Consider the following 57,671-nt stretch of genomic DNA (forward strand, 5'->3'; position numbering starts at 1 on the left):
CTCCCGGACGAACCATTCGTCCGGAAGTGTTACCCATGTCCTGGAACAGGTGTTACCCATGTCTCCGGTCTATACACTGCTGCAAAGAAAGTAACCAAAGAAACAGCTATCCCCATCCTAAGTGCCTCACGCCGGCCGCGGCACAGGCGATTGACCTAATGGAACCCAGAGTAGCGAGTTCCCTCAAAGGTCTCACCGGGCTTGGATCGCGCACGGTCTGACACATCGCACCGCATAACATACTGGTTCAGCACCTTATAGCTCCGGCCCGCTTCGCGGCCGACCGGTACATCGGGTTTGCATGGCGCGCGCATTTGCTTCGCATACCGAATGTTTCCCTTGCATGCCCTTCGGGAGCGCGTAGCGCTGTGCCGGAACTGTTTCGTGCTGAACCAGTGTTCTTTGCGTTATCGCTTGTCAGATCGTGCGCGATCCAAGCCGGATTCTGCTTGTGAGGGCACTCGCTACTCCGGGTTCCATTCAGCCAATCGCCTGTGCCGCGGCCGGTGTGAAGTGCTTAGGCTGGGGATAGCTGTTTCTTTGGTTACTTTCTTTGCGTCGACCAGAGTTGGCGCTTTAGCGCTTACTCTGGTCCCGAGCAAAGAAAGTGACTGCCGCCCCGCATAGGGGCAACGCCAATAAACCGACACGAAATCAGGAAATCAGGAATTCAACAACGCGCAATCAAAACGAATGGTGAATACCCGCAAGCACGATAACCTGATTCGCCGTGCTCGACACCCCCGCTGTGAAAAACGCCGCCTTCGCCCCGCCGGTAGCATGCTCATACAACGCATTCACATAAAGCTGCGTCGATTTCGACAACATATAGATATCGCCGATTTCGAACTGCGTCCATCGTCCGCCCGCGAACGACGTCGTAGCCGCACCGCCTGCAATCCAGTTCCACGCCACCGGCTTGAAGGTAAGCCCCGCGTCGTACGTCTGGTAGGTATCAGACTGACCATTCGACTGCAACTTCACGCGCGTGTACAAACCGTGCACGACGAACTTGCCGATCTCGTATGACGCGCCCGCACCCATCACTTCCTGTTTCTCCGCCATATACGTCGCGGCGGGCTGGCCCTGGAACGTCGAGAAGCCCATCGTCGCGATCGCGGGATTGCGGTTGTGCTCATTCGAATACGTAGCCGCCGCCTTGAACGGGCCGTTCCCGTACGTGAGACCGAAGCCGTAATTGCGGCCCGTCGAGAAGTTCGTCGTGTTGCCGAGACCCATCATCGCGCCGGCCGAGAAGCCGTAGAAGTCCGCCGAGCGGAATTTCACCGAGTTGTCGTAAGGCACGACCCCCGTGTCGGCGAGTTCGTCGATATTGCCCGGATGGAACGCATACCAGCTCGCCGCCTGATAGCCCGTCGACATCGGTCCGAGCATGTCGAAGCTGAACGGCGTCTGATGACCGAGCGTCAGCGTGCCGACGTTCTGCTGCTCCAGCCCGAGATACGCCTGTCGATTCCATAGCGTGCCGGCCTTCGCGAAGTTGCCGGTGTTCGTATAGAAGCCGTTCTCCAGTTGCGCGACGGTCTTCAACCCTCCGCCCAGATCCTCGACGATACGAAAGCCCCAGCGATCGGGCTGCATGTTGCCCTGCTCCTCCATCCATTTCGGATGGCCGCCGACATTGTTGATATATGCGATGCCGGCATCGAGGCTGCCGTAAAGCGTCACTGTGCTCTGCGCCGCCGCGCCGGTCGCGACGCCCGCTCCGATGAGCCCCGCTGCGATGATGTGCTTCACCCTTCGTTCTCCTGACGGTATTGTTCGAGGGCGGGCCGCGCCCGCTTCTCCTGTTGCCGTTTATTGCGCTTCCTCCCGACTTCGGCTGACGCAATCCATCGCGTCCTCCGAAAGGCCCGCCGTTGATTTATGTTTGTTCCACCTATGAATCAACGTACTGCCTATGGAAAGTATAGTGAGCTTTCCTGCGTCAAAACAATAAATTTCGGCACTCATCGGGTAGACCCTGACGGCTGATCCGTCGGCGCGTTTCGTGCATGAAAAGGCTTACGAATCAAGGTCGAACGCACGTCCATTCATCGGAACAAATGCGCCAGCGCACTTTTAAACGCGCCGCCTTCAGTGTTTTCACCTAGAGCGCCAGATTTTTGTTTTTTCCGGCTCGGACGACTCCTATAATGCCCATACACGAACTGATGTTCCTTTAGTGGAACACGGACGAACCAGAGGAAAGGGTGAAAGATGTCTGAACAATGGCGCTGCGCCGGACATGCCGGCGATCTGTCGGAAGACGCACCGATCGAATTCAAGCTCGATGACGGCGCGGAAATCGGTATCTACAAAGTGGGCGACGAGCTGTATGCGCTCGAGAACGTCTGCCCGCATGCATACGCGCTGCTGACGCAGGGTTTCGTCGATGGCGACACCGTCGAATGCCCGCTGCACGAAGCGGTGTTTCACATCCCCACGGGCAAATGCCTGAAAGAGCCCGGCGGCCGCGACCTGAAGACGTATTCGGTGCGCCTCGCCGGCGAGGAAATCCAGATCAAGGTGGCGTGACATGGAAAAAGTCGTGAACTTCAATCCGAATCTCAAGCCGTGGCTCGCGCCGCAGCCGAACAACGTCGCGGGCAAGGGCGTGATCGAGAAGCCGGGTGAAATCGAAAACTTCATCTGGCAGACGCGCAAGGCCGAGCCGACGCAATACGAAAACGACTTCGGCGACGCGCTCGAACGCGTCTTCGAAGCGGGTGCGCTTGAACTGGAGCAAGTGGTCGCGGGATTGAACCGCGACGGCTTCCGTACGCCGGAAGGCTCGGCATGGACTGCCGATCGCCTCGCCGCCGAACTGCGCACGCTCGCTGAATAAAGAAGGAGCTCTTTCACATGACGTCCCCTCAGCAAACACCCCCCGCAGCCGATCCCGTTCAGGCTTATCTCGATCGCGGCTTGCGCAACTATTGGTATCCGGTCGCACCGAGCTGGCAAGTGGCGAATGCGCCCATCGGCCTGACGCGCCTTGGCGATCAGATCGTTCTGTGGCGCGACAACGAAGGCAAGGTGCATGCGCTCGAAGACCGCTGCCCGCATCGCGGCGCGCGTCTGTCGCTCGGCTGGAATCTCGGCGGCAGCGTCGCGTGCTGGTATCACGGCATCGAAATCGATGGCAGCGGCACCGTGCAGAAAGTGCCCGCCGTGTCCGCGTGCCCGCTCGAAGGCCAGAAGTGCGTGAAGTCGTATCCGGTCGAAGAGCACGCCGGCGCGGTCTTTCTCTGGTTCGGCGACGACGCCAACAAGGAACCCGCGCCGCTCGTGCTGCCGGAAGAACTCGTCGGCGATGAATACGCGAGCTTCCTGTGCATGTCGCACTGGAAGTGCAATTACCAGTACGCGATCGACAACGTGATGGACCCGATGCACGGTGCATATCTGCACGCGACATCGCATTCGATGGCCGAAGGCGACAAGCAGGCCGACATGCGCGTGCGCAAGACCGACACGGGCCTGATGTTCGAGAAGGTCAATCAGCGCGACGTCAACTTCGACTGGGTCGAGCTCGGCGAAACCGGCTGCCTGTGGATGCGTCTCGCGATTCCGTACAAGAAGAAGTTCGGTCCGGGCGGCAACTTCGGGATCATCGGCTTTGCTACGCCCGTCGATGACGACAACTGCCAGGTCTATTTCTGGCGCACCCGCAAGGTGTCCGGCTGGCAGCGCGACGCGTGGCGCTTCCTGTATCGCAATCGTCTGGAAGGCCTGCATTGGGCCGTGCTGGAACAAGATCGTTACGTGCTCGAAAGCCTCGCGCCGAATGCACGCAATCACGAATTCCTCTATCAGCACGATGTCGGTATGACGCGCGTGCGCCGCATGCTGAAGCAGCGCGCGCAGCAGCATCTCGCTGCGCTCGATGCGCTGCCGAAGAACACGGAGCACGCTCATGCGTGATGCGCTTCAAGATCGCCGCGTGCTAGTCACCGGCGGCGCCCGCGGACTCGGCGCGGCGTTCGTGAAGACCCTCGTGGAAAGCGGCGCGCGCGTCGCGTTCGGCGATGTGCTACACGAAGAAGGCGAAGCGCTCGCTCGCGATGTGCCCAATGCGCACTTCTTCCCGCTCGATCTGAATGATCCGCAGAGCATCGCTGAATTCGTCGAGCAAAGCGCGAAAGCGCTGGGTGGCATCGATGGCCTCATCAACAACGCCGCGATCACTAATTCGGGCGGCAAGTCCGCCGATGAACTCACGCCGCAGACATGGGACGCCGTGATGAACGTCAACGTGCGCGGCACGTGGCTCATGAGCGTCGCGTGCCTGCCGCATCTGAAGGCATCGGGGCGCGGGGCGATCGTGAATATCGCATCCGATACGGCGATGTGGGGCGCGCCGAAGCTGCTCGCGTATGTCGCAAGCAAGGGCGCCGTGATCGCGATGACGCGCTCGCTGGCACGCGAATTCGGCACGAGCGACGTGACCGTCAACGCAATCGCGCCCGGCCTGACCGAAGTGGAAGCGACCGCCTACGTTCCGGCCGAGCGCCACGAGTATTACCTCAAAGGCCGCGCACTGACGCGCGCGCAAGTCCCCGACGACGTGAACGGCCCCGTGCTGTTCCTGCTCTCGGACGCGGCGCGTTTCGTGACGGGCCAGTTGCTGCCGGTGAACGGCGGCTTCGTGATGAATTGATTCGCTCTACATAGAACCTGGAGAAAGCAATGGCCGATGCAGACATCGAACGCAAATCGTGGGAAAAGCCCGCTGAAGCGAGCTTCGAGCAATGGATGGACTCGCGTGTCGCGCGCCTCGAAACGCGCCGCTACGACTGGGACGCGCTCAAGTTCCAGGCCGACTACGACCCGAAGTATCGCCGCGCGCAGATGCGCTATGTCGGCACGGGCGGCACGGGCGTCGCGAAGGACGTGAACACGGTCCCCGCCGGCAGCTTCACGTTTTCGACGATGGTCATTCCCGCCGGCAACATCGGGCCGAGCCACATTCATATCGACGTCGAAGAAATCTTCTTCGTGCTGCGCGGAAAGATGAAGGTGATCTGCGAGAAGGACGGGCAGACGTGGGAAGCCGTGCTCGGCGAGCGCGATCTCATTTCGGTGCCGCCTGGCGTGTATCGCACGGAGATCAATATCGGCGATGAAGACGCGCTGATGTGCGTGATGCTCGGCGCATCGAAGCCGATCACGCCGACGTATCCGCCGGATTCGCCTCTGGCCAAGCTCAAGCGCTGAGACGACGACATGAACATCGAGACGCTCGCCCAGTTCCGCGCAGTGACGATCGATACCGCGCACGGCATCACGGGTTATCGCGAGGCAGGTGCTTCGCAGCGCACCCTGCCGGTGGTGTTGCTGCATGGCATCGGGTCGGGCGCGGCTTCGTGGGTGCGGCAGCTCGATGCGCTCGGCGCGAAGCGTTGCGTGTTCGCGTGGGATGCGCCGGGGTATGGCGAATCCACTCGCGTCGCCGATGAATCGCCGGTTGCGTCCGACTATGCGAACGCTTTATCCGCATGGCTCGATGCGATCGGTGTCGAGCGCTGCGTGATCGTCGGGCATTCGCTCGGCGCGATCATCGCCGGTTCGTTTGCTGCAAGCGCGCCGGAACGTGTCGCGGGCCTGTTGCTGATTTCGCCTGCGGCGGGTTACGGCGCTTCATCGAAAGAAGTACGCGAATCGAAACGCGATGCGCGTCTGTCGATGCTGAAAGAACTCGGCCCGCAAGGACTCGCACGCGAACGCAGCGCGAACATGCTGTCGCAATACGCGGATGACGAAGCGCGCGAATGGGTCCGCTGGAACATGGCGCGCATCGTGCCCGAAGGCTACGCGCAAGCGACGCATCTGCTTGCGAACGCCGATCTCGCCGCGGATGTCGCGCGCTTTCAAGGGCGCATTGCGGTTGCGGTTGGCGCAGAAGACACGATCACGCCGCCCGCTTCATGTCAGGTGATCGCGCAGGCCGCGAACGTCAGTCTGCAAGTGATGCCGCGCGCGGGCCATGCGGGCTACATCGAATCGCCCGATGCCTACACGACGCTGATCGACTCGTTTTGCCAGAGCATCGAATGTCGAATGAAAGACGGAGTAACGCAATGACATCCCTCGCCGCAGAAGACAACGACAAGGGCGAACCGACCTACATCGTGCCGGGCCTCGAACGCGGTCTGAAGATTCTCACCGAGTTCTCGCCGCGCGAGCCGGTGCTCGGTGCGCCCGAACTGTCGCGCCGGCTCGGCATTCCGCGCACGACGGTCTTTCGTCTGCTTCAGACGCTCGAAGCGCTCGGCTTTCTGGAGCGCGCGGACAAGGACCGCAACTATCGCCTGGGCGTGGCCGTGCTGCGTCTCGGCTTCGAATATCTGAGCTCGCTCGAACTGACCGATCTCGGCCTGCCGATCATCGAAGCATTGCGCGATGCGACCGGCCTCACGAGCCACATCCTGATTCGCGATGGCCGCGATGTCGTGTTCGTCGCGAAGGCGCAGAGTCACGCGCCGATCTTCAGCTCGGTGAAGGTGAACGTCGGCACGCGCCTGCCCGCGCACGCAACGACGCACGGTCACGTATTGATGGGCGATCTCTCGCTCGATGAACTGCGTGCGCTGTATCCCGAAGCGCATCTCGAACGCTTCACGAAGTCGACGCCCGCAACCGTCGAGGAACTGTACGAGCGTGTGAATGAAGACGCCGAACGCGGATATGCGACGAGTCAATCGTCGTTCGAGCGCGGCATTTCAGTGGTCACGGCGCCGGTTCGCAACGACACGGGGCGCATCGTCGCCGTCATCACGACGACGATCCCGCGTCCCGAGATCGATGCCGCATTGCTCGGCAGCGGCCTCATCGACAAGGTGCGCGAAGCCGCCGATGCGCTCTCGATGCGTCTCAACTATCGTCCGGCCGCACGTTCATCGACGTCGAGCCGTTACATGAAGTCTCTGGGGTTGCAATGATTCAAATCGATCTTTCAGGGCAAGTCGCGGTCGTGACCGGCGGCTCGTCGGGCATCGGCTTCGCGACGGCGCGTCTGTTTTTGCAGGCGGGTGCATCGGTGGCCATTTGCGGTCGCGACGGCGAACGGCTCGAAACCGCGCAAGTCTCGCTCGCAAAAGAATTTCCGCAAGCGCAATTGCTTGCCTCACGTTGCGACGTGCTCGATGCGGAACAAGTCGACGCATTTGCATCACAAGTCATGAAGCGCTTCGGCCGCGTCGACATGCTGGTGAACAACGCAGGCCAGGGCCGCGTGTCCACCTTCGCCGACACCACCGACGACGCCTGGCGCGACGAGCTCGAATTGAAGTACTTCAGCATCATCCGCCCGACGCGCGCCTTTCTGCCGATGCTGAAAGACGCGCCCTCGCCCGCGATCGCCTGCGTGAATTCGCTGCTCGCCTTGCAGCCCGAGCCGCACATGGTCGCGACGTCTTCCGCGCGCGCCGGCGTGCTGAGCCTCGTCAAATCGCTCGCGACGGAACTCGCGCCGCACAACATTCGCGTGAATTCGATTCTGATCGGCATCGTTGAATCGGGGCAATGGAAGCGGCGATACGAGAACTATCTTCAACAGGCACAAGAACCGCGCCAGAGCTGGCAGCAATGGACCGCTGAGCTCGCGCGCAAGAAAAACATTCCGCTCGGCCGCTTCGGTCTGCCCGAAGAAGCCGCTCAGGCGCTCTTTTACCTTGCAACGAAGCTGTCGTCGTACACGACCGGCAGCCATATCGATGTTTCTGGAGGCTTTGCTCGTCATGTCTGAAAAAACCACGGTCGGCGAACTGATCGCCGCATTCCTCGAACAATGCGGCGTGCGCACCGCGTTCGGCGTGATCTCGATCCACAACATGCCGATCCTCGATGCGATCGGCCGCCGCGGCAACATCCGCTATGTCGGCGCGCGCGGCGAAGCGGGCGCGCTCAACATGGCCGACGGCCTCGCTCGCGTGTCGGGCGAACTCGGCGTCGCGTTCACATCGACGGGCACGGCTGCCGGCAATGCGGCAGGCGCAATGGTCGAAGCATTGACGGCAGGCACCGCGCTCCTGCATGTCACCGGGCAGATCGAAACCGAGTATCTCGATCAGGATCTCGCGTATATCCACGAAGCGCCGGATCAATTGTCGATGCTGCAATCGATCTCGAAGGCAGCGTTCCGCGTGCGCACCGTCGACACCGCGTTGCCGACGATCCGCGAAGCCGTGCGCGTCGCGCTCACGGCGCCCGCTGGCCCGGTCAGCGTCGAGATTCCGATCGACATTCAGGCAGCCGAAATCGAATGGCCGGCAGACCTCGCCGCGCCGCATGTCGGCACGCTCACGCACGATCCGCTGCGCCTGAAGCAGCTCGCCGATGCGTTGACCAACGCGAAGCGCCCGTTGCTGTGGCTCGGCGGCGGCACACGTCATGCGCGTTCAGCCGTCGAACGTCTCGTGAAGCTCGGCTTCGGCGTCGTCACGAGCGTGCAGGGCCGCGGCGTGCTGCCGGAAGATCATCCCGCGACGCTCGGCGCATTCAACGTGCATCCGTCGGTCGAAGCGTTCTACAAGACGTGCGATGCGCTCGTCGTCGTCGGCTCGCGTCTGCGCGGCAATGAAACGCTGAAGTACAAGCTCGCGCTGCCGCAGCCGCTCTATCGCGTCGACGCCGATGCGCTCGCCGATAACCGCGGCTATCGCAACGAACTCTTCGTGCATGGCGATGCTTCGCGCGTGCTCGACGAACTCGCGACGCTGCTCGAAGGCCGCATCCGCATCGATTCGAAGTTTGCGGGCGATCTCGCCGCCGCGCGCGAAAAGGCCGTCGCCGAAGTATCGAAGGGACTGGGGCCGTACAAGCGTCTCGTCGATTCGCTGCAACGCGCGGTGGGCCGCGATTACAACTGGGTGCGCGACGTCACGATCTCGAACAGCACGTGGGGCAATCGCCTGCTGAAGATCTTCAATCCGCGCGCGGGCGTGCATGCGCTCGGCGGCGGCATCGGCCAGGGCATGCAGATGGCGATCGGCGCGGCGCTGTCCGGCGCGGCGAAGAAGACCGTCGCGCTCGTCGGCGATGGCGGCCTGATGGTCAACGTCGGCGAACTCGCCACGGCCGTGCAGGAAAAAGCCAACGTGATGATCGTGCTGATGAACGATCAGTGCTATGGCGTGATCCGCAACATTCAGGACGCGGCCTATGGCGGGCGGCGCATGTTCGTCGATCTGCATCAGCCGGATTTCGCGCAGTTCTGTGCGAGCCTCGGCCTCGCGCATCGCCGTATCACGTCGCTCGACCAGGCCGATGACATCGTGCGCGAAGGCCTCGCCATCGACGGCCCGGTTCTGGTGGAAGTGGACATGCTGTCGGTCGGCTCGTTCGCCACCGCGTTCGCCGGCCCGCCCGTGAAGAAGGAAGAGCCGAAGGAGCCGGAATATGCGTGATCCACGTCACGTCAATCACGCGATCGATGTCGCGATGATCGGCTTCGGCGCGATCGGCTCGGCGGTGTATCGCGCGCTCGACAACGATCCGCACGTGCGCATCTCGCATGTGATCGTGCCCGAGCGCGACCGCGATCAGGTGCGCGCGGTTCTGGGCGATCGCGTCGATGTCGTGTCGTGCGTCGATGCGCTCGCGAGTCATCCGGACTTCGCGCTCGAATGCGCGGGCCACGCGGCGCTCGTCGATCACGTCGTGCCCTTGCTGAAGTCGGGCACGGATTGCGCGGTCGCATCCATCGGCGCGCTGTCGGAAGCGGGCTTGCTCGATGTGCTCTCCAATGCCGCCGACGAAGGCGCGGCCACGCTCACGCTCTTGTCGGGCGCGATCGGCGGCGTCGATGCGATCGCGTCGGCAAAAGAAGGCGGTCTCGACGAGGTGCAGTACACCGGCCGCAAGCCGCCGCTCGGCTGGCTCGGCACGCCCGCCGAAATGCTGTGCGATCTGAAGTCGCTGACCGAAGAGAAGGTCATCTTCGAAGGCAGCGCACGCGATGCGGCGCGGCTCTATCCGAAGAACGCGAATGTCGCGGCGACGATCGCGCTCGCGGGCCTCGGCCTCGACGGCACGCGCGTGCGTCTGATCGCCGATCCGGCTGTCGAGCGCAACGTGCATCGCATCGTCGCGCGCGGCGCGTTCGGCGAGATGTCGCTCGAAATGTGCGGCAAGCCGTTGCCGTCGAATCCCAAGACATCGGCGCTGACCGCGTACAGCGCGATCCGCGCGTTGCGCAATCTTGGCGCGCGCTGCGTCATCTAAGGAGCTTTTGGAACGATGAATCATCCCGACACTTCGCTCGTCACGTCCGGCGATATTTTCCTCGGCGGCGAATGGCGCTCAGGACGCGGCAACGCATACGCGAGCATCTATCCCGCCGATCAATCCGTCAACGCGGAGATCAGCACCGCTAATGCCGACGATGCGCGCGAAGCCGTCGAGATCGCGGATCGTGCTTATAGAAAGGCAGATTGGGCCGGACTGAAACCGCATCAGCGCGCGGCGATCCTGCATCGCATCGCATCGTTGATCGAAGCGCGTCACGAAGCGCTCGCGCAACTGCAACGTCGCGACAATGGCAAGCCGATCAGCGAGACGCGCGCGTTGGTGACGAGCGCGGCGAACACGTTCCGCTACTTCGCGTCGTGCCTCGAAACGCTCGAAGAAGCGCTCACGCCCTCGCGCGGCGACTATCTGACGATGAGCGTGCACGAGCCGCTCGGCGTCGTCGCTGCGATCACGCCGTGGAATTCGCCGATCGCGTCCGACGCGCAAAAGCTCGCGCCCGCGCTCGCCGCTGGCAACGCGGTCGTGCTGAAGCCCGCCGAAGTCACGCCGCTCGCATCGCTCGCACTGGCGCGCATCTGCGAGGAAGCGGGCGTACCGAAAGGCGTCGTCAGCGTGTTGCCGGGCAAAGGCTCGGTGATCGGCGATGCGCTCGTGCGTCATCCGCTCGTCAAGAAGGTCTCGTTCACGGGCGGCACGGAAGTCGGTCGCGGCATCGCGCGTCTCGCGGCCGACAAGTTCATGCCGGTATCGCTCGAACTCGGCGGCAAGTCGCCGACCATCGTCTACGCCGATGCCGATCTCGATCACGCGGTGAACGGCGTGCTGTACGGCATCTTCAGTTCGTCGGGCGAATCGTGCATCGCGGGCTCGCGGTTGTTCGTCGAGCGCCGCGTGTACGACGAATTCATGGCACGACTCGTCGATGGCGCGCGCAAGCTGCGTGTCGCCGATCCGACGCGCGAAAACACGCAGATGGGTCCGCTCATCACGGGGCAGCATCGCGAAAGCATCGAGCGCTATGTCGCGGTGGGTATCGAAGAAGGCGGCACGCTGTTGTGCGGCGGCGAGCGTCCGACCGGCGATGGCCGCGAGAAAGGCTTCTTCTATCTGCCGACGATCATCGCCGGTTTGAGCAACGACGCCCGCATGTGCCAGGAAGAAATCTTCGGCCCGGTGCTCGCCGCCATGCCCTTCGACGACGAAGCCGCGCTCCTTCACGAAGCGAACGACAGCGTGTTCGGCCTCGCCGCGGGCATCTGGACACGCGACTACAAGCGCGCATGGAACATGGCGCGCGCGTTGAACACGGGCACGGTGTGGATCAACACCTATAAGCAATTTTCGATTACGACGCCTTTCGGCGGCTGGAAGGACAGCGGCATGGGACGCGAGAAAGGCCGCCTCGGCCTGCGCGAATACATGCAGCAAAAGAGCCTCTACTGGGGCTTGAACGAAGCCCCGCTGCCGTGGGCGAACTGAAGGAGACGCCATGACGATTCTCGGCATCGAACGAATCACTTACGGCGTGACGGACCTCGACACCTGCCGGCGCTTTTTCGCCGACTGGGGTCTGAAGGAAGTCTCGCACGACGAAACGCGCGCGCGTTTCGAAACATTGAACGGCTGCGAAGTGCTGCTGGCGCTTGCAAGCGATCCGTCGCTGCCGCCCGCCTTCGAAGGCGGTCCGACGCTGCGCGAAGTGACATGGGCCGTCGCGACGCGCGCCGAACTCGACGCATTGCGCGGACGCTTCGCGGGCCAGCCGGGCCACATCGAAACCGATGACGCCGTCGGCTGTATCGATCCGAACGGCATGGCGATTCGCGTCGAAGTGACGAAGAAGCGCGATATCGACGTGAAAGGCTCTTTGTCGAACGTGTGGGGCGATGCGCAGCGTATCGATACGCCCAGCCCCGTGTATGAGCGCGCCGAGCCGGTCGAAGTGGGACACGTCGTGTTCTTCACGAACTGCGTCGCGGAGCAGGAGAAGTTCTATCACGAGCTGCTCGGCTTCGAGACGTCCGATCGCTATCCGGGACGCGGCGCGTTCATGCGCTGCGCGCCGCACGGCGGTCATCACGACCTGTTCCTGCTGCAATTGCCCGATGGCAAGCGCGGACTGAACCACGTCGCGTTCACGGTGCGCGATATCCACGAAGTCTTCGGCGGCGGCCTGCATATCAGCCGATGCGGCTGGACCACGCAGCTCGGGCCGGGGCGTCATCCAGTGTCGTCGGCGTACTTCTGGTACTTCAAGAATCCGGCGGGCGGTCTCATCGAGTATTACGCCGATGAAGACGTGCTCACACCCGAATGGCAGCCGCGCGATTTCGAGCCGGGCCCGACCGTGTTCGCGGAGTGGGCGATCGATGGTGGTCTCGACGGCAATACGCGCCGCCAGAAAGACGCGAAGGCGCCCGAAGGCAAGTTCATGACGGAGCGGAAAAATGGCTGATGCTCAAACGATCGTCGTCATCGGCGGCGGGCAGGCGGCGGGATGGATCGTCAAGACGCTGCGCAAGGAGGGCTTCGACGGCCGCCTCGTGATGATCGCCGACGAGATTCATCTTCCCTACGAACGCCCGCCATTGTCGAAGGCCGTGCTCGCGGGCGAAGCGGATATCGATACCGTGCGCATCGTCGATCACGATGCCTTCGCAGAGTTGAACGTCGAAGCATGGCAGCCGGAATGCGCGGCGTCGATCGATCGCGAAGCGCGCATCGTGCGCACCGCGAGCGGACGCGAAGTGCATTACGACCGTCTCGTGATCGCGACGGGCGGCGCGGCGCGCCGTCTGCCGGACACGCTCGTGAAGACCTCGCATCTCGCGTATCTGCGCACGCTCGACGATGCGGTTCATATCGGCAAGCGTCTGCGTGAAAGCCACAGCAAGCGATTGCTCGTGATCGGCGGCGGATGGATCGGCCTCGAAGTCGCGGCGACCGCGAGAAAGCTCGGCGTCGATGTCACCGTGATCGAAGGCGCGCCGCGGCTGTGCGGCCGTTCGGTGCCGGAAAGCGTGTCGGACTTCCTGCTGAAGCTGCATCGCGATAACGGTGTCGATGTGCGTCTCAACGCATCGCTCGTATCGCTGGAAGACGCTGGCAACGGCGTGCGCGCGCAACTCGCCGATGGCACGTCGCTCGATGCGGATTTCGCCGTCGCGGGCATCGGCCTGACGCCGCATACGGCGATTGCCGAAAGCGCGGGCATCGACGTGAACGACGGCATCGTCGTCGATGAATTCGGCGCAACGAACGACGCGCATGTGTTCGCGTGCGGCGATGTCGCCAATCATCCGAACGCGTGGCTGAAGCGCCGCGTGCGGCTCGAATCGTGGGCCAACGCGCAGAACCAGGCCATCGCGACGGCGCGCGCGGTGCTCGGCGTGCGCGAGCCGTATGCGGAAATTCCGTGGTTCTGGTCGGATCAGTACGACGTGAATCTGCAGATTCTCGGCGACATTCCGGCGGGTTCGACGCCCGTCGTGCGCGGCGATCTCGCGGCACGTCGCGCGTCGTTGTTCTTCTTCGACGGCGATGCACTGCGCGGCGTCATCGCGATCAATTCGACGCGCGATCTGAAGGTCGCGAAAAAGTGGATGAGCAAAGGGCACGCGGTCGATATCGCGGCGCTCACCGACACAGCGAAAGCACTCGCATAAACATACAGACGGGAGCAGGCATGAGGAGCATGAGCAATACGGTCGTCGACCACGGCGGCACCGCCACACCGATCGCCGACGCGGCCGCTGCCGCTCACGCGGTCACGAAGGGATCCATCATCGCGCGCATCGAAAGACTGCCCGCCAATGCAATGCAGGTGCGCGCGCGCATTCTGATCGGCGCAGCGACGTTCTTCGATGGCTTCGATGTCATCGTCATCGCAGCGACCTTGCCGCTCTTGATCCAGAAGTGGGGATTGACGCCTGGACAGGTCGGCTTTCTGATCGCGTCGGGATCGATCGGACAACTGATCGGTGCGTTCCTCTTTCCGTCGCTCGCGGAACGCTATGGACGCGTGCGTTCGATCGCGTGGAGCTCGGGCATCATCGGGCTCACGAGCATCGCGTGCGGCTTCGCGCCTTCGTTCGCAGTGTTCGTCGCGTTGCGTATCGTGCAGGGGCTCGGGCTCGGCGGCGAGTTGCCCGTCGCGGCGACCTACATCAACGAGATCACGCGGGCGCATGGACGCGGCCGGTTCGTGCTGATGTACGAGGTCGTGTTTCCGATCGGCCTGCTCGCGTCGAATGCGCTCGGCGCGTGGATCGTGCCGCGCTTCGGCTGGGAAACGATGTACTTCATCGGCGGCGTGCCGCTCGTGCTGTTCTTCCTGTTGAAGACGCTCGTGCCGGAATCGCCGCGCTGGCTCGGCGAGCGCGGCCGCATGCGTGAAGCAGGCGATGCCCTTTCCGCGTTCGAAGCGACCGTGAAAGGACCGCTGCCGCCGCTCGGCAACCTCGCAGACTTCGAAGCGATGGCGAGCCGCCATCCGCAGCGCCGCCGCCTCGATCTGATCGGGCCGGCGTATCTGAAGCGCACGATCGCCGTCGCGCTCTTGTGGATGACGTGCGGCGTGCTGCAATACGGTCTCTCGACGTGGCTGCCGACGATCTACAAGACCGTGTATCACGCGCCGTTGCAGCTCGCGCTGAATCTCGCGGTGGCGGCGTCCGTGCTCGGCGTGATCGGCTCGGTGACGTGCGCGCTGATCGTCGACAAGGTCGGGCGCAAGCCGGTCATCAACTGGTCGTTCGTGCTGTGCGCGATATCGCTCGTTTGCGCAGGCGTGTTCGTCACGCAGTCGGTGTATGTGGTCGCGACGTTCTGCGCGCTGGCGCTCGGCTTCATGGCGTGCGGCTTCATCACCGCTTATGTCTATACGCCCGAACTGTATCCGACGAGCATCCGCGCGTTCGGATGCGGCCTCGGCGGCGCATGGCTCAAGATCGCGGCGATCTTCGCGCCGGCGCTCGTCGGCAAGACGCTGATGGGCGGGAATATGAACATCGCGTTCTATGCACTCGCCGTGGTGCCGGTCGTGGCGGCGGTGGCGGTGCATTTCATGGGCATCGAGACGAAGGGGAAGGTGCTGGAGGCGCTGGAGGCCTGAGCGTTTTGTCCGGGGCCGGCGGTGCGCGCCGCCGGCCCGTTTGCATCACTTCGATTTCTTGGCTTTGCTGTCGTCGTCGTCGGGCGTCAAGGTGCGGTCGGCGAGTGTGAGCTTCAGCGGGTCGTCGGCGGAAAGCTTCTTCGCGGCGATGACCTGCTTCCACGCGCCATCCTTGCCCGGATCGCGATAGAACGCCGCGATCGCCACGAATTCCGTTTCCTTCTGCATAGGCTGGCTCAGGCTCGCCGATGCGCCAGGATTCACCACAGTCGCCATATTGGCCTGCAGATCCTGCGCGAGCACCGTGGCATCGTTTTTGATGAGGTCGTCATAGGACGCGGCATCGAACAGCTTGCGGTCCTTCAACTGATAGACGCGCACCGCGACCGATGTCGAACGGCCCGCGCCGTCCTGATTCAGCGCCGCGCGCGCGGTCAGATCGATGTCGAGCACCTTGACGCGTCTGTGAAACACGGCATCGTAAGCCGCGACCGACGAGTCCGACACGGCCTGCCACGCGCCGCATCCGGTGAGCAGCAGCGCGATTGCGGCGCTCGCTGCGAGATTGCGTTTGAACATGTTGTCTCTCGATGATCACGCCCGCGGCGCAACCGATGAGTTGAGGTACGGATTCGGCTCGGGCGCCGGAAACGCTTCGCACACGCCGAGAGAAATGTCGATGTCGCGTTCTTCCGCCGATGGCAGCACGACGGTCCATCCGAGACGCGGCGCACGGGCTTCGCGCGCCGCCGCGACGGCCGGAGCCGGTGCGAAGCGCGACGACATGCGCACGCGCAGATGCACATCCGCCTTCGTGCCGATATAGAGCTTCACGAGCGCCATCAGATCGCGATGCAGCCATGCGCCGGGCAAGAGATCGTGCGCCTGCTGCGCGTCGTGCGGCCGCAGCGTCACGCGCACCGCGCGGCTGCGGTAACGCAATCGCTTGCCGAGCACATAGCCGCCGCCGAGTCCATTGCGTTTGCCCTCTGCGCTCGCATGGGCATCCGCCGCTTTCGAGGTGAGCGGACGTCCCTGCCCCGTGCGCTTCGCAACCGGCCAGAATTCGTCGACGCTCACGTCCACGCCCGGCGCACCCAGCGCGACGACACCGGCAAGCCCTTCGGGCGTGCGCGTGCGCTGAACCATGAGACCGAGCAACGCGAGCGTGCGCGCATCCGGCAGGCCCGCGCGCGCCGGCTTGTTGCCCCAGCCGAAACCGGCGAGGCACAGCAGGCTGCGCGAATGCGCATCGGCGGCGCCGTGGCGGAACGTCTCCGGATAGCGATACTTCTTCCACACGCGATACAGCAGCGTCACGAAGCGATGATTGAACTGATCGAGGAACGCTTCGACGGCTTCGTGCCCTTCCTCGCGCATCACGATGTCGTCGAGGTAATGCGTCGGCATCACCGCATCGACACCGTACAGGCCCATGAAGGTCGTGCGCACAGTCGGCGGCGGCGGCGTGCCGTAGTCGTCGTCGTGATCGTCGAGCTCCGCCGCGGCGATTTCGCCAGCAGGAAAGCCCATGCGCGGGCGCGGACGGAAGCGCACCGGTTCGTGTTCGGGCGTATCGCGCGTGCCGATGCCTGGGCGCTCCGGCGCGCGCGCCTCGAACAGACGGCACAACTGCATGAAGTTCATGCGCGGCGCACGCGTGAGCAACTTCGCCACGAAGGGTTCGAGCCGCTGCTCGATATCGCGAAGAGAGTTTGCGTTCATAGCGGCGAGCGTTGCGTCTTGGAACGCGGCCATTCGATGCGCGCCTGCGCGGGCAGCGTGACGATGACGAGCTTCGTAAACAGGTTGATCTCCGCATAGAGTTCGAAGAAGCGATGCAGCAGCTCACCGAACAACATGACGTCGCCATCGCCGGAGAACGCGTGCGCGTCGAGCGTGATTTCGATCAGCACGCCCCGGTCCACCGCGCCGCCCGCCACTTCCTCCAGCAGTTCCTGCGACACATGCAGGATGCCCGAGAGACGCCGGCGGTTCAGTTCGTCGTTGGTCCAGTCGTAGAGGGCGAGCGCGCCGCGCAGCACTTCCGCGTTCATGAGCGAGAGGAAGTTCGGTGCGAGATGCGAGAGCACGCGCCATTGAAAGCGGTCGCCCGTCGGCGGATAGAGCGGCAAGGTCGGCGCGATGAGATTTCGCACGCCCGCGACGTTCGGCGTGCTTTCGGCGAGTTCGTCGAGACGTGCCTCGCGCAGACCTTTGCGCGGCAGCATGCCGTTCGTGCCGGTCACGCGCAACGACACGCTTTCTTCGGGCAGATCGGTCATCGATTCCCATGCGTGGCCGCCGAGGATGAGCCACGTCTCGTGCAGCCCGTCCATGCCGGGACGCACCCGCGTATGGAAATAGCGCTCGGGCGATTCATGCCGCAGCATCCCGCCGCGATGCCGGAACGTCGCGAATGGCACGTACTCGTAGCGCTCGGCCGTGACGTGATCGAACGATTCGACGGCATCGACGGAATAGGTTTCGACATGTTCGCCCTGATGCCCCGCGGGCACGACGCGATACTCGGTCTCGTGATGATCGATCAGGATCGGTTCTGCATCGAGCGCGAACAGGTTGATGACCGGCGCGCAGAAGAGCCGCACGTTGTCCTTGCTGAAGCGCTGGTCCGATGGATACGCGTGCTTCAGCACGAGTTCCAGTTCGAAGTGCGTCGACCCGACCGGCAGCTTCGCGATGTCGAAGCCGCAAATATCGACGAACAGAAATTTCTCGCGGAACGTGAAGTATTTCGAGCAGCAACTGATAGCCCGAGAACGCGGCGTCCGCCTTCGGCCACAAACGCTCTTCCGCCGAAAAACCCGCGGGCTCGATCGTCACGCCATCGAGCGGGCGTGCTTCGCCGTCGCGCACTTCGGGCACGCGCCATTCGACCGAATCGACATGACGCGTGAGCGCGAGGTGCATCGCGAACGCGGTCGGCGGCTCCGCGTTCAGATGCAGGCGAATGCGCGACAGGTCCGTCTCCTCGCGACGCGTCGAATGATCGAGATCGAATGCGATGCGAATCACCGAGCGGCCGTCGTGCCGCACAGTCGGTCCCGCGCGCGTGATATGCAGCGGCTGCAAGGTAACCGCCTGCGTCGTGCGATACAGGCACTGGACCGTGTTCGGCGCCGCGCCTTCGCCGCCTTCCTTCGGCGCGGCGATCGGCGCCGAGCGCACCGCGACTCCCGCGGGCACGAGCACGGTGCTCTGCATTTTCTCCGCGAGCGGCGTCAGTTGGACCACCGAAAGCGACGGAATCATGCGCAGGTAATGAGGCCACAAAAGACTGACGAGGCCTTCGGTCAGCTCCGGCAATTCGTCGTCGAGCTTTTGCTGAAGACGTCCGGTCAGGAACGCGAAGCCTTCGTACAAGCGTTCGACATAGGGATCGCGGTCGCCGACACGATCGAGATTGAGCATTCGCGCCCGGTCCGGATGCGCGCGCGCGAACTCGCGGCCGGCCTCGCGCAGATAGCGCATTTCGGCTTCGTAGTAGCGCAGGACGGGATCGTCGTTGCTGTTTATTTCGTTATCCAGATCGGTGTTCATGTTCATCATTTCCCTTCGTCGATCACGCTTATGCCAGCGCGAGCGCGCGTGCCGGATCGAGCACCGTCAACTCGCCGCGCAGCTCGGCGATGCGAGTCGCGAGCGCAGGCTTGTCCGCGTCCTTGCGGCTGCTCATCGCCTTGAGCGCACGCAGCAGTTGTTGCTTCACCTCGAACATCAAGGCCGGTTCCCAGCGTATGAGCGGCAAGTCTTTGCCTGCAATATCGAGCTCGACGAGCAGCGCGAGCGCGGCGTCGGCGCGGCCTGCATGCTCGGCGACGCGCGCCATCACAAGCCGCTGCAAATAGCGATGCCGCTCCGTCTTCATGCCCGGCAGCGCGTCGAGCCACGCGAACGCGGCTTCGAGGCCGTCGCGCGCGAAAAGATCGCGTGCCTGCGCTTCGATCTCGGGCCAGTCGCCTGTCGCGCCGTCGTCGTGATCGGCGGAAACCGGCAGCGCCGCCACGCTTTCGCCTGCTTCGAGATCACGCACGACCGCATGGCGCGCGATCCATTCGAGCGTGGTGTCGTCGGCGAACGGCGTACCGTCGTTGAAAGCGAGCCGTTCGATGCCGGGCAGACGTTCGAGAAAGAGCGCGAAGTCGGCGCGCAGCACATCGCGCCACGCATCATAGGGCGCGCCCACGTTATCGAGCGCGACATGCTGAAAATATTGCAGATCGAACCACAGATGGTTGACGCCTTCCATGTACGCACCTTCCACGCGTTCGAGCAGCTCGTGCCATTGCTTCTGCAGAACGAGCCGCTTGAACTGCTGACGCAGTTCCGCGCGCGGCGCGACGAGGCGCGTGCGCGCGCTTGCATCGGCGGGCGGGACTTCGTGCAGCGTGTCCCAGCGAATGCTGCGCACGAGGCGCACCGACGGCAGATAGCCGTTGTCCTGATTGCGCAGCCACGCGGCCATCGTGCGGGACTGATCGAGCAGATCGCGCGTCGAAGCGATCGGGCCTGCGGAGGCGAGCGCGGCGCTGGCCGCGATCGGTGCCGATGCGCTCGGCTCCGCGCTGGGCACCGCGTCGTCATTGCGCTCGAAACGCGCGATGAGCGTGCGCAGATTCGGCCGCGCCGCTTCGGCCCACGTACCCGCGCGTCCGACGATCACATCGAGCGCGGCGATGGCGCGTTCGAGATCGGCCGGCGCAAACGCGCCGCGGCTGTCGAGCAGATCGAGCATGCGCGTCGTCGCGAGCATCTCGAGCGCGCCGCGTTTTGCTTCGGCGCGCGCGGGATGCAGCGCTTCGCCGAACCGGTCGACGAATGCGGCAATCAGCTCGAGGCCGTCCGCGAAACCGGCGGGACCGTCCTGCCGCAGACGCGCGTAGGCGTAGTAGCCGGCGACGCGCAAATCCTTGCCCGTGTCCTTCGTCAACTGTTCGCATGCGCGGATAATCAGCGCATCGTCGATATCGGACAGCTTGCTTGCTTCGTCCTTCGCCTCGAAGAATGCGTCTTCGTAGCCGGGATCGCGGCCCACGCCGTCATCGCCCGATAACGGCGCAAGCCATGCATCCCATGTTTCGAGGCGCGTACGCGCCATCTGTTCGGCATCGCGCGATGGGAACAGCGCCTTCAACAATCCTGCGAGCATCATCGTGCCTCCACTGTTTTGATCTGTGGCAACGGCACGCCTACTCGCGCCGCGGCGGTCAGCGCGCCCGGCGGCAACGGCGGCGGCGTCGCGATGGTCTGCTTCTGCGCTTCCTTCGCCGGATTGGTCACGAAGATGCGCGAGGGCAACGTGAAGTGACGAAGCGCGAGGACGTCGAGCGGACCTGCGCCTGCATCGGCGCGCAACTGCACGGCGAGCGGCAACGCCTGACTCTGATCGGGCGTCCATGAAAGCAGATAGCGCGCGCCGTCCTGTTGCGTGACTTTCGCGCGTTCGAGCAGACGGATCAGCCCGAAGCGGCCCGGTTCATCGAGCGCCGAACGCAAACCGCCCTGCGCCGTTTGCCATTCGACATGCGTGACGTTTTCCAGCGCCTGGCCCGGCCATTCGAACGGACTCCATTCCTCTTTCTGATTGAAGTACCGGAACTCGCGTCCGGCGAGCACGAAGGTCATGTCGGTGACGCCCGGCGTCGGCACGCCGCGCAGTTCGAAACGGATGCGTGCATCGCCGTTGGGGAACATGACCGTCGATGCGCGCGTGAGCGTGTTCAATGCAGCGAGGAACGCGGGATCGAGCGCGAGCGTGCCTTGATTTGCGCCTTGAGCCGCGACCCAGTGATCGCCCTGACGCTCGATGACGCCTGCAAGCTGCGTCGACACGAATTGCGTGATGACGCCGTTGTCGAGGCGCATGAAGCGCGCCATGTCGGGCAGCGAGGCGTCGTTGTCCGAATCCGCGAACGGATAGCGCGCGCCGAAATTGCGGTTCCAGTCCGCGAGGATCGACGTGCGCCAGATTTCGTTCAGGCTCGCGGACGCCGGTTGCACGACGACGTGCCACGTCTGGTCGAGCGGCGCTTCGAAGAGCTTGCCGAAACCGGACCATTGCTCGCCGAGGCTCGCGGCGAGACGGCTGGCGTAGTCGCGGCTGTCGGCGAGATCGGAGGTCTTGCCTTGCAGCATCGCTTGCGCGGCGATGCGCGACATCGCGTCGGGGTCGGCGCTCGACATCATCTGCTGCGTTTTGAGGCGCATGGCGGTGACGCGCTCGAGATAGCGCGGCAGACTCAGGTCGCCTGTTTGCTGTTGTTGGGCTTTCGGATTATTGGGCACATCGCTGCCGGTCAGGCGCAGGATCGGTGCGAAGGCTGTCGCAAGCTGCGAACGTTGCGGCTCTGCGCGTTTCGACGGGTCTTTCTCGTCCGCGCCGACGAGTTGCTGCGCTTTCGAAATCAGGTTGTCCGATAGCGATTGCGTCGACGCGCCCGCGTTTGCGTGATAGACGATTGCGTTCATCAGCGCGACGAGCGGCGAACGTTGCGGGTCGCCCAGCAGCGTGAGTTGATCGACCGTGCCCGACAGCGACGCTGCGTTCTGCCAGCGGATGCTGTTCAGGAACTGCGCCCAGGCGCGCGCGTAATCGTCGAAGTAGCGTTGACGGAGTTCGGCTTTCAGGGTCGAGGGCGCGGTGTCGATTTGCTTCGCGTCCGATAGCACCCAGTCGCCGGCGATGGCGTGCTGTTCGCTGGCTTCGTCGATCGCCTTCGGGATGCGCTCGTCCCACGCGGCGCGGGTGAAGACGCCGGGGATCGTCGCGGACGTGTTGAAGAGGCCGCGGCTCGGGTGGTCGCCCAGCAGCGTGGCAAGTGTGATCGGCGGGTACTTCGGCTTTGCTTCTTCGATGATCTGCTGGTAGATCGCATCGGTCGAATTCTGGATGCCGCGCACGCCGATGATCGTCTGGCGCGTGGACGCGACCAGACTCGCGTCGGCCGTGATGGCCGGCGCCGCGTCACGTTTCAGATGGCTCGCGTAGAAGGCGATCGCATGTTGGCGCAGGTCTTCCCATGTGCCTTGCGTGACCGAAGCGTTTTGCGCACGCGTCGGTGCGTTCGTCGCCAACAGTTGCGTGGTCAGGAATGAAGAGTCGGCATGCTCGGGATGAGCGAGCATCAGGTAGGTCTTGAGCGTGTCGTACGCCGCCTGCACTTGCGTGTTGCCGCCGCTCGCGATTTCGGCATCGGAGAGGGAGGCGAGCTGGGTCAGGCGGGCTTCGAGCCTGGTTTGGATCGGCGCGATCAGCACTCGGGAGGCGGCGCTCTGGTAGGCGGGCCGGAGAGCGTCCAGTAATGCGGCGTCGTGGTTCAGGCCGAAGCGGGTTAGCCAGGGGGCGCCTTCGGCGCGGTGGGTTTCGAGTGTGTCGAGCTGTTTGTCGAGGTTGTCGAGCGCGATGAGAGCCTGGCTTGGATCCCGTGTCGCTTCGAGTCTTGTCAAAGTCGTGGCGGCTTCTTGTAGCGTCGCACGGTTTGAGATACCGGCGATCAGCGTGCTGACGGTCCACAGCGCGACCGCGGCGGTTGTCGCCCAAGCCGCGGTCGTCGAGAACGAAATGCCCACGCGACGGCCGTGCACCTTGCGACTGTGGGTGGCGATGGACTGCCAAAGCCCGTCGCGGGACACGCCCGTGCTTGGCAAAGTCGAATCCACCTGCTCGTCTGCCTGAGCGTCCGTTTCCGGCTCGTGGGGAATTGGCGCAAACAGCAGACCATGAACGGCAGTGCGCCATATCCGCGAGCTTCCCACCCTCACGACTAAGTCGACGAGAGTTCCGCGCAATTGCGCTATTTGTTGAGATAGTTCCGCCGCGACTCGGTCATAGGGATCGAGGGAAAGACGCGCGACACCGACATCAGATAAGTCGCCTGCCAGACGCGCGAGCGAGCTATCGATGTATTCCTTGTCCGCGCATGGTCCAGACCAGAGATACCCGACACTCTCGTCGTGTTTGAACAGGTTGCCGGTGCACGCCTTGACGTTCAACAGATACGCCGGCGCAGCCCAGCGCAGGAGGCGCGCATGTCGTGCAATCCGTTGTGCCAAGAGTTCGGCATCGAACGGCTTATTCGATGAATCCTCGGCGCGCGTGAGCGCAACGATCGCATCGATCGGACGACGGCGACGAAGCTTGCGAACGTCAGTGAGCCAAGCTGCATCGGGTTCCCCGTCGCTTTGGCTTCCGTTTATCAACAGCGCGTCGTTCACGAACTGCCAGCCAGCAGCAGTAAGCCCGGGCGCTACGCCTTCCACCAACGATCCTTCCCCGCTCAATAGAATCCAGCGGACGCGATGTTTCCAGCGCAAACCATATCGGTCGCGCAACGCATTGCGCAGTGATTCCTTGCGTTTGAGGCGTTCGTCGTTGTCCATACCGCCGTCTAGGGCGCTCGACCGAGCCTGCTTGATTTCGTCGTACCGGCGAAACCAGCGCATTGCGTTCAGAGAAGCGACCCACAGCACCGCCCCCTCCAGAAGCTTGGTCAGGAGGAGAAGGACCAGAAACACCGACAGCAACGAGAGTTCAGCGATGATCAGACGGTTCCCCGACAGGCCGATGCTCTCCCCCTTCACGGCCAGGCTGAGAGCAAGAGCCAGATAGATGATAAAAATTGCAATGCCGATGAACAGTCCAACGGATGCTTCCTTTTTTTGATTTTCTTTCTCTGCCTTCACGTTTCTTTCCTGCATACCAACGCGGTCAATTCATCGCCTTGTACGTTCAAAACCAATTGAGGGCTCGAGGTCGAATCGGCGTTCGCAGTCGCGAGCGCCACGGCAAGCCAGGCGCCGGCGTCCGAGCAGTCTCCGACCGACGCCTCGATTTGCTGCCACGGAATCGTCTCATCAAGATTTGCTGCACCGCGCACGCGACCAAGATCATCAGTTGGCGAACCTTGAATCCATACGGTATCCAAATTATTCGACTCCGCTTTGCCCCAACGCGTACTTTGCTCGATCACCTTTTGCACTTTGCCGCTGGCTGGACGGTGCAAACGCAGCGCACCAGCATTCACGCCTTTAGAACGAGGATCGCTGAGCAGCAGCGCCGTGCCCACTTCGGCTGCCGCGTCGTCGAGCATTTCGCTGATGGCATCGCGAAGTTGTATTGCGATGACCAGATGAGACGTCTTCGCATCCTCGCGATCAAGCCAGTCGTCCGTCGCGAAGATCGATAGCCTCTCTTCAAATTCAATTCGCAAAAGAGAAGGCACGCGCCGCGCCTTCAGAGCGCGGCGCAACTGCTCGACGACCGGCTCCGGGTTGATTCGAGAGTGCAGGCTGAGATGCACGTGCAGGAAATGCTGGGTGGGCAAGTTCGTCAGCGATCCCGAAACGTCATCCAGAAGCCGCGCAATCAGCCAATCGCACACGGCGAGCTGACGAGTGTATTCGCCAAGCTCATTGCCTGGGTAAAACGGCTCGCCTGGCAGTTCGATCCATCGAGCATGCACGTCCTTGCCGGGAAACGCCGCGCTCGGGCGTAGCTCCGATCGAACCTTTCCATTTAGGATGCTTTGGAGACTGTTCTCTTCGTCGTCCGAGGAAAAACGCCATCCGTATCCGCAAATGGCTAAAGGCCGGCTGGCCGCGACGTGACACGCCTGCTCCGCCTGTTCGCTAACTTCGTTCTGAGCGAGCGCGGATCTATGGACTGTGTGCCCATGAGCCAGGCTCGAGATGAACAGAAAGCTCCAACCAAGTACGGGATAGCCCACCGCGCATAGCCAGAACCACGCGCTATTCGTCGGCTCTCGCTCTTTCCAGAGAAGTACAGTGACCGTCGCGCCGATAAAAACGGCCAGGCACAGCAACGGAATCCAAACAACGGCGGACGGTTGCCGAACCGACGGAACTTCCACCCTCGGTGGAACACGCTCAAAATCAATCGGCATCGACTTAACGGACCGAGGCGCCGCTTGATGAGGCGATGAGATAGGCGCCACACTCGGTGTGATCTCCGTCGCGCGCGAGGGGTGTCGTGCCGTCTTTGATGCGCTGACTGCCTTCGATGATCAGGTTATCGCCGTGGAGCGGGCACGAAACCGTGTCGCCGATGCGCGCGGCTCGTCGTCCTTTCACTGTGATTCGATGCGAGCCGGTCAGGACAGTGCCGCCGTGGCTGGTGGCGTCGCCTTCGTAGATTAGGTTTTTCATGTTGATGGTGCGGGGTCCGAAGCGTTGCCGCTGCTCGCTGGCGAAAAATCGCTGTAAAGACTACTGCATTGGAGAAATTGATTTGAAACTTTCCCTGGGCAGTTTCGAATAGGCTAATTGACGTATCGACGCATCATTCTCACAAATCAAGTTTGCGATTTTCTTCGTTTTCCGATAGACCGCCACCCCCGCACTTGAGTCCGCACCGTCGACCGTCCTAACAGTTCGATCATAAATAATATAGGTATATTTCCCGTTCGAAAATCTTATGTGAGCCTCACCTCCACCTATATCCGGTGCACTGGAGAATAAGAATCGTGCGTCTTTCTGATCCCGACTAGCAATAAACATGTCCGTCTTTCCCGACGAGCTCGCTCGATACGTAACGGCGCCAGTCTGACTCGATAGACACAATACAACTGTCGAGCTTGGAAGCTGACAATCAAAAATCACCGAGCCAGAATCGCCACATACTCCATCGGCGCGCGCCTGCGGTGTCATTATTGCAGCGATAGTCGTACTAGCGACAAGCATCTTTATTTTCATGGCACTTCTTATGGACTTTTAATTATTTAACCACGACTGACTATTCAGTCGGCAACCAAGTCGGATTCAAGAATCCATTTAACTATAGGCCGGCCACCTGATCGATGATATTCAATCAACACCCAGCCGCTCTGTTTTTCGTCCTGCAAAGACACGACGTCACCCAGTACCAGATAGGCTTTTGTACGCGCGCCGAGGTCAGGCGTATCATACAACCAAGCTTTCGAAACACTGACTCTCATCGAAGATGCATTTTTTGAGAGGGGAAGTCGTGTTTCGATGTAGAGAGCGTCATCGACAGCACCTTCCTTCCTCAGTTGGCGGACAATGCTCAAGTAATTGTCTCCGTTGCGAGGGCTGGGCGAATCGCAAGCGAGGAGATTGGATATCCCAAAATCCTGCGAAATGAATTCGCGTATGCCAACCCGTTTGTCGGATCTGCTGAAATCGTTCCAGAGCGATTCTGCGCTCGCGGTGGTTCTCTTTAGCATCTCAGCCGTCCGATCGGTTTCTCCAATCAACCAATTGTCACCGTGCGAAGCCCAGGCACCGCCACACACCTCTCCGGTCGGCATCGAAACGATACATCCGGTGGCTGTTTTTATTACCGGACAATATTCTCTTCCCTCGACCCTCGGCGCTTCGCCTTTTGTCTCCAGTGTGCCCTGCCTCACAACTGACAGAATCACATAATTTCCACTTGGAGACACCTGCGTTGAATAGAAATCTTCAAAAAGCATCCCGCCCATCTGGTTGAGCTGCTCTTCGGGAAAGAGCGGAATTCGCTTCCCGGTACTGGTCTTCAACGATGCACTGGCCCAGCCGTCTCCGAATTTTCTCTTTTTCAGCCCGGACAATTTACCCTGAAATTCGATGACAGCACCTCCAGGTAGGGTATTAACCGAAGTAGGCGATGACGAAGCGACCGCACCTGTCAAGTAGAGACTGACAAGTGAAATCGCGGTTTGTAAAAATATTAAGCGAACGTTCCTGCTTGTCATGCCAGCCTCCCTCTCAACGCTGAAAAGCGTGCTGCACCCTGATTCATCCGTCTTACCTGGGAGTAATGTGAAAGAATCTCCGACTCATATGCCGCGCGAGCCTCCCCCCATCTAGACGGATCCCGATCGACACTCGGATGCGCTCTAAAGAATGTGTCTAAAGCCGCTCCGATATCGGGACGCACATTGTTCGGGCGATTAACGTGTTGATCAAGCGCTGCCGCGCGGCCAAGATCGGTTTGAAAGTAGTCCCTAACTCGAAAGGAGTAGCCTCTCGGGATCATACCGACGACGAGCCGCAGTCGAGCAACGAAATCCCGAACCTGTTTATCCTGAAATTCAGGGCTTACAACTGCGTTTGCTATTGAAGCAAGAGGCCTGTGTCTAACCTTTTTTCCCCGAGTCTCCTCTGTACAACCAACTCGCATGAGGTCATATAGCTCTGGACCGGTAAAATCTCTCCCGCGCGTGAGTTCGAGGTCTCTGTAGTACATGGTTGAGGAACTTGTCGGGCCCGCATTGGTGGTGACGCTCCACCCACACGCTTCAAACAAGCGCTGATATGCCGCTTCATTTTCAACTTTGAACTCAGCGACTTGCCTTGTGAACTCCCCATCACCGCTGAGATTAACAGTTTTCTGACACGCGCCAGCCGTAAATATCTCACTATCCCATGCCTGCACGGCGTCCATGTTTCCTTCGTTGGGTGACATCGCAACAAGTATTCGGCGCTCACTCTCCGAAATTTGGTTAGTCGAAAAGAGCCGATCAAGCGATGGCGATCGCTCCAAGGCAATGCTGCCCTTAAACTCGGGGCCAAAGTGAATCTTCTGGCCAACCCATTTAACAATGTTAAATTTTTCGACATAACAGCATCCGCATGCGCAACCACTTGCCTCTGCGAAATTCCCCACCAACCCAACCGGATGAATATGAAAAACGCCGGGCGACGGAAACCCCGACACTTTGGTCTTGACCTCATCCCACCAGACCCCTTCTACTCCGCTGGTCATTAGGGCCGTATTAGAACAGGTTTCGGTCCAATCTTAAAGCATCCATCAGCTTGCCTAAATAAATGGCATAAATCCCGTGGATTCGTGGAAGAGCATTAATAAACATGGACTTGCAGCGGTGGCGGTGACGGCGTACCGACCAGGCAGCCGCATGAGGGAGAAGTGCGTTCGCACATTAATTGACGATTCGCAACCGCACCCACCTCGGTATCAGGGCGTCGCCGATTCCGTGCTTTCGCGCAGACAAGTGTTTGTCATCAATCAAATTTCGTCGCAGCATCATACTTCGTATGCTTAACTATTTATCACGTATACGAATTCCATCGTTGACTAAAGAATCTCGCCCCAACACCAACGAATAAGCATAACCAAACATATTCATGCGGATCGACAAACCGCTCTGGCACGAAGGCCTGATTCTCACGCAGCAGCATTTCCAGCAACAGGAACGGTGGACGGAGTTCGCGCTGCGCCAGTTCACCACGGCCGCGCTCGCGCAACCGTGGGGAACGCTCGACGTCGAAGTCGACGAAGACGCACTCTCCGCCGGCCGTTTCAAGCTCTCGCGGCTGAAGCTGCGCTTTCCTGACGGCACGCCCATCGACACATCGGTCGCGCAGGCGCTGCCGCCCGCGCGCGATCTGACTCAAGGCGTGAGCGCGGAGCGGCAGAGCGTCACGGTGCTCGCCGCCCTCGCCTTGCCCGACGCCAACGGCAACAACTGCCGCATGGACGAGTCGACGCTCACGCGGCCGCGCCGCTCGTATCGCGAGTTCGTCAAGGTCGTCGATCAGAACGGCACCGACGAAGTCGAAATCGCCGCGGAGCGTCACGCCGTTCGCCTGCTCTTCGACTTCGAGCCGCATGCCGACGACACCGTCTGCGCCATCGCGCGCCTCACGCGTTCGACGAGCGGACAGTTCCAGCTCGAGCGCCGCTACGTGCCGCCTTGTCTGTCGCTCGGCGCGCATGCGTTGCATATGGAGCGCGTCAGCCGAATGGCGGACATCCTGCTTGCCAAGAGCCTCGCGCTGGGCGCACGGCGCAGCGAGCGTATCGAACAGGTGGCCGAGTACGGCGTCGCCGACGTGCAGTTGTTCTGGCTCCTGCACTGCATTCACGCGGCATGGCCGAAGCTGCGCTTCCTCGCGTCGAATCCGGGGCTGCCGCCCGAACGTCTGTACGCGATTCTCGCCGAGCTCGCGAGCGCGCTGATGACGTTCTCCACCGGCTCCCAGCTCACGGATATTCCGTCCTACGATCACGTGCGCGCGGACGAAGTCTTCGCCGAAATCGAATCGATGATCCGCAATCTGCTCGACGCGATCATCCCGTCGCGCGTCGTGCCGATCGATCTCGCGCATGACAACGCCACGACGTGGACCGGCAAGATTCTCGATACGCGCATCGCGGAAGGCGTCGCCGACTGGTATCTCTCGGTCAACTCGACGCTGCCCGCCTTCGAACTCGTCGAGCGCATTCCGCACCTGTGCAAGATCGGCGCGCCGGACGAAGTCGATCACATCGTCAACTCGGCGCTTGCGGGCATCGCACTGAAGGCCGTACAGCGCGTGCCGGCCGCCATACCCGTGCGTCTCGACAATCAGTACTTCGCGCTCGATGCAGCGAGCCCTGCGCACGCGCGCATGCTCGCCGCCCGAGCCTGCCAGATCTATCTGCCGACATCCGTGCCCGATGTCTCGCTCGAACTCTACGCGGTGCTGCGCTCATGAACATGCTGACTTCGTCTCGCGCACGAGCGCCTCTCGTCGAACAAACGCCGGGCATGGCGCAGGCTTCCGTGACCGGCATCCGCGATCTGCTTCGCGACACCGCGCTCTTCGTGGCGACGCTGTCGACGGGCGGCACCGCAGGGGACTTCAAAGCCCTGCGCGACCGTTGCAAGTCGATGGTCGACGATTTCGGCGCGGCGCTCGAGCACCGGGGCTATCCGGAAGACGTGTGCGATGACGCCGCGAAAGCGCAATGCGCGCTGCTCGATGAAACCGCGCTCCAACATCTCTCGGAAAACGACAAGTCGAACTGGTCCGCGCAGCCCTTGCAGGTGGAGAAATTCAAGCAGCACGATGCCGGCGAGCACGTGTTCGAGCGGCTCGAGTCCCGCATGCGCGAACGTTCGCCGCAGATCGACCTGCTCGAATGCTATGCGGCGATCCTCGGTCTCGGATTTCGCGGCCGCTATGCGATTCACGGCGCGAACGACCGGCAGACGCTCATCGCCGAACTGGAGGCGCTGATCGCGCGCCTGCGTCCGGAAGGCGAGCGCCCGTTCGTCATCGACCGGCCGGGCCGGCGCTTTCAGGACTGGTTCCGGCGCATGTCGCCGTGGGCGATCGCGGGCATCGGCTGCGTGATCGCGCTCGTCACATGGCTCATCTGGCATGTCGCGCTCGATGCGCAGCTAGCCGCGCTGATCCCGGGCGCGGTCAAGCCGTGAGCGCCATGCAAAGGTTGGGTTATCCGGCACGCACGATCGTCGTGTTCGCGACGCTGCTCGCGCTCGCCGTGCACTGGCTCGTGCAGCCGTTCGGCAAGGAATGGATCTGGCTTTCGACGATCGGCATTCTGATCGTCGCGGCGGCGCTCGTCGGCTGGCGCACGCGGCGCCTGTCCCACGCGCGCACGCAGAGCGCGCCGATTCTGCAGGCGCTGGGCGCGGCGACCATCGATATCCCGCTGAGCCTGCGCACCCGCATGCCGCTCGTGCTCGTCACGGGCGATGCGCTCGCTTCGCTCTTCGACCACGGTGCGAGCGAGGCGCGTCTCGTGTTCATCGGCGATGGCGCAATCTGGCTGCGCGTCGATCGCCCGCAAAGTCTGCCCGAAGTGGCGCTCGCGATGCGCCAATGGCGCGACGGCCAGCCTCCCGATGGCGTCGTGCTGAGCGTGGCGCCCGCGCTCCACGCCGATGAAGATGCGCTCGCGCAACGCCTGCGCGTGGCGCGTCAAGCGCTCGCCGATGCATCGCGCATCGTCGGCGCGCGCGTGCCGGGTTACGTCGCCGTGTATCAGCGGCTGACGCGGCTCGCGCCGCGCAATGCGGACCTCGGACCGCAGTGGCACAGCGTATCCGCGAGTGCACCGCTGATCGATGCGCAGCGCATCGAAGCCGTCATCCGGCGCGCGGAAAGCGATCCTCGCCGTGACCCGGACGCACGCTACGCCGCCGTCGAGGCCGCCGCGCTCGCGTCGATTGTCGGATGGACGCAGCGCGCGGTCTTCGGCACGCTCACCGATCCGCGCCAGCCCGCCACGCCCTGGGCGCTCTTCGGTGCGGGCTGGATCGATTGCGGCCCCGCGAGCGACGCCGGCAAGCCTTGGGAGCAGGACGTGCAGCGCCACACGCGCATCGCGCCCGCGAGCGTCGATGCGACACCCGCGCCGTGGCCGCTGCCGCAGCCGCTGATCGAAGCGATGCCGCGCCGGGCCGCGACGTCGCCGCGCATGGCCGCGTTCGCGCATGCCGTCGGCATGACCGCGCTGGCCGCTGGCGCCGCGTTTCTGGGCTCGGGCCGCCACAATGCCGAACTGCTCGATCGCGTCCACGCGAATCTGGATCGCTACGCATCGATCGCCGCGGATCACGACGACGCACGGCGCGACGCCTTGCGCTCGCTCGTCGCCGATCGCGACGAACTCGACCGCTACGCGCGCACCGGCGTGCCGCTGCGGCTGTCGTTCGGGCTGTATCACGGCGCGCAACTGCTGCCCGCGCTGAACACGGCGATCGCCGGCTATCAGCCGCCGCCGCCCCCGCCCGCCGTGGTGACGCTCGACAGCATGTCGCTCTTCGACAGCGGCAAGTCGAAACTGAAGCCCGGCTCGACGCGCACGCTCGTCGAAGCTGTCGAAATGATCAAGGCGCATCCCGGCAAGCGAATCCTGATTGCAGGCCACACCGATAATGCCGGCGATGCGAGGAGCAATCTCACGCTGTCGAATGCGCGCGCGGCGGCCTTGCGCGACTGGCTGATCGAAGCGACGGGCATTCCGGCGACGCAATTCGCCGTGCAAGGCTACGGCGACACGCGCCCCATCGCGGGCAACGGCACGTCCGAAGGCCGCGCCAGAAACCGTCGCGTGGAAATCACGCTGGTGCCGGATACGCCGGACAGCGCGCACTGATATCGCGATTTGAATCCCCGGGGCCCGGCTCCGGGATCTTGTGGCTCAGAAGTTTCTCTGAGCATTGCTTGGCAGTACCAAAGAGGAGTAGTAAATGGCAATTCCCGCATATCTGTGGCTCAAGGATGACGGCGGCGCCGACATCAAGGGTTCCGTCACCGTGCAAGGTCGCGAAGGCAGCGTCGAGATCGTCGCGTTCGATCACGGCGTGCATATCCCGACCGACGGCAACACCGGCAAGCTGACCGGCACGCGTGTCCACGCGCCGATCACGCTGACGAAGGAAACCGACGCGTCGACGCCGTATCTGTACAAGGCGGTGACGAGCGGCCAGACGCTGAAGTCGGTCGAGATCAAGTGGTACAAGATCGACGACGCGGGCAAGGAGAAGGAGTACTTCAACACCCAGCTCGACAACGTCAAGGTCGTCGCGGTGCGTCCGAAGATGCTCGACATCAAGAATCCGGCGTACGAGAAGCATAACCACCTGGAAGAAGTCGAACTGCGTTACGAACAGATCACCTGGTCGTACAAGGACGGCAACATCATCCACAAGGACACGTGGAACGAGCGCGCGTAAGCGCCTCATGACGACGTGAGTCGTCGAAGCCAGTCCGCGCCGCGGGCTGGCTTTCTTTTTCAGTTCCTCTTTGCCCCGCACGCCCTCTTTCAATCTCCTCGTCACCGGACTTCCCATGACCCTGCGCGATTCCACTCATCTGCTTCGCCGGCTCAACCCGCACTGCGCCCGCACGCTCGAAGCGGCCGCGAGCCTGTGCCAGACGCGCCTTGCCGACGAAATCACCGTCGAGCACTGGCTGTTGAAGCTGATCGAAGCGGACGAAGGGGATATCCCGGCGATCCTGCGTCACTATGAAATCGATGTCGATGCGATCTGGAACGCGCTGCTCGCCGCCATCGACCGTCTTCCGCGCACTCTGCGCGGCATGCCATCGCTCTCCATTCAGCTCGCGAGCGTGCTGCAGGACGCCTGGGATTTCGCGTCGCGCGAGGATATCGACGGCACGATCCGCTCGGCGCATCTGCTGCGCGCAATCATCGCCGCGCCGCATGTCATGCGCACGCAGGACGCGTGGCCGCTCTTCTCGCTGTCCGGCGCGCAGATCGAGCGCCTGTTGCCGCGTCTCGGACGCGCATCGTGCGAGAACGCGCCCGCGCAGGAAGACCAGGGTGAAGACGTTGCAGCAGCCGAAGCGAACGCGCCGGTATCCGTGCCTTCAACGCCATCGCGCTCGACCGAAGGCGAAGCCCTCGCACGCTTCGCGATCGATCTGACGGACAAGGCCCGCCGCTGCGAGATCGATCCGGTGTTCGGCCGCGATCGCGAAATCCAGCAGATGATCGACGTGCTCGTGCGCCGCCGCAAGAACAACCCGATACTCGTCGGCGAGCCGGGCGTCGGCAAGACGGCGCTGGTCGAAGGCTTCGCGCTGCGCGTCGCGGAAGGCAGCGTGCCGTCGCCGTTGCGCGATGTGCGCATCCTCACGCTCGATCTCGGGCTGTTGCAAGCCGGCGCCGGCGTGAAGGGCGAATTCGAGCAGCGCCTGAAGAACGTGATCGATGAAGTGAAGGCGTCGGCGACGCCGATCGTGCTCTTCATCGACGAGGCGCATACATTGATCGGCGCGGGCAATTCGGCGGGCGGCTCGGACGCGGCCAATCTGCTGAAGCCGGCGCTCGCGCGCGGCGAGCTGCGCACCATCGCCGCGACCACGTGGACGGAATACAAGGAATATTTCGAGCGCGACGCGGCGCTCGAACGGCGCTTTCAGATGGTCAAGGTCGAAGAGCCGGCCGACGATGCCGCGTGTCTCATGCTGCGCGGCCTCGCAACACGATACGCAAAGCATCATGACGTGCATATCCGCGACGAAGCGATCGTCGCGGCGGTCAGGCTCTCGCGCCGCTATATCCCGGCGCGTCAGTTGCCGGACAAGGCCGTCGATCTGATCGACACCGCCGCCGCACGCGTGCGTATGGGACTCGACACGCCGCCCGCCGAACTGCAGCGCGCCCGCGCGGCCGTGGCGGCGCTGGAACTCGAACGCTCGGCCATCGACGCGGACGAGCGCGCGGGCATCGACGATGCAGCCACGCGCCGCGACGCGCTCGCCGCTGCGATCTCACATGCGAATCACGAACTGGCCGAGGTTCAGGCGCGCTACGAGCGCGAGACCTCGCTGGTTCACGCGTTGCTGAAACAACGCGGCGACGGCCAGACGAAGCCCGACGCGGAAGCGTTCGCGGCAGCAAGGAAAGCGCTCGCCGAAGCGCAAGGCAAGACCCCGCTGATCTTCGCCGATGTCGATGGGCAAGCCATCGCGCGCGTGGTGGCCGAATGGACCGGCGTGCCGGTCGGCAATCTCGTCGAAGACGAACTGCTGAATCTGCTCACGCTGGAAGATCAGTTGCAAAAACGCGTGGTCGCGCAGGACGACGCGCTCGGCATGCTCGCGCAGAGCCTGCGCACCGCGAAGGCGGGACTCAAGAGCGAGCACGCGCCGCTCGGCGTGTTCCTGCTGACGGGCACCTCGGGCGTCGGCAAGACGGAGACCGCGCTCGCGCTCGCCGACGTGCTCTTCGGCGGCGAAGCCGCGCTCACGACCATCAACATGTCGGAGTATCAGGAAGCGCACACGGTCTCTCAGTTGAAAGGCTCGCCGCCGGGTTACGTCGGATATGGACGCGGCGGCATCCTGACCGAAGCGGTGCGTCAGCGTCCTTATAACGTGGTGCTGCTCGACGAAGTCGAGAAGGCGCACCGCGATGTGCTCGACATGTTCTATCAGGTGTTCGACCGCGGATCGATGCGCGATGGCGAAGGCCGCGAGATCGACTTCCGCAACTGCGTGATCCTGATGACGTCGAATCTCGGCAGCGAACAGATTCACGATGCGACGACCGACACGCCCGACATCGCGCACGCCGCGCTGCTCGACGCCATCCACGAACCGCTCGTGAAGCATTTTCAGCCGGCGCTGCTCGCGCGCTTCCAGACGCTCGTCTACCGTCCGCTCGGCGTGAATGCGCTCGGCAACATCGTGCGGCTGAAGATCGCGAAGATCGCCGGTCGGCTGAAGCGTCAGCACGACGTCACGCTCGTTTGCGACGACTCGCTGATCGCATCGCTGGCCGAACTGAGCCTGTCGCGTGACTCGGGCGCGCGCAGCATCGATGCGTTCCTCGATCAGCGCATCCTGCCGACGGTTTCGCGCGAACTGCTCGAACGCATGGCGAGCGGCGCGGCGCCCGCGGAAATTCGTCTCGCGCAGTCGGAAGAAGGCAATCTGACGATCGAGTTCACGGATCGCAGCGAAGCCGCACAAGCGAACGTCTGACGCGAGCGAGCATGCCAGGCCCATCCCTCTATGAAATGCTGCTCGGTCAGATCGACGGCGAGCCGCTCGCGGATTTCGACGACCGCACGCTCGAAGTCCTGAGCGTGCAGCAGAACGTGCGGCGCATCCTGAACACGCGGGCCGGTGCGCTCAAGCATCTGCCCGACTACGGCTTGCCCGATCTGACCAACATCTACAAGGCGTTGCCCGCGTCGTCGCAGGCGCTCAAGGAGCAGATGGAAACGACGCTCCTGAAGTATGAACCGCGCATCCGGGCGATCGACGTCGACATGGTCGACACGCCCGAGCCGGGTCTGCAAGTGAGCTTCGAGATGACCTGCCATCTGAAGCGCGCGGGCCTCGTGCGCTTCGGGACGTACTTCACGCCGCCCGGCGTTTTCAGGCTCGAGCGGCGCGTGCGCGAGGGGAAGATCTGAGCGCGCGACGACAGGGGCGCTTCAGCATCCGCAGGCAGGCTAAGCGACGTCCGGAGCCGAAGCCTGCTGGCGACGCAACATCTCGCCCAGATCCGCGCCGATCCGGCTGATGAGCGGCGCCCAGTCATGCAGCGTCTGCTGTCGATAAAGCCGCATCTCCGGATACCATTCCGTACGGTCGCCGTGCAGACCCCAGCGCCACTCCGGGGCAGCAGGCAGAATCGCCCAGGCCGGTTTGCCAAGCGCGCCGGCAAGGTGCAACGGCGAGGAATCGACGGAAATCACAAGATCGAGATGCTCGACGAGACCCGCGGTATCGGCGAAATCGCGCCACTGCGACGACAGGTCGTGCGCCCGGATGCCTGACTGTCGCATCAACGCGGCGTTCGTCGAATTCTTCTGCAAAACGAACCATTCGATACCTCCGATCCCGGACAGCGGTCTCAATTCCTGCGCGGGAACGAAGCGGTCGATGCCACTGAAGTTGTGCGGCCCGCTGAACCAGCACAGTCCCACTTTCAGCTTGTCGGCGAACGGCTGCATGAATGCGGACCAGCGCGAACGCGCGTCGGGCGGCGCCGCGATGTATCCCGCCGCGCAATCGGGCGCGCTCACGCCGAGATAGGTCGGCAGCAGATAGTCTAACGCCCAGTAGTCGAAGTGCGCGAGCTCATCCGTTCGCCAGCCAGACGCGACACTGTCCGCACCGGCGAGGTTCCGCATCAGTTCGTACAACTCCGGCCGACACACGAAGTGAACGAACGCGCCCGCCGCCTGGAGCCGCCTCGCGTATCGCGCGAGCATCAGATTGTCGCCGATGCCCGCATGGTAAGCCACGAGGATGCGCTTGCCCTGCAATGGCTCGCCACGCCATCTTTTGGCGAGATACGGCTCAATGCCGGGGTAAAGCGTCGACACGTAGTCGTCGTTCGCAACTATTTCCAGTTCGCGCCAGCCCTCGCGATCGCGTCCGAGCAGAATGAGCGTTTCGCCCAGAGGACCGGTGGCGTCCATTCTCGCGGGCGCAATCTCCGCGGCGCGCCGGAACGCGTCAAGCGCCTCCTCGAACCGGCCCTGCATATACAGCGCCCGGCCGAGCATGATCCAGAGGTCGACATCGCCCGGGTCGCTCGCAAGCATGGCGCGAGCCCCTTCGACGACCCCGGCGTGGTCGGAAAGAAATGGGCTCCTAAGGTGCAGCGCCTTCTTGCCTTCCGCTCGAATGAGCGCCTGCCGCGCATGGAAGCGCATCAGCTCGGTTTGCGCGCCGAACAGATAGATCTGTGCGAGCGCTGCGTGCGCATCGTGATTCTCCGGATCGATGAAAAGCGCCTCCGCAAAGCACTCGATCGCGCTTTCCCGATCCGCGCAGTGATTCGCATGGATGATGCCCCGCTGCAAGCGGATGCTCACGTTGTCCGGATTTCGTGCAATCCAGTGCGTGCATACGTCCAGAGCGAGCCGAGGTTCATGCACGCTCGCAAGGAAATTCGTCGCCTCGATTGCGTAATGAACCTCGTGCGGTTCGAGGTTCATGGCCTCGCGCCATAGGTCGAGCGACCCGTCGCGCTCGCCCCGCTCCCACGCTGCACGGGCTTCGACGCACAGCGATGCCGCCCGATCCCTCATGCCATCTTCCAAAGTCACCTTCCCCATGTTTCTGCGCGGACACGCCCGCTGCACGCGTCGTGCGGATGCTTTTTGATTTATAGCGGGGCCGTGAGGATAGCAGAAGGGATTTTCCGAACCGTAATATTTCGATTTCCGATATAGTCCGCTGGCCGACGGCCACGCCCGGCACGTGTTATTACGCGTACCGGGCAATGCGTCCGGCTACTTGTGCCACTGCCCCGCGCCGCCAGCAAACGCAGGCACACCCACCTCCTCACGATTGCGCGCCTCGCGCGCTTCATCGGCTTCGACCGTCTTGCTCGTGTCGATGAAAAGCGCCGCGAATGCGCCGACTGCGAGCAGCGCTGCCGAGATCGTGAACGGCACGTCGTAGCTGCCCGTGGTCTGGATCAGGTAGCCGAACACGACGGGCGACGTCATCCCCGCGATGCCGAAGCCCGTATTCATCATGCCGCCCGCCGTGCCCGCATACTTGCCCGCGATATCCAGCGGCAAGGTCCACAACACCGGGTTCGTGATTTCGAGGAAGAAGAACGATCCCGTCAGGAACCACACGGCCGCGATCGGGCTCGGCGCATTGACCATCGGCAGAAGGAAGGCGAGCGAACCGCCCATGCCGACGACCAGGATGCTGCAACGTGCGAGCCGCAGCTTGCCGGTCATCCTGAAGATGCGGTCCGATATCACGCCGCCGAGCGTATCGCCAATCACGCCCGCGAGCAGCGGCAACGCTGTAAAAAGCGCGAGATGCTTGAGATCGAAGCCGCGCGCTTCCTTCAGATACGAAGGCAGCCATGTCAGATACACCCAAAGCAGCCAGCCATAGCAGAAGTCGACGAATGTCACGAGCCACATGCGATGAATCAGCTTGCGCCACGGCGTCGGGTTCTTTCTCGCACGCGCGCAATCTCCCGCGCGATAGCCGATTTCAGCGGTCTCCTCGGGCGTGATGCGGCGATTCTCGTCGGGTGAGTTGCTGAACACGAAGAAGTAGAGCACCGTCCATGCGAGGCTCGCGATACCCAGCAGGATGAACGCTTCGCGCCAGCCCGCCGCGGCCACGACCGCGAGCACGAGCGGCGGCGTCACCGCGCCGCCGAGCCGCGCGAAGCTATGCGTGATGCCCTGCGCGAAGCCGCGTTCGTGCACCGGCATCCAGAAGGTGAAGGCGCGCGTCGCGGTGGGGAACGCCCCGCCTTCGCCGATCCCGAGCGCGAGCCGCAACAGCACGAGCATGCCGATGCTTCCCGCGAAGCCCGTCGCGAGCGTCGCCGCGCCCCAGATCAGCGAGAGCACGGTTAGCACGAGCTTCGGCCCGAAACGGTCGGCCAGCCATCCGCCGACGATCTGCATCACCGCATACGGATACGCAAACGCCGAGAAAACGAGTCCGAGTTGCACGGACGTCAAGCCCATTTCCTGACGGATCAACGGTCCCGCCACGGCGATATTCACCCTATCGATGTACGAGATGAAGTACATCAAACACATCACGCCGAGAATGATATGGCGCGTCTTCACGCGCTGACGATGCCTGTTCATGCTGTCTCCTGTCCTGTGTCCATCTGATGTGGAACGGTCGAGCCTTCGATCACGCGGTCTTACACGAGCTTCAGGCGCTGCACCTTGCCCGATGGTCCGCGCGGCAATGCGTCGGTGAAGCGGAATTCGCGCGGTGTCTTGTAGCGGCCGAGTTCGCGCAGGCAATGCGCGCGCAACTCGGCGACATCGAGCGACGTCGCGCCGCCGCTCGGCACGATGAAGGCGACGATGTCCTGGCCGTAAGCCGGATCGGGCACGCCGACCGCCGCCGCTTCGAGCACGCCGGGATGACGCAGCAGCGCTTCGTCGATCTCGCGCGGCGCGATGTTCTCGCCGCCCTTGATGATCAGTTCCTTCGCGCGTCCGTTGATGTAGAAGAAGCCTGCTTCGTCGCGATAGCCGAGATCGCCGGTGCGCAGCCATCCGTCGGCGGTGAAGGCGTTGCGGGTCTCCTCGGGACGCTTGTAGTAGCCGCTCATCAGTTGCCCGCCGCGCAGCACGAGCTCGCCGGTTTCGTTGGCCGCGCACTCGCGTCCGTCGAGATCGACGATCTTTGCCTCGCCACCCGATGGCAAACCGATGCTGCCGAGTCTTCGCATCGCTTGATCATACGGATTACTGAATGCTGGTGCGGCGGTCTCCGTCATCCCCATCGTTTCGATGACGCCGATGCCGAAGCGCTCCTCGAACGCGCGATGATGATCCGCTGGCAGCGCCGCGGAAGCGCTGCGGCAAAACTTCAGCGCGGAAAGATCGCAGCCTTGCGCGTCTTCGCCATTGAGCAGATACGCGACGATCGTCGGCACGACATTGATCCACGTGCAGCCGTATTGCGATGCTTCACTCCAGAACGTGCGCGCGGAAAAGCGCGGGGTCATTACCGCCGAGCCGCCGTGCTGAAGCGGCGTCAGAAGCGCAACGACAAGTCCGTTGATGTGATACAGCGGCAACGATACGAGCACGCGATCATCGTCCGACAAGCGATGTTCCGCGCTGATGTTGCGCATGTTCGCGAGCAGGCTGCGATGACTCAGCAGCACGCCCTTGGGCGCGCCCGTCGTGCCCGACGTGTACATGAGCAGCGCGGTGTCGCCCGCGACGATATGCGTGCCCGGCGCGTCATCGTGTGCGGTCGGAGTCATGCGCGCGGGAATCGTCGGGATATCGGGCAATGCGTTCGCATCGGGCGACGTGCGGATCACTGCGATATCGCGCTCCATGCCTTCGCGACGCAACACGTCGATCGCTTCGGTGATCGTGTCGTGCGTATCGTCGGCGACGAAAATCGCGCGCGTGTCGGAATGCTCGACGATATAGCGCACCTGCGATGGCTGGCACAGCAGATTCAACGGATTCGCGACGAGCCCGCCATACATCGCCGCGAGCAGAAGCCGCGCCGTCTGGATGCCGTTGCCCATGAAGACGGACACGACATCGCCCGGACGCAATCCCGCTTTCCTGAAGCGCGCGTCGAGCGCGATGCAGTCGTCGCGCAATGCGCCGAACGTCAGCACATCATCCTGCGCGGCGGAAAGCAGAAACGGCTTGCCGGGCGCGTGTTCGGCGCGCGCATCGATCAATGCGCGCAGCGTCGGCACATCGATCGGCAGTGCATCGGCCGATACGATTCGATCGGGCAGCGCGCTCATCGTCCGACCCTCCCGAAGTAATCGCCGAGCAGCGCATCGACGTCGGGCACGCGCTCTTCGATTCGATACGCGATGCGCGTCACGTTCAGATATTGCCGGTAGCCGAGATTCGACGAGAAGTTGTTCCCGCCCCACGTGCCGCAGCCCATCGAGAGCGAGAACGGCAGGCCGTTGTCGAAGTTGCCGCCGGTCGCGAGGCAATGCGCCTGATCCACGATCACGCGCGCCACCGGCAACTGCGTGCCGAGCGTGACGGCGAGCGCGTCGTCGGCGCCATGCACGCCGACCGAATGCCCCGCGCCCATGTAGCCGTAGATGCCGCGCACGATATCGATGGCATTCGCGACATCGCGCGAACGATAAACCGTCAGCACGGGCGAGAGCTTTTCGCCGGAGAACGGATAGTCGGCTCCGTAGCCGGTCTCTTCGACCATGAGGAATTTCGGCTCGCGCGCGGCGATATCGTCGAGGCCGGCTTCTCGCGCGATCGTCGCCGCATCGCGGGCCGTGCAGCGCGCGGAGAGCTTGCCGTCGTGCCACAGCGCCGCCTGCAACCGCGCCTTTTGTACGGCGTCGAGCAGCACGCCGCCTTGATTCGACAGCGCGTCGAGCATGCGCGCGTAGATCGCGTTTTCGATCACGACGCTGTTCTCCGACGAGCAGCTCGTCGCGTTGTCGAATGTCTTGGACATCGCGATCTTGCGCGCCGCATCATCGGGAACGGCGCGCGCCGTGACGATCGATGCGACGTTGCCCGCGCCCACGCCGAACGCCGGCGTGCCGCTCGTATAAGCCATGCGAACGTTGCTTTGCGAACCGGTGGCGACGACGAGATCCGCGAGCTTCATCAGCGCGGCGGTGGCCGCTTTGCCGATCGGTTCCGGAAGCATCTGCACGAGATCGGGATCGATACCCGCCTTCGCAAACTCCGCATGAATGAAGTCGATAAGGAGCGCGCACGACGAATAGCCCTTCGGCGAAGGCGCGACGATCACCGCGTTGCCGCACTTCAGTGCGTTGATGATCTTGTTCGCGGGCGTCGCGGCCGGGTTCGTCGATGGCGTGATCGCGGCCACGACGCCCACCGCGCGCGCGATCTCGACGATGCCGAGCTCTTCATTGCGCGCGATGACGCCGGTCGTCGCGACGCCGTGAAGATCGCGCAACAGGCCCAGCGTCTTGCGCTGGTTCTTGCGGAACTTGTCGTCGGCGTTGCCGAGGCCCGTATCGCGCACGGAGAGGTCCGCCAGCCGCCGGTTGCGCTGCGGCTCCATGATCGCCCACGCGGCGGCCGCAGCGGCGGTATCGAGCGTCTCCTGCCCCGCTTGTTCGAAGCTGTGTTGCGCGACACGAGCCCGCTCGACGATGCGTTCCACATCGGCTTCATTCGCGTCGTTCGCGTCGTTCGTATTGGGCGCGTTGTCGCGGGAACGCGCGAGCGTTGCGCCGCTTGCCATGTCATTCATGCGATGAACCTCGGCTGTTGAAAGATTGAAGGTGTTATTCAATCTAGCCAGCCGCGTCCGTCGCGCGGTCCCGTTTTCTGGACTAACGCATTCAGCGAAACCGTCAGCATCGAAAAATCAACTTTTCGGGACTTTCCAGAGTCCCGAAAACCGCTGTTTTCGACGCACAATGAAATACAAACGCAAAGTAAGCAGACGGAGACAAGCAACGTGACGTCGAATCAATCGAATGCCGCCGCCGTGCGCGCGTTCCGCGTGCTCGAAACGCTTGCCGAAGCAAACCGCCCGCTCTCGATGACCGAGCTCGTCGACGCGCTCGGCCTGCCGAAGCAGACGGTGCATCGCATTCTCGTGCAACTGATGGATGCATGGCTCGTGACGCGCGGCGCGAGCGACCGGCTCTATGAATGCTCGGCGCGCGTGCGCACGCTCGCAATCAACGTGCTGATGCATGCCGGTCCCGCCGCGGCGCGTCATGCGCTGCTCGAACAACTCGTCGCGCGCGTCGGCGAGACCTGCAATCTGACGATGCTCGCGGGCAACGACGTCGTCTATGTGGATCGCGTCGAAACGGGCTGGCCGCTACGCATGCATCTGCAACCCGGCTCGCACGTGCCGCTGCATTGTTCGGCGAGCGGCAAGTTGCTACTGAGCTTTCTGCCGAAGGAACGCCGCGAACGCATCATCGAGCAACTGCCGCTGCGCGCGTATTCCGAGCGCACGATCACCGATCGCGATGCGTTGCGCCGGGAGCTTGCGTTGACGCGCCGCCGCATGCTCGCCATCAACAATCAGGAGCATTTGCAGGGACTCGTCGCGATAGCGGTGCCGGTGATGCTCGATCGCAATCGCGCGTGCGCGGCAATCGCGATTCAGGCGCCGGTGGGACGCGTCGCGCTCGAACAGTTGCTCGTCTTCGAGCCCGATCTGCGCCGCGCCGCCGAAGAAACTGCAAAGACTTTCAAGGAATGAATAAAGGCCGGTTTGCGTTGCAGCAAGCCGGCCTTTCGGTTTTATCGCTTATCGGCTTATCGTTCGACGGTTTGCAGATGCTGCGTCGAATGTTCTTCCGCCCCGATCTCGACGTCCTTGCGACCGCGCCGGAACACGTAATAAGCGACGATCAGGATGCCGAGACTCGCGACGCCCAGCCACAGCGGCTTGCGCTGATCGGGAATGAAGGCCATCGCGACAAGAATCGCCATCATTCCGAAGATCGCGAGCCACGTGAGATAGGGGAATCCCCACATGCGCACGCGCAGGTCATTCGCTTCGAAGCTCGTCATGCGGGCCCGCAAACGCAGTTGCGAGAAGGCGATCAACAGGTACACGAAAAGCGCCACCGTGCCGTACGAATTCACGAGGAAAGCGAACACCGTGTCCGGCGATACATACGACATCACCACCGATACATAGCCAAACACCGTGCCGAGCAGAATCGCGCGCACCGGCACGCCGCGCTTGTTGACCTTCGCGAGACCGAGCGGCGCATCGCCGTGACGGGTCAAGGCGAACAGCATGCGCGATGCGGCATACAGGCCCGAGTTCAGCGCGGACAGCACGGCGGTGAGCACGATCGCGTTCATCACGTTTGCGGCGGCCGGCATGCCCATGACGTTGAGCGCGCTGACGTAAGGCGTCGCCATCTGAGGCGAATTCCACGGCACGAGCGCGACGACCAGAGCCACCGATCCGACATAGAACACGAGCACGCGCGTGATGACCGAATTGGTCGCCTTTGCGACGGCCTTCGCGGGTTCCTTCGCCTCCGCTGCCGCGATCGTGACGATCTCCGCGCCGAAGTAGAAGCCTGTCGCCGCCACCGCGCCTGCCATCACCGGTCCGATGCCTTTGGGCATGAAGCCACCATGTCCGAGGAAGGTCGTGGCGACATCGGTCGTGTGCATCGAGGCGGGCCAGAAACCACAGACATACAGGCCGCCGAGAAACAGGAACACGATGATCGCGCCGACCTTGATCGACGAGAACCAGAACTCGAACTCGCCGTAGCTCGCCACCGAGATGAGGTTGGTCAGCGTGAGCACGACGAGCAGCACGAGACTGATGATCCATGCAGGCACATCGGGTATCCAGAACTGCACGAGCTTCGCGCCCGCGACCGCTTCTAGCGCGATCACGATGACCCAGAAGTACCAGTACATCCAGCCCGTCAGAAAGCCCGCGAGCTTGCCCGGCCCGCGCTGCGTCCTGAATGCGAGACGCGCGTATTCATAGAACGAGCCCACGGTGGGCATCGCGCAGGCCATTTCGCCGAGCATGCGCATGACGAGCACGACGAGGCCGCCCGTGATGAGAAACGAAAGAATGGCGGCAGGCCCGGCCTGCTGTATCACCACGCCGCTACCGACGAAAAGTCCGGCGCCTATGACGCCGCCTAACGCGATCATCGTCATGTGGCGCTGCTTGAGGCCGCATTTGAGATCGCTTTGTTCCGTGCTCGATTGCATGTCGTCTCCGTCCTGATGTGCTTGTGTCGAGTTGGCGCTCGCCCGCCGGTCCATCGCCAGCGGGTCGATGCCTGTCATTCCGTCATCGGTCAGATCGCCGGTCGGTCTTTGCGATAGGCGTTCTTCACCGCGATCTTGCCGTCGCTGAACGTGAAGACGTCGACCATGCGCGCTTCGATGCGCGAGCCGTCGGCCTTCGTGCCGCGAAACGTCGATTCCGATACGCCGCGCTCGCCGCTCACGAAATGCTCGCCGTCGTTCCACGATGCGTCGGGAAACGTCTCCCATGCGAGCGTGAAGCCCTTGCGCACTTCATCGCGGCCTTCGAAGGTGCGGCCCAGTGCATCGGGGCCGGCCACGCCGTGAAAAACGCATTCGTCCGCCATGCAGTTCATCAGCGCATCGATATCGTGGCGGTTCCACGCATCGTTGAATGTTTGCAGCAGGCGGAGGTAGTCCTGATTCGTTTGAGTGCTCATGGATCGATGTTTTCAGTGCGTTGTGAAAGGGATCAGCGCTTCTCGTCCTGCGCCAGATACTTGTGATACAGAAACCGTTGACCCACGCGACGGAACGGCGCGAAACCCTTCCAGCGGACCATGCCCATCACGTTCGGGTATTCGAGTGCGGAGTCGTAGATCGGCAGCGCATCGCGTGCGTGCTGCCATTTGCCCGCGATGCGCTCGGCCATGCGCCGTCCCGCATGTGCGGAGAACGACACGCCGTTGCCGCCATAACCCACCGCGTAGAAGATGCTTTGCTCCGGATCGGGCTGCGCGACGCGCGGCATCATGTCGTGACTGACATCGACCCAGCCCCACCACGAATAGTCGATGCGAATGCCTTTCAAGGAAGGAAACTTGCGATGCAATCCTTCGATGAGCACCTCCATATGCCGGGGATTCGCGGCATCCGCGCCCGTGATCGCGCTGCGGCTGCCGATCTGCACGCGGTTATCCGGCAGCAGGCGATAGTAGAAGCGCAGCGTGCGCGTATCGGTGATGACCTGGCGCGTGCGGAAACCGGTCGACGCGAGTTCCTCCTGCGTGAGCGGCCGCGTGACGAGCGAGTTCGAAAGAATCGGCATGATCTTCGCGGAGAGCGCGCGATGCATGTCGTTGCGCGTATAGCCGCCCGTCGCGAACGCCACCGCTTTCGCGCGGATCACGCCGCGCGGCGTCTTCACGTGATGCACGCCGCGAATCGTTTCGACGTTGAGGACCGGCGTGCCCGTATGCACCTTCACGCCGAGCGAGCGCACCATGCGCATATAGCCGAACGCGAGCTTGAGCGGATGCACGCCGATGCCATCGGGTTCGAGCAGCGCGCCGCAGCTTTCGCGATCATCGACATACGACTGCGCGACTTCCTTCGCGCTCAGCATGCGCGTGTCGTAGCCGAAGACATCGCGCATGACCTTGCATTCGTTCGCGAGGAAATCCATCTTGCGTTCGCGATGCGCGATGTAGAGATGGCCGCCCGGCTGCGGATCGCAATTGAATTCGCCGATGAGTTTCTTGAACGTGTCGAAGCCTTCGCGGATTTCGGCGTCGAGTTCGAGCGCCGTCTTCTTGCCCCAGCGCTCGATCCACTGCGAGCGATAGAGGCGTCCGCTCGCGTTCTGCCCTTGCCCGCCGTTGCGGCTCGTGCAGCCCCACGCGGTGCGATTCGCATCGACGATGGTTGCGCGGATGCCATGTTCGCGTGCCAGAAAGAGCGCGGTAGAGAGGCCGGTGAATCCCGAGCCGACGATCAGCACGTCGACATCGGCATCGCCGGGAAGGGGTCCGTCGTCTTCGGGCGGATCGCCTGCGGTCGCGACCCAGTAGGTGGGCGCGTAGTCCATCGGCTGCGGGCCGATGCGCGAGACGAGCGGGTCGTAGAGCGGATCGTAGGGGGCGCACGCGCCTTGCAGGGCCGGTGCAACGTAATCGAGAGTAGCCACCGATGTCTCCTTGGAATTTGATTCCATACTGCATCCAAACGAGACGGCGGCTTAGTACCAGTCAGAAACTTTCGATGGCTCCACGGGGGCGGGCTGGACGGTTCAGGAGGGCGTGCACGGGCGGCCGGCGGACGCGAGTTAGCTCGGCACTTAATTCCAATTCCGATCGAATCGCGCCCTAACCGCCACCCCTGCGCCGCGCGCCGAGCCACGCAGCGAGCTTCGCGAACAGCGTCATATCGGGCGGCACGGACAGATCCACCGCAAAGTGATGCCGATAATACGGGCTCAGATCGAGCCCGACGCCGAGCCCGAGCACTTCCACCCTGCGCGCCGCCTCATGCTTGCCGACGACTTCGCGCAAATGCTGATCGAGATAGTTCGGATCGTTGGCCTGCGCGGTGGCGCTGTCCATCGGGCTGCCATCGGAAATCACGACGAGAATGCGTCTCGCATCATCGCGCGCAATCAAACGCGAGCAGGCCCAATCCACCGCTTCACCGTCGATGCCCTCGCGAAACAGATCGGCCTTGAAGAGCGCCGCGATATCGCCGCGCGCCGCGCGCCAGCTCGCATCGCCTTCCTTGAAAATCATGTGGCACGCTTCGTTGAGCCGGCCCGGATGGCGCGGCCTGCCCTTCGCGAGCCAGTCGAGCTTCGCGCGCCCGCCGTTCCAGGCGCCCGTCGTGAAGCCGAGCACTTCCGTCGCGACGCCCGCCATGCCGAGCGCGCGCACGAGCACGTCGATCATCACCGCGACAGGTTCGATGCTCGCCTTCATCGAGCCGGAGCAATCGAGCAGGAAGCTCACCGCGCAATCCGCATGCGGCCGTTCGCGTTCGCGCCTGAAGACGCGCCGCTCATCCGGCGATGCCACCACTTGCGCGAGCCGCCGGCCGTCGATGCGCCCGTCTTCCTCGCCGAACGACCAGCCATCGCGCCGGGGCACCATGATCGACGCCTGCAACATGCGCGCGAGACGCGGCACGTTGATATGCCGCGCGGCGATCAGATCGTCGAGACGTTCGCGATACTCGCGCAGCAATGCGGCGCGAATCAGCGAAGCCGGGCGAATGGTCTTGTCGTAGCGCGAGATGAAAACGCGATAATCCTCGCCCGACGCGTCGCGCGCGCTGCTGTCTCCGCTCGTCGCCAGCGCGAGCCGCTCGATATCGCCTTCTTCATCGTCGATATCGAACCACGTCCCGAGCATGGTGCGCGGGGGGTCTTCGTCGTCGTCATCGGACGGCGCATTGCTTTCGACGAACGCATTGCGCACGTCGCGCACCATTGTTCCGACCTGTCGTGCGATCTCCAGCGCGTGCGCGGCATAGGCGCGCTGATCGCCGCAATGCCGCCGCATGCCGGCGAGCGCATGGCCGAGCGATGGCGCGAGCGCCGCGCGTGTCGCTTCGATGAGCCCTTCCGTTTCTTCGAGCACCGCGCGGCCTGAAAGACGCGACGCAGCCATTTGCGCGACCGTATAGATCAACAGGCCGATGTCGCTGTCGAGCACGCCGGTCTCGTAGCACGCGAGCGACCACGCATCAAAGCGATGCCGCACGTTGCGCCTCACGCCCTCCATGCCGGCCGGCACGCGCGTTTCGCAACGCAACTGTTCGAGCATGTCGAAGATCATGCGTTCGACGGCGTCATCGGGCGCGAGCGTGCGGTGCAGCGCAGCATCCGAATACACGATGCGCAGCGCGGACGCATCGGCCGCACCGCGTGTCGACGCGAAGTCCTCTTCGTCCCTGCGATCGCCGCGCAGGTGCGGCGCGTGCATCGGCACCGGCCGCAAGTGCCGGTACAGCCTGCCGCCGCGATAGTGGAACGCTTCGTCGCCGGTCAACGCCCGCACGGTCGCGGCACACAGCGCATCGCGCCGCGCCAGTTCACGCGGGCCGCTCATTTTGCCGTCTCGTCGTGCCATTGCGACGGCGTATCCAGCTCTTCGCCGAACGCGCGTTGAAAATATTCCGCGACGATCGGCCGTTCCGCTTCGTCGCATTTGTTCAGGAAAGTGAGACGCAACGCGAGCTTCGGATCGCGGAAAACTTCGCAGTTTTCCGCCCAGCTGATGACGGTGCGCGGCGACATCAGCGTCGACAGATCGCCCGCCTGAAAGCCGCGCCGCGTGAATCCCGCCATGCCGACCATCGAATCGACGAGCGCGCGGCCCGCGTCGTGATCGAGTTGCGGCACGCGGGCAAGCACGATGCGCGCCTCTTCCTCGCGCGACAGATAGTTGAGCGTCGCAACGACGTTCCAGCGGTCGATCTGCGCGTGATTCAACATCTGCGTGCCGTGATACATGCCGTTCAGGTTTCCGAGACCGATGGTGTTGGTCGTCGCGAACAGGCGAAAAAAGCGATGCGGCCGGATCACGCGATTCTGATCGAGCAGCGTGAAACTGCCGTCGCGTTCCAGAATCCGCTGGATCACGAACATCACGTCGGGACGGCCGGCGTCGTATTCGTCGAACACGAGCGCAACGGGCCGCTGCAACGCCCACGGCACGATGCCCTCCTGAAACTCGGTCACCTGCACGTCGTCCCGCACGACGATCGCATCCTTGCCGACGAGATCGAGCCGGCTCACATGGCCGTCGAGGTTCACGCGCATGCACGGCCAGTTCAGGCGCGCCGCCACCTGCTCGATGTGCGTCGATTTTCCGGTGCCGTGCAGTCCCTGAACCATCACGCGCCGGTTGAAGGCAAAGCCCGCGAGGATCGCGAGGGTGACCTCGGGATTGAAGCGATACGCTTCATCGATTTCCGGAACGTGCGGATCGCGCGTGCTGAACGCCGGCACCCGCAAATCCGAGTCGATTCCAAAGAGCGACCGCACGGGCACTTCGCAGTCCGGCTCGTCCAACCATGTGTCGCGCATCATTTTGCTGATCTCCCTGCTCGTGTCCGTCGAGGCTCCAGCATAGCAAACTATCGTTTTTCGGAACAAATCATTTCGTTTATTTTTGGCTATTCGGTCTATACGGCACCGATCGGCACCTCATTTAAAATCTTTCGAACAAATTCAATTGGAACCACGCCGATGGACAAGCCCGACACGCCCACGCTGCGAGCCTTCGCGCTGCTCGAATATCTGGTTCAGGCGGGCCATCCCGTGTCGCTGACGGACATGGCGGAGGACATGGACATGCCGAAGCCATCGCTGCATCGGATGCTGGCGTCGCTCGAAGCGGGCGGTCTCGTGATTCGCGAGCCCGGCGACAAGAACGCGTACGTAGTGGGTCCGCGCCTCGCCCAACTCGGCCTCAACGTGATGACGCACGCAGGCGCGCGGCGGCTGCGTCATGCGATCCTCACGCGGCTCGTCTCGGATCTCGGCGAAACCTGCAATCTGACGATGCTGCACGAGAACGAAGTGCTGTATCTGGATCGTGTGGAGGCGCCGTGGCCGCTGCGCCTCGATCTGAAGCCCGGTTCCCACGTACCCGTGTGGTGCAGCGCGAGCGGCAAGCTGCTGCTCGCGTTGCAGCCGCGCGAGGAACGCAATGCGCTCGTGCGCGCGATGAAGCTCGAGCGCTACACCGCCAACACGATCACCGATACCGAGATGCTGGAAGCGGAGTTCGATCGCATCGCGAAGAAGGGCGTCGCGATCGACAACGAGGAGTTCGTGCAGGGCATCGTCTGCGCGGCGGCGCCGATCGTCGATGCGAACGGCACATGCATCGCGGCGATCGCGGTGCATGCGCCGGTGTCGCGCACGCCGCTCTCCCGCGCGCTGGAAATGGTGCCGCGCCTGAAGGAAGCGGCCACCGAACTCGGCAAGACGTTTTGAACGTTACGCCGCGTTCCGAATAAAAGTGCAACCGGATGTTCCGAAAATTGTGGCAGCCGCAGACACTTTGCGCGTAGAGTAACTGTAATCTGAAACCAATTGTTCCGATTTCAGTTCATGCGCGACACCAATCTCCTCGAACCCGCCGAGCATGCCGGCGATGAAGCGCGGACGCTTCGTCCGCTCGCCGTCCTCGAACATCTGGCCGCGGCAGGCCACGCTTACACGCTGTCGCAGCTCGCGGCGCGCGTGCGTATTCCGAAGGCGACGCTGCTGCGCCTGATCGATTCGCTCGAAGCGCAGGGCTACGTCACGCACATGCCCGACTCGCGCGGCACCGACCGCGGCATCGCGCTCGGTCCGCGCGCCGCCCAGCTCGCGCTCGCGACGCTCGCGAACAATTCGTTCACGCGCGCGTGCCGCTCTATCCTGCGTTCGCTCGTCGATGTGACCGGTGAAAGCTGCAATCTCACCGCGCTCGACGGCGACACGGTCCTCTATATAGAGCGCGTCGAGACGGACGAACCGCTGCGCCTGCACATGCAGGCCGGCATGCGCGTGCCGCTGCACTGCACGGCGAGCGGCAAGCTGTTTCTCTCGCAGATGCCGCTCGCCGAGCGCCGGCAGATACTCGGCCGCCTCGCGCTCACGAAGAAGACGAATCGCACGCTTACCGATCCGGCTCTGCTCGAAGCCGAGCTCGACCGGCTCGCCGCGCGCGGCATCGGCATCGACAACGAAGAGTTCGTGCTCGGCATGGTGGCGGTCGCGGTGCCCATCATCGACGCCACGACCGGGCGCGTGCTCGCGTGCCTCGCCGCGCATGCGCCGACGGCCCGCGCGAACCTGAACGATCTGCTCCAGGCCGTGCCGCAACTGCGCGAAACCGCCGTGAAGCTCGCGACGCTCATCGACGCGTCCGACGGCCTGACGCTCATGGCGCGTCAACGTCCCGCCTCGCGTTAACTCCCTTTTTCCGGAATCCCGCCGACGCCCGCCGCACGGGGCCCGGCGGCGTCCGCCGTTGAAAAGCGCGACGAAGTTCCAACTTTTAACGAGACAATTCATTCCGTTTATTTTAAAAACTAGTTGACGGCGAAATCGACTCGTCCTACGATGTGTTCACGATACATATTCCGGAACCAAACGTTCCGTTTTATTTCACCCGGAGACACTCATGAGCGAGCACGACCAAGCACGTCCTTCCCAGACCACCCTCGCCACCACCAATGCGACACCCAGCGGTCCGCAGGCGATGACCCCGTCCGAAGCCTTCGTCGAAACGCTCGCCGCCAATGGCGTGACCGAGATGTTCGGCATCATGGGTTCGGCGTTCATGGACGCGATGGACATCTTCGCGCCCGCCGGCATCCGTCTGATCCCCGTCGTCCACGAACAGGGTGCGGGCCACATGGCCGACGGCTATTCGCGCGTGTCGGGCCGTCATGGCGTCGTGATCGGTCAGAACGGTCCGGGCATCAGCAATGCCGTGACGGCCATCGCGGCGGCGTACTGGGCGCATAGCCCGGTCGTGATCGTGACGCCCGAAGCCGGCACGATGGGTATCGGTCTCGGCGGCTTCCAGGAAGCGAAGCAACTGCCGATGTTCCAGGAATTCACGAAGTATCAGGGCCACGTCACGCATCCGGCGCGCATGGCCGAATTCACCGCGCGCTGCTTCGACCGCGCGATGTCGGAAATGGGCCCGACGCAGCTCAACATCCCGCGCGATTACTTCTACGGCCAGGTCAAGGTCGAGATTCCGAAGCCGCAACGTCTCGATCGCGGCCCCGGCGGCGATCAAAGCCTCAACGAAGCGGCCGATCTGCTCGCACAGGCGAAATTCCCCGTCATCATTTCGGGCGGCGGCGTGGTCATGTCCGACGCCATCGAGGAATGCAAGGCGCTCGCGGAACGTCTCGGCGCGCCGGTCGTGAACAGCTATCTGCACAACGACTCGTTCCCGGCGAATCATCCGCTGTGGTGCGGTCCGCTCGGCTACCAGGGTTCGAAGGCCGCGATGAAGCTTCTGAACCAGGCCGATGTGGTGATCGCGCTCGGCTCGCGTCTCGGACCGTTCGGCACGCTGCCGCAGCACGGCCTCGACTACTGGCCGAAGGAAGCGAAGGTCATCCAGATCGATGCGGATCACAAGATGCTCGGCCTCGTGAAGAAGATTTCCGTCGGCATTTGCGGCGACGCGAAGGCGACCGCCATCGCGCTCACGCAACGTCTCGCCGATCGCAAGCTCGATTGCGACGCGACGAAGGACGCCCGCTCGAAAACCATCGCCGATGAAAAGGCCGCGTGGGAGAAGGAGCTCGACGAGTGGACGCATGAGCGCGACCCGTACAGCCTCGACATGATCGAAGAGCAGAAGAACGAGACGCCGTTCAGCGGCGGGCAGTATCTGCATCCGCGTCAGGTGTTGCGCGAGCTCGAAAAGGCGATGCCGGAAGACGTGATGGTCTCGACCGATATCGGCAACATCAACTCGGTGGCGAACAGCTATCTGCGCTTCAACAAGCCGCGCAGCTTCTTCGCGGCAATGAGCTGGGGCAATTGCGGCTATGCGTTCCCGACGATCATCGGCGCGAAGGTCGCGGCACCGCATCGTCCTGCCGTGTCCTACGCCGGCGATGGCGCGTGGGGCATGAGCCTGATGGAAACCATGACCTGCGTGCGCCATAACATTCCGGTGACGGCGGTCGTGTTCCATAACCGCCAATGGGGCGCGGAGAAGAAGAATCAGGTGGACTTCTATAACCGCCGCTTCGTCGCGGGCGAGCTCGACAACCAGAGCTTCGCCGAGATTGCGAAGGCGATGGGCGCGGAAGGCATCGTCGTCGACAAGCTGGAAGACGTGGGCCCGGCGCTGAAGAAAGCCATCGATCTGCAGATGAATCACGGCAAGACCACGATCATCGAGATCATGTGCACGCGCGAACTCGGCGATCCGTTCCGCCGCGATGCGCTCGCGAAGCCGGTCCGCATGCTCGACAAGTACAAGGACTACGTCTAAGTCCTTCGTCGCGCCGCCCTGCTTCCCGGGGCGGCGTTTTCTTCTTATCTGAATGGGCCCGCCATGAAAGCCATGCATCGCATCATCGATCAGGCTCGCAACCTGCCGATGCGTATCGTCCTCTCCGAAGCCGAAGACACGCGCGTGCTTCAGGCAGCGCAACGCGCGCAGAAGGAAGGCATCGCGCGCATCGTGCTCGTGGGCGCAAAAGCGCGCGCGTATCAGGTCGCGGATGGCGCGGGCATCGATCTGGAAGGCATCGAGATCGTCGATCCTTCGCAATCACCGCTTGGCGCACGTTTCGCAGACGAGCTCTTCGCCCTGCGCCAGAAAAAAGGCATGACGGCTGAAGCGGCGCGCGAAGCCGTGCTCGATCCGCTGTGCTTCGCGAACCTGATGGTGCGCACGGGCGAGGCGGACGGCTCCGTGTCCGGCGCGGTCAACACGACGGCGGACGTCGTGCGCAACGCGATCCAGATCATCGGCGTGCGTCCGTCGTTCAAGCTCATTTCCAGCTTCTTTCTGATGATGCTGTGCGAGCCTTTTCATACAATGAAAGGCGGCCTGATCTTTTCCGATTGCGCGCTCGTCGTCGAGCCGGATGCGGAGCAACTTGCCGAGATTGCAATGGCCGCCGCCGACAGCGCGCGCAACCTGCTGATGGAAGATCCGCGCGTCGCGATGCTCTCGTTCTCGACGAGCGGCAGCGCGCATCATGCGGCCGTCGATAAAGTGATCGACGCGACGCGGCGCGTGAAGGAAGCGCGCCCCGGCCTCGCGATCGACGGCGACGTGCAGCTCGACGCCGCGATCGTCGCGGAAATCGCGCAGCGCAAGGTGCAGCACTCGCAGATCGAAGGGCACGCGAACACGTTGATTTTCCCGAGCCTCGAAGCGGGCAACATCGGCTACAAGCTCGCGGAGCGCATCGGCGGCGCGAAGGCCATCGGCCCGCTTTTGCAGGGGCTCGCGAAACCCGCGAACGATCTGTCGCGCGGCTGCAGCGCCGACGATATCTATTACGTGATCGCCGTGACCTGCGTGCAGGCGCAGGCCGCGCGGCATCAGACCGTGTGAGCGTCGAACATGGACACGCGACTCGAAACCGAATCGTTCGTCGAATCCGAATCGACGGAGAGCGCGGCGCTCGTCGATAGCGCCTCGAACGCGCGCGCGGAAACGCCTACGCTGCGCGCATTCAGCGTGCTCGAGCATCTCGTCGCGGCAAAGAGCGCGCTGTCGCTCGCGGAACTCGCGAACATCATCGGGCAGCCGAAAGCGTCGCTGCACCGGATGTTGCAATCGCTCGAAGCGGGCGGCTTCGTCGCGCGCGAGCCGGGCCAGAAAAACGCCTACGTGATCGGTCCGCGCCTCGAACGGCTCGGCGTCGACGTGATGATGCACAGCGGCGCGCGCCGTCAGCGACATGCGATTCTGGAGCATCTCGTGGGCGATCTCGGCGAGACCTGCAACCTGAGCATGCTGCACGACACGCAAGTGCTCTATCTCGACCGCTGCGAATCGCCGTGGGCGTTGCGGCTGGAACTCAAACCGGGATCGCATGTGCCCGCGCATTGCAGCGCGAGCGGCAAGCTGCTTCTCGCGACGATGCCGCGTGACGAACGTTCGGCATTGATACGCGCGATGCGGCTCGAACGCTTCACGCCGAATACCTTCGACGATCCGAATCTGCTCGAAGCTGAACTGGATCGCATCGTTCACAAAGGCATTGCCGTCGATAACGAGGAATTCGTGCTGGGCATTGCATGCGTCGCGGTGCCGGTCATCGATTCGCGCGGGAAGTGGATCGCGGCCATCGCGGTGCATGGGCCGGTGTCGCGCATGGCGCTGTCGCGCGCGCTCACGTTCGTGCCGCGGCTGCAGGAAGCGGCAGCGGCGCTCGCGGCGACCTTCTGACGCGTCGCAGCATATCTACTTCGGATACCCAAATATCTCGCAGTTCTGAATCGAATTTGGCGGTTTCCGTTTCACTTTCGCGGGCTTCCGCGCTTTTCTCTTGGCTTCCTGGCCGGCTTCTTCCACATTGAACGTACTGAACGTACGACGAACGAAGCGATTCGTTCCAAAAAGAAGATTCCAGGAGACAGGTGTCATGCAGCATGAAGTCGATTACGTCATCGTCGGTGCGGGCTCGGCGGGTTGCGTCCTCGCGAACCGGCTGAGCGCCGACCCGCGCAACACGGTGCTGCTGCTCGAAGCGGGCGGACGCGACACGAGCCCGTGGATTCACATTCCCGTCGGCTACTTCAAGACGATGCACGATCCCGAGCTCGACTGGTGCTATCGCACGGAGCCGGACGAAGCCGTCGCGGGACGCAGCATCGACTGGCCACGCGGCAAGGTGCTCGGCGGAAGCAGCTCGCTCAACGGGCTGCTCTATGTGCGCGGACAGCACGAAGACTACGATCGCTGGGCCGAACTCGGCAACGCCGGGTGGAGCTTCAGGGACGTGTTGCCGTACTTCATCAAGTCGGAAGATCAGGAGCACGGCGCGAGCGCATACCACGGCGCCGGCGGTCCCCTGAAAGTGTCCGATCTGCGCTTGCGCCGGCCGATCGCCGATCACTTCATCGCGGCGGCGCAAGAGATCGGCATTCCGTTCAACGACGACTACAACGGCGCAACGCAGGAAGGCGTCGGCTATTTTCAGCAGACCGCATACAAGGGCTTGCGCTGGAGCACCGCGAAAGGCTTTCTCAAGCCCGTCCGTGATCGCCGCAATCTGATCGTGCAAACGCGTGCGCAAACACGCAGCGTGCTTTTCAACGGCAAGGAAGCCATCGGCATCGAATACGTGCACGAAGGCGTCGTGAAGACCGTGCGCGCGCGTGTAGAAGTAATTCTCGCGGCGGGTGCGATCGGGTCGCCGCAAATCCTGCAGAACTCGGGCGTCGGTCCTGCGAACGTGCTGAACGATGCGGGCGTGCAGATCAGGCATGAACTGCCCGGCGTCGGCCAGAATCTTCAGGATCATCTGCAAGTGCGGCTCGTCTTCAAGACGCGCGAACGCACCCTCAACGACGAAGTCAATCATCCGCTCAAGAAAGCGCTCGTCGGCCTGCAATACGCAATCTCGCGCACGGGGCCGCTCACGCTGGCTGCAAGTCAGGTCGCGATATTCACGCGTTCGTCGCCCGATGTGACGCGTCCCGACATCCAGTTTCACATGCAGCCGCTTTCCGCCGACAAGCCCGGTCAGGGCGCGCATCCTTTCTCGGCGTTCACATCGTCGGTGTGTCAGTTGCGGCCTCATAGTCGCGGCAGCGTCGAGATTCGTTCGAACGATCCGCTGCAATATCCCGCGATTCACGCGAACTATCTTTCCGACGAACGCGATCATCCTGTCGTGATCGGCGGCATCAAGGTGGCGCGTCGCATCGCTGCTGCGCCGTCGCTCGCGAAGCACATCGTCTCCGAGTTCATTCCCGGTTCGAACTATCAGACCGACGCCGAGCTGCTCGACGTCGCGCGCAAATTCAGCCAGTCGATCTATCACCCCGCAGGCACCTGCAAGATGGGCAGCGATGCGCTCGCCGTCGTCGACGAAAGGCTGAAGGTGCGCGGCATCGGACGTCTGCGCGTGGTCGATGCGTCGATCATGCCGGAACTCGTATCGGGCAACACGAACGCGCCCGTCATCATGATCGCGGAGAAAGCCGCCGACATGATTCTCGAAGATCAGCGTTATCAGCACGTCACGCGCGTGGAAGAAGCAGGCGAAGCCGTTATCGAAAAGCACAGCGCCCATGAAGGGCAAAGAGGCTGAACACAGGCCTCGAAACATCACGGAGACAAACCAATGAACGCACTGCCCCGAACCGATGGCAAGCAGATGAGACGCGTCGTCGTTGCAAGTCTGATCGGCGCGACGATCGAGTGGTACGACTTCTTTCTATACGGCGTGGTCGCCGGCATCGTCTTCAACAAACTGTATTTCCCGAGCGGCGATCCGCTCATCTCGACGATGCTCGCCTATGGCACTTTCGCCGTCGGCTTTCTGAGCCGGCCGTTGGGCGGCGTGATCTTCGGTCACTTCGGCGATCGTCTCGGCAGAAAGAGCATGCT

Annotated in this window: 46 protein-coding genes and 1 pseudogene (1 of these 47 running past the window's edge); 28 read left to right on the forward strand and 19 right to left on the reverse strand. The window is 63.0% G+C overall.

All coding sequences use genetic code 11. The features are described 5' to 3' along the window. Nucleotides 1–684: 684 nt before the first annotated feature. Complete coding sequence (locus AWB74_RS11630; RefSeq protein WP_061146924.1) at nt 685–1,758, reverse strand: porin; 1,074 nt, start codon at nt 1,756–1,758, stop codon at nt 685–687. A gap of 462 nt (nt 1,759–2,220) precedes the next feature. Here AWB74_RS11630 and AWB74_RS11635 point away from each other — a divergent pair, with 462 nt between their 5' ends. From AWB74_RS11635 to AWB74_RS11700, 14 genes are read left to right on the forward strand one after another with little or no spacing between them, the layout of a single operon-like run. Beyond that, complete coding sequence (locus AWB74_RS11635; RefSeq protein ID WP_035500201.1) at nt 2,221–2,538, forward strand: non-heme iron oxygenase ferredoxin subunit; 318 nt, start codon at nt 2,221–2,223, stop codon at nt 2,536–2,538. Nucleotide 2,539: 1 nt separating this feature from the next. Then, a complete protein-coding gene (locus tag AWB74_RS11640) occupies nt 2,540–2,848 on the forward strand; it encodes a recombinase-like helix-turn-helix domain-containing protein (RefSeq protein ID WP_061146925.1) in 309 nt (102 codons plus the stop codon). 17 nt (nt 2,849–2,865) lie between these two features. After that, nucleotides 2,866–3,927, forward strand: a complete 1,062-nt coding sequence (locus AWB74_RS11645) for an aromatic ring-hydroxylating dioxygenase subunit alpha (RefSeq protein WP_061146926.1) — start codon at nt 2,866–2,868, stop codon at nt 3,925–3,927. Then, nucleotides 3,920–4,663 (forward strand): SDR family oxidoreductase, encoded by a 744-nt coding sequence (locus tag AWB74_RS11650; protein WP_061146927.1) that lies wholly within the window; start codon nt 3,920–3,922, stop codon nt 4,661–4,663. Before AWB74_RS11645 ends, AWB74_RS11650 begins: the two co-directional genes overlap by 8 nt. A gap of 29 nt (nt 4,664–4,692) precedes the next feature. Beyond that, nucleotides 4,693–5,220: a cupin domain-containing protein gene (locus tag AWB74_RS11655; protein WP_061146928.1), complete on the forward strand. Its 528-nt coding sequence runs from the start codon at nt 4,693–4,695 to the stop codon at nt 5,218–5,220. A gap of 9 nt (nt 5,221–5,229) precedes the next feature. Next, on the forward strand, nt 5,230–6,087 hold the full coding sequence (locus tag AWB74_RS11660) for an alpha/beta fold hydrolase (protein ID WP_061146929.1): 858 nt from the start codon (nt 5,230–5,232) through the stop codon (nt 6,085–6,087). Continuing rightward, nucleotides 6,084–6,944 (forward strand): IclR family transcriptional regulator, encoded by an 861-nt coding sequence (locus tag AWB74_RS11665; RefSeq protein WP_061146930.1) that lies wholly within the window; start codon nt 6,084–6,086, stop codon nt 6,942–6,944. The genes AWB74_RS11660 and AWB74_RS11665 overlap by 4 nt, the downstream gene beginning before the upstream one ends. Continuing rightward, nucleotides 6,941–7,750: an SDR family oxidoreductase gene (locus AWB74_RS11670; RefSeq protein ID WP_061146931.1), complete on the forward strand. Its 810-nt coding sequence runs from the start codon at nt 6,941–6,943 to the stop codon at nt 7,748–7,750. The genes AWB74_RS11665 and AWB74_RS11670 overlap by 4 nt, the downstream gene beginning before the upstream one ends. Continuing rightward, on the forward strand, nt 7,743–9,410 hold the full coding sequence (locus tag AWB74_RS11675; protein ID WP_061146932.1) for a thiamine pyrophosphate-binding protein: 1,668 nt from the start codon (nt 7,743–7,745) through the stop codon (nt 9,408–9,410). Before AWB74_RS11670 ends, AWB74_RS11675 begins: the two co-directional genes overlap by 8 nt. Next, nucleotides 9,403–10,227 (forward strand): aspartate dehydrogenase, encoded by an 825-nt coding sequence (locus AWB74_RS11680; RefSeq protein WP_061146933.1) that lies wholly within the window; start codon nt 9,403–9,405, stop codon nt 10,225–10,227. Before AWB74_RS11675 ends, AWB74_RS11680 begins: the two co-directional genes overlap by 8 nt. A gap of 15 nt (nt 10,228–10,242) precedes the next feature. Then, nucleotides 10,243–11,733, forward strand: coding sequence for an aldehyde dehydrogenase (locus AWB74_RS11685; protein WP_061146934.1), 1,491 nt, complete (start codon nt 10,243–10,245; stop codon nt 11,731–11,733). Nucleotides 11,734–11,743: 10 nt separating this feature from the next. Continuing rightward, nucleotides 11,744–12,709 carry a VOC family protein gene (locus AWB74_RS11690; protein ID WP_061146935.1) on the forward strand — a complete coding sequence of 322 codons (966 nt, stop codon included), beginning with the start codon at nt 11,744–11,746 and terminating at the stop codon, nt 12,707–12,709. Next, the gene (locus tag AWB74_RS11695; protein ID WP_061146936.1) at nt 12,702–13,919 is read left to right on the forward strand and encodes an NAD(P)/FAD-dependent oxidoreductase; all 1,218 of its coding nucleotides are present in this window, start codon (nt 12,702–12,704) and stop codon (nt 13,917–13,919) included. Before AWB74_RS11690 ends, AWB74_RS11695 begins: the two co-directional genes overlap by 8 nt. Nucleotides 13,920–13,939: 20 nt before the next feature. Next, nucleotides 13,940–15,367, forward strand: coding sequence for an MFS transporter (locus tag AWB74_RS11700; RefSeq protein ID WP_061146937.1), 1,428 nt, complete (start codon nt 13,940–13,942; stop codon nt 15,365–15,367). Between the two features lie 45 nt (nt 15,368–15,412). Here the strand turns inward: AWB74_RS11700 and tssJ are convergent, their stop codons facing one another. The 9 genes and pseudogenes from tssJ to AWB74_RS45600 form a co-directional block, all read right to left on the reverse strand. After that, nucleotides 15,413–15,946 (reverse strand): type VI secretion system lipoprotein TssJ, encoded by a 534-nt coding sequence (gene tssJ / locus AWB74_RS11705; protein WP_061146938.1) that lies wholly within the window; start codon nt 15,944–15,946, stop codon nt 15,413–15,415. Nucleotides 15,947–15,961: 15 nt separating this feature from the next. Next, the gene (gene tssG / locus AWB74_RS11710; protein WP_087038955.1) at nt 15,962–17,125 is read right to left on the reverse strand and encodes a type VI secretion system baseplate subunit TssG; all 1,164 of its coding nucleotides are present in this window, start codon (nt 17,123–17,125) and stop codon (nt 15,962–15,964) included. After that, nucleotides 17,089–18,928 (reverse strand): annotated as a pseudogene (gene tssF / locus AWB74_RS11715) (type VI secretion system baseplate subunit TssF). Before tssF ends, tssG begins: the two are co-directional and overlap by 37 nt. Nucleotides 18,929–18,956: 28 nt before the next feature. Further along, nucleotides 18,957–20,540 carry a type VI secretion system protein TssA gene (tssA, locus tag AWB74_RS11720; protein ID WP_061146939.1) on the reverse strand — a complete coding sequence of 528 codons (1,584 nt, stop codon included), beginning with the start codon at nt 20,538–20,540 and terminating at the stop codon, nt 18,957–18,959. Next, nucleotides 20,537–24,070 carry an ImcF-related family protein gene (locus AWB74_RS11725; protein WP_235024546.1) on the reverse strand — a complete coding sequence of 1,178 codons (3,534 nt, stop codon included), beginning with the start codon at nt 24,068–24,070 and terminating at the stop codon, nt 20,537–20,539. Before AWB74_RS11725 ends, tssA begins: the two co-directional genes overlap by 4 nt. Then, nucleotides 24,067–25,290: a hypothetical protein gene (locus AWB74_RS11730; protein WP_061146941.1), complete on the reverse strand. Its 1,224-nt coding sequence runs from the start codon at nt 25,288–25,290 to the stop codon at nt 24,067–24,069. The genes AWB74_RS11725 and AWB74_RS11730 overlap by 4 nt, the downstream gene beginning before the upstream one ends. Nucleotides 25,291–25,294: 4 nt before the next feature. Then, entirely contained in the window at nt 25,295–25,552 is a 258-nt protein-coding gene (locus tag AWB74_RS11735) for a PAAR domain-containing protein (RefSeq protein WP_061146942.1), read from the reverse strand. A 590-nt stretch (nt 25,553–26,142) separates the two neighbouring features. Then, complete coding sequence (locus tag AWB74_RS11740; protein WP_143749198.1) at nt 26,143–27,099, reverse strand: hypothetical protein; 957 nt, start codon at nt 27,097–27,099, stop codon at nt 26,143–26,145. Continuing rightward, nucleotides 27,096–27,791, reverse strand: a complete 696-nt coding sequence (locus AWB74_RS45600; RefSeq protein WP_143749200.1) for a calcium-binding protein — start codon at nt 27,789–27,791, stop codon at nt 27,096–27,098. Before AWB74_RS45600 ends, AWB74_RS11740 begins: the two co-directional genes overlap by 4 nt. A gap of 701 nt (nt 27,792–28,492) precedes the next feature. Between AWB74_RS45600 and tssK the strand changes: the two genes are divergently transcribed. The 6 genes from tssK to tssE all read left to right on the forward strand — a co-directional run bounded on the left by tssK (nt 28,493) and on the right by tssE (nt 36,054). Continuing rightward, nucleotides 28,493–29,845, forward strand: coding sequence for a type VI secretion system baseplate subunit TssK (gene tssK, locus AWB74_RS11745; RefSeq protein WP_061146944.1), 1,353 nt, complete (start codon nt 28,493–28,495; stop codon nt 29,843–29,845). Then, nucleotides 29,842–30,570, forward strand: a complete 729-nt coding sequence (locus tag AWB74_RS11750; protein WP_061146945.1) for a DotU family type IV/VI secretion system protein — start codon at nt 29,842–29,844, stop codon at nt 30,568–30,570. Before tssK ends, AWB74_RS11750 begins: the two co-directional genes overlap by 4 nt. Nucleotides 30,571–30,575: 5 nt before the next feature. Continuing rightward, complete coding sequence (locus AWB74_RS11755) at nt 30,576–32,258, forward strand: OmpA family protein (RefSeq protein WP_061146946.1); 1,683 nt, start codon at nt 30,576–30,578, stop codon at nt 32,256–32,258. A gap of 94 nt (nt 32,259–32,352) precedes the next feature. Then, entirely contained in the window at nt 32,353–32,838 is a 486-nt protein-coding gene (locus AWB74_RS11760) for an Hcp family type VI secretion system effector (RefSeq protein WP_061146947.1), read from the forward strand. 115 nt (nt 32,839–32,953) lie between these two features. After that, a complete protein-coding gene (gene tssH, locus AWB74_RS11765; RefSeq protein WP_061146948.1) occupies nt 32,954–35,617 on the forward strand; it encodes a type VI secretion system ATPase TssH in 2,664 nt (887 codons plus the stop codon). Nucleotides 35,618–35,628: 11 nt separating this feature from the next. Then, nucleotides 35,629–36,054, forward strand: coding sequence for a type VI secretion system baseplate subunit TssE (gene tssE, locus AWB74_RS11770; protein WP_061125176.1), 426 nt, complete (start codon nt 35,629–35,631; stop codon nt 36,052–36,054). Between the two features lie 39 nt (nt 36,055–36,093). Here the strand turns inward: tssE and AWB74_RS11775 are convergent, their stop codons facing one another. From AWB74_RS11775 to sauS, 4 genes are all read right to left on the reverse strand, one after another. Continuing rightward, complete coding sequence (locus AWB74_RS11775) at nt 36,094–37,683, reverse strand: tetratricopeptide repeat protein (protein ID WP_061146949.1); 1,590 nt, start codon at nt 37,681–37,683, stop codon at nt 36,094–36,096. A 204-nt stretch (nt 37,684–37,887) separates the two neighbouring features. Continuing rightward, nucleotides 37,888–39,228: an MFS transporter gene (locus AWB74_RS11780; protein ID WP_061146950.1), complete on the reverse strand. Its 1,341-nt coding sequence runs from the start codon at nt 39,226–39,228 to the stop codon at nt 37,888–37,890. A gap of 59 nt (nt 39,229–39,287) precedes the next feature. Next, nucleotides 39,288–40,877, reverse strand: a complete 1,590-nt coding sequence (locus AWB74_RS11785) for an AMP-binding protein (protein WP_061146951.1) — start codon at nt 40,875–40,877, stop codon at nt 39,288–39,290. Continuing rightward, on the reverse strand, nt 40,874–42,334 hold the full coding sequence (gene sauS, locus AWB74_RS11790) for an acylating sulfoacetaldehyde dehydrogenase (protein WP_407642435.1): 1,461 nt from the start codon (nt 42,332–42,334) through the stop codon (nt 40,874–40,876). Before sauS ends, AWB74_RS11785 begins: the two co-directional genes overlap by 4 nt. 219 nt (nt 42,335–42,553) lie before the next feature. Between sauS and AWB74_RS11795 the strand changes: the two genes are divergently transcribed. Continuing rightward, entirely contained in the window at nt 42,554–43,315 is a 762-nt protein-coding gene (locus AWB74_RS11795) for an IclR family transcriptional regulator (RefSeq protein WP_061146953.1), read from the forward strand. Nucleotides 43,316–43,371: 56 nt separating this feature from the next. Here the strand turns inward: AWB74_RS11795 and AWB74_RS11800 are convergent, their stop codons facing one another. The 5 genes from AWB74_RS11800 to AWB74_RS11820 all read right to left on the reverse strand — a co-directional run bounded on the left by AWB74_RS11800 (nt 43,372) and on the right by AWB74_RS11820 (nt 49,651). After that, a complete protein-coding gene (locus AWB74_RS11800; protein ID WP_061147118.1) occupies nt 43,372–44,811 on the reverse strand; it encodes an amino acid permease in 1,440 nt (479 codons plus the stop codon). Between the two features lie 89 nt (nt 44,812–44,900). Then, the gene (locus AWB74_RS11805) at nt 44,901–45,290 is read right to left on the reverse strand and encodes a nuclear transport factor 2 family protein (protein ID WP_061146954.1); all 390 of its coding nucleotides are present in this window, start codon (nt 45,288–45,290) and stop codon (nt 44,901–44,903) included. Nucleotides 45,291–45,322: 32 nt separating this feature from the next. Next, nucleotides 45,323–46,756: an NAD(P)/FAD-dependent oxidoreductase gene (locus tag AWB74_RS11810; RefSeq protein WP_061146955.1), complete on the reverse strand. Its 1,434-nt coding sequence runs from the start codon at nt 46,754–46,756 to the stop codon at nt 45,323–45,325. A gap of 178 nt (nt 46,757–46,934) precedes the next feature. Beyond that, nucleotides 46,935–48,668 (reverse strand): cobaltochelatase CobT-related protein, encoded by a 1,734-nt coding sequence (locus tag AWB74_RS11815; RefSeq protein ID WP_061146956.1) that lies wholly within the window; start codon nt 48,666–48,668, stop codon nt 46,935–46,937. Beyond that, complete coding sequence (locus AWB74_RS11820) at nt 48,665–49,651, reverse strand: AAA family ATPase (RefSeq protein ID WP_087038958.1); 987 nt, start codon at nt 49,649–49,651, stop codon at nt 48,665–48,667. The genes AWB74_RS11815 and AWB74_RS11820 overlap by 4 nt, the downstream gene beginning before the upstream one ends. A gap of 159 nt (nt 49,652–49,810) precedes the next feature. Here AWB74_RS11820 and AWB74_RS11825 point away from each other — a divergent pair, with 159 nt between their 5' ends. The 7 genes from AWB74_RS11825 to AWB74_RS11855 form a co-directional block, all read left to right on the forward strand. Then, the gene (locus tag AWB74_RS11825) at nt 49,811–50,563 is read left to right on the forward strand and encodes an IclR family transcriptional regulator (RefSeq protein WP_061125168.1); all 753 of its coding nucleotides are present in this window, start codon (nt 49,811–49,813) and stop codon (nt 50,561–50,563) included. Between the two features lie 117 nt (nt 50,564–50,680). Then, a complete protein-coding gene (locus tag AWB74_RS11830; RefSeq protein WP_061146957.1) occupies nt 50,681–51,529 on the forward strand; it encodes an IclR family transcriptional regulator in 849 nt (282 codons plus the stop codon). Between the two features lie 211 nt (nt 51,530–51,740). After that, a complete protein-coding gene (xsc, locus tag AWB74_RS11835) occupies nt 51,741–53,585 on the forward strand; it encodes a sulfoacetaldehyde acetyltransferase (RefSeq protein ID WP_200821964.1) in 1,845 nt (614 codons plus the stop codon). Between the two features lie 63 nt (nt 53,586–53,648). Beyond that, nucleotides 53,649–54,662, forward strand: a complete 1,014-nt coding sequence (gene pta / locus AWB74_RS11840) for a phosphate acetyltransferase (RefSeq protein ID WP_061146958.1) — start codon at nt 53,649–53,651, stop codon at nt 54,660–54,662. Nucleotides 54,663–54,671: 9 nt separating this feature from the next. Continuing rightward, nucleotides 54,672–55,502, forward strand: coding sequence for an IclR family transcriptional regulator (locus tag AWB74_RS11845; protein WP_235024547.1), 831 nt, complete (start codon nt 54,672–54,674; stop codon nt 55,500–55,502). A gap of 196 nt (nt 55,503–55,698) precedes the next feature. Then, a complete protein-coding gene (locus tag AWB74_RS11850) occupies nt 55,699–57,372 on the forward strand; it encodes a GMC family oxidoreductase (RefSeq protein WP_061146959.1) in 1,674 nt (557 codons plus the stop codon). Nucleotides 57,373–57,405: 33 nt separating this feature from the next. Further along, a protein-coding gene (locus tag AWB74_RS11855; RefSeq protein ID WP_061146960.1) for an MFS transporter crosses the window boundary here: on the forward strand, nt 57,406–57,671 show its 5' end (the start). 1,048 nt of this gene lie beyond the right edge of the window; only the first 266 of its 1,314 coding nucleotides appear in the window; it begins with the start codon at nt 57,406–57,408; its stop codon lies beyond the right edge, outside the window.

The organism is Caballeronia arvi, assembly GCF_001544695.2.
Taxonomy (GTDB): Bacteria; Pseudomonadota; Gammaproteobacteria; order Burkholderiales; family Burkholderiaceae; genus Caballeronia; species Caballeronia arvi.

Bases quoted from the DNA above. Each gene is read 5' to 3' on its own strand.
- AWB74_RS11635 (WP_035500201.1), top strand. From the start codon at position 2,221: ATGTCTGAACAATGGCGCTGCGCCGGACATGCCGGCGATCTGTCGGAA.
- AWB74_RS11640 (WP_061146925.1), top strand. From the start codon at position 2,540: ATGGAAAAAGTCGTGAACTTCAATCCGAATCTCAAGCCGTGGCTCGCG.
- AWB74_RS11645 (WP_061146926.1), top strand. From the start codon at position 2,866: ATGACGTCCCCTCAGCAAACACCCCCCGCAGCCGATCCCGTTCAGGCT.
- AWB74_RS11650 (WP_061146927.1), top strand. From the start codon at position 3,920: ATGCGTGATGCGCTTCAAGATCGCCGCGTGCTAGTCACCGGCGGCGCC.
- AWB74_RS11655 (WP_061146928.1), top strand. From the start codon at position 4,693: ATGGCCGATGCAGACATCGAACGCAAATCGTGGGAAAAGCCCGCTGAA.
- AWB74_RS11660 (WP_061146929.1), top strand. From the start codon at position 5,230: ATGAACATCGAGACGCTCGCCCAGTTCCGCGCAGTGACGATCGATACC.
- AWB74_RS11665 (WP_061146930.1), top strand. From the start codon at position 6,084: ATGACATCCCTCGCCGCAGAAGACAACGACAAGGGCGAACCGACCTAC.
- AWB74_RS11670 (WP_061146931.1), top strand. From the start codon at position 6,941: ATGATTCAAATCGATCTTTCAGGGCAAGTCGCGGTCGTGACCGGCGGC.
- AWB74_RS11675 (WP_061146932.1), top strand. From the start codon at position 7,743: ATGTCTGAAAAAACCACGGTCGGCGAACTGATCGCCGCATTCCTCGAA.
- AWB74_RS11680 (WP_061146933.1), top strand. From the start codon at position 9,403: ATGCGTGATCCACGTCACGTCAATCACGCGATCGATGTCGCGATGATC.
- AWB74_RS11685 (WP_061146934.1), top strand. From the start codon at position 10,243: ATGAATCATCCCGACACTTCGCTCGTCACGTCCGGCGATATTTTCCTC.
- AWB74_RS11690 (WP_061146935.1), top strand. From the start codon at position 11,744: ATGACGATTCTCGGCATCGAACGAATCACTTACGGCGTGACGGACCTC.
- AWB74_RS11695 (WP_061146936.1), top strand. From the start codon at position 12,702: ATGGCTGATGCTCAAACGATCGTCGTCATCGGCGGCGGGCAGGCGGCG.
- AWB74_RS11700 (WP_061146937.1), top strand. From the start codon at position 13,940: ATGAGGAGCATGAGCAATACGGTCGTCGACCACGGCGGCACCGCCACA.
- tssJ (WP_061146938.1), bottom strand. From the start codon at position 15,946: ATGTTCAAACGCAATCTCGCAGCGAGCGCCGCAATCGCGCTGCTGCTC.
- tssG (WP_087038955.1), bottom strand. From the start codon at position 17,125: ATGGCCGCGTTCCAAGACGCAACGCTCGCCGCTATGAACGCAAACTCT.
- tssA (WP_061146939.1), bottom strand. From the start codon at position 20,540: ATGATGCTCGCAGGATTGTTGAAGGCGCTGTTCCCATCGCGCGATGCC.
- AWB74_RS11730 (WP_061146941.1), bottom strand. From the start codon at position 25,290: ATGCCGATTGATTTTGAGCGTGTTCCACCGAGGGTGGAAGTTCCGTCG.
- AWB74_RS11735 (WP_061146942.1), bottom strand. From the start codon at position 25,552: ATGAAAAACCTAATCTACGAAGGCGACGCCACCAGCCACGGCGGCACT.
- AWB74_RS11740 (WP_143749198.1), bottom strand. From the start codon at position 27,099: ATGACAAGCAGGAACGTTCGCTTAATATTTTTACAAACCGCGATTTCA.
- AWB74_RS45600 (WP_143749200.1), bottom strand. From the start codon at position 27,791: ATGGACGCCGTGCAGGCATGGGATAGTGAGATATTTACGGCTGGCGCG.
- tssK (WP_061146944.1), top strand. From the start codon at position 28,493: ATGCGGATCGACAAACCGCTCTGGCACGAAGGCCTGATTCTCACGCAG.
- AWB74_RS11750 (WP_061146945.1), top strand. From the start codon at position 29,842: ATGAACATGCTGACTTCGTCTCGCGCACGAGCGCCTCTCGTCGAACAA.
- AWB74_RS11755 (WP_061146946.1), top strand. From the start codon at position 30,576: ATGCAAAGGTTGGGTTATCCGGCACGCACGATCGTCGTGTTCGCGACG.
- AWB74_RS11760 (WP_061146947.1), top strand. From the start codon at position 32,353: ATGGCAATTCCCGCATATCTGTGGCTCAAGGATGACGGCGGCGCCGAC.
- tssH (WP_061146948.1), top strand. From the start codon at position 32,954: ATGACCCTGCGCGATTCCACTCATCTGCTTCGCCGGCTCAACCCGCAC.
- tssE (WP_061125176.1), top strand. From the start codon at position 35,629: ATGCCAGGCCCATCCCTCTATGAAATGCTGCTCGGTCAGATCGACGGC.
- AWB74_RS11775 (WP_061146949.1), bottom strand. From the start codon at position 37,683: ATGAGGGATCGGGCGGCATCGCTGTGCGTCGAAGCCCGTGCAGCGTGG.
- AWB74_RS11780 (WP_061146950.1), bottom strand. From the start codon at position 39,228: ATGAACAGGCATCGTCAGCGCGTGAAGACGCGCCATATCATTCTCGGC.
- AWB74_RS11785 (WP_061146951.1), bottom strand. From the start codon at position 40,877: ATGAGCGCGCTGCCCGATCGAATCGTATCGGCCGATGCACTGCCGATC.
- sauS (WP_407642435.1), bottom strand. From the start codon at position 42,334: ATGGCAAGCGGCGCAACGCTCGCGCGTTCCCGCGACAACGCGCCCAAT.
- AWB74_RS11800 (WP_061147118.1), bottom strand. From the start codon at position 44,811: ATGCAATCGAGCACGGAACAAAGCGATCTCAAATGCGGCCTCAAGCAG.
- AWB74_RS11805 (WP_061146954.1), bottom strand. From the start codon at position 45,290: ATGAGCACTCAAACGAATCAGGACTACCTCCGCCTGCTGCAAACATTC.
- AWB74_RS11815 (WP_061146956.1), bottom strand. From the start codon at position 48,668: ATGAGCGGCCCGCGTGAACTGGCGCGGCGCGATGCGCTGTGTGCCGCG.
- AWB74_RS11820 (WP_087038958.1), bottom strand. From the start codon at position 49,651: ATGATGCGCGACACATGGTTGGACGAGCCGGACTGCGAAGTGCCCGTG.
- AWB74_RS11825 (WP_061125168.1), top strand. From the start codon at position 49,811: ATGGACAAGCCCGACACGCCCACGCTGCGAGCCTTCGCGCTGCTCGAA.
- AWB74_RS11830 (WP_061146957.1), top strand. From the start codon at position 50,681: ATGCGCGACACCAATCTCCTCGAACCCGCCGAGCATGCCGGCGATGAA.
- xsc (WP_200821964.1), top strand. From the start codon at position 51,741: ATGAGCGAGCACGACCAAGCACGTCCTTCCCAGACCACCCTCGCCACC.
- pta (WP_061146958.1), top strand. From the start codon at position 53,649: ATGAAAGCCATGCATCGCATCATCGATCAGGCTCGCAACCTGCCGATG.
- AWB74_RS11845 (WP_235024547.1), top strand. From the start codon at position 54,672: ATGGACACGCGACTCGAAACCGAATCGTTCGTCGAATCCGAATCGACG.
- AWB74_RS11850 (WP_061146959.1), top strand. From the start codon at position 55,699: ATGCAGCATGAAGTCGATTACGTCATCGTCGGTGCGGGCTCGGCGGGT.